Source organism: Nocardia sp. NPDC051463, from assembly GCF_040681975.1.
Classification (GTDB): domain Bacteria; phylum Actinomycetota; class Actinomycetes; order Mycobacteriales; family Mycobacteriaceae; genus Nocardia.
This window is the reverse complement of record NZ_JBFBAB010000012.1, coordinates 1-57,671: the sequence shown is the minus strand read 5'-3', so window position 1 is coordinate 57,671 and position 57,671 is coordinate 1. Positions and strand designations below refer to the sequence as shown.

51 protein-coding genes (1 of these 51 running past the window's edge) are annotated in these 57,671 nt (G+C 66.4%); 14 read left to right on the top strand and 37 right to left on the bottom strand.

Features of this window, described 5'->3' with window-relative positions; translation table 11 throughout:
• The 7 genes from AB0M74_RS17725 to ftsY form a co-directional block, all read right to left on the bottom strand.
• Positions 1-971, bottom strand: the 5' portion of a protein-coding gene (locus AB0M74_RS17725; RefSeq protein WP_366527325.1) for an amidohydrolase family protein. Its footprint begins 124 nt before the window's first position; the window shows 971 of its 1,095 coding nt (coding positions 1-971); its start codon is at positions 969-971; its stop codon lies beyond the left edge, outside the window.
• A 217-nt stretch (positions 972-1,188) separates the two neighbouring features.
• Complete coding sequence (gene ffh / locus AB0M74_RS17720; RefSeq protein WP_366527324.1) at positions 1,189-2,763, bottom strand: signal recognition particle protein; 1,575 nt, start codon at positions 2,761-2,763, stop codon at positions 1,189-1,191.
• Between the two features lie 120 nt (positions 2,764-2,883).
• Positions 2,884-3,198, bottom strand: coding sequence for a hypothetical protein (locus AB0M74_RS17715; RefSeq protein WP_366527323.1), 315 nt, complete (start codon positions 3,196-3,198; stop codon positions 2,884-2,886).
• Between the two features lie 118 nt (positions 3,199-3,316).
• Positions 3,317-5,764: a [protein-PII] uridylyltransferase gene (locus AB0M74_RS17710; RefSeq protein WP_366527322.1), complete on the bottom strand. Its 2,448-nt coding sequence runs from the start codon at positions 5,762-5,764 to the stop codon at positions 3,317-3,319.
• Between the two features lie 87 nt (positions 5,765-5,851).
• Positions 5,852-6,190 carry a P-II family nitrogen regulator gene (locus tag AB0M74_RS17705; protein ID WP_040780799.1) on the bottom strand — a complete coding sequence of 113 codons (339 nt, stop codon included), beginning with the start codon at positions 6,188-6,190 and terminating at the stop codon, positions 5,852-5,854.
• Between the two features lie 5 nt (positions 6,191-6,195).
• Positions 6,196-7,575, bottom strand: a complete 1,380-nt coding sequence (locus tag AB0M74_RS17700; RefSeq protein ID WP_366527321.1) for an ammonium transporter — start codon at positions 7,573-7,575, stop codon at positions 6,196-6,198.
• Positions 7,576-7,828: 253 nt separating this feature from the next.
• Positions 7,829-9,418: a signal recognition particle-docking protein FtsY gene (ftsY, locus tag AB0M74_RS17695; RefSeq protein WP_366527320.1), complete on the bottom strand. Its 1,590-nt coding sequence runs from the start codon at positions 9,416-9,418 to the stop codon at positions 7,829-7,831.
• A gap of 120 nt (positions 9,419-9,538) precedes the next feature.
• On the opposite strand from ftsY, the gene AB0M74_RS17690 reads away from it, so the two are divergent.
• Positions 9,539-9,928 carry a DUF2237 domain-containing protein gene (locus AB0M74_RS17690; RefSeq protein WP_366527319.1) on the top strand — a complete coding sequence of 130 codons (390 nt, stop codon included), beginning with the start codon at positions 9,539-9,541 and terminating at the stop codon, positions 9,926-9,928.
• A 302-nt stretch (positions 9,929-10,230) separates the two neighbouring features.
• Here the strand turns inward: AB0M74_RS17690 and AB0M74_RS17685 are convergent, their stop codons facing one another.
• Positions 10,231-11,031, bottom strand: a complete 801-nt coding sequence (locus AB0M74_RS17685; protein WP_366527318.1) for a helix-turn-helix domain-containing protein — start codon at positions 11,029-11,031, stop codon at positions 10,231-10,233.
• A gap of 118 nt (positions 11,032-11,149) precedes the next feature.
• On the opposite strand from AB0M74_RS17685, the gene AB0M74_RS17680 reads away from it, so the two are divergent.
• The gene (locus tag AB0M74_RS17680; protein ID WP_366527317.1) at positions 11,150-12,067 is read left to right on the top strand and encodes an NmrA family NAD(P)-binding protein; all 918 of its coding nucleotides are present in this window, start codon (positions 11,150-11,152) and stop codon (positions 12,065-12,067) included.
• Between the two features lie 423 nt (positions 12,068-12,490).
• On the opposite strand, the gene AB0M74_RS17675 is transcribed toward AB0M74_RS17680, so the two are convergent.
• Together AB0M74_RS17675 and smc are read right to left on the bottom strand one after the other, a co-directional pair.
• A complete protein-coding gene (locus tag AB0M74_RS17675) occupies positions 12,491-13,297 on the bottom strand; it encodes a hypothetical protein (RefSeq protein ID WP_366527316.1) in 807 nt (268 codons plus the stop codon).
• Between the two features lie 88 nt (positions 13,298-13,385).
• Positions 13,386-16,997 (bottom strand): chromosome segregation protein SMC, encoded by a 3,612-nt coding sequence (smc, locus tag AB0M74_RS17670; protein WP_366527315.1) that lies wholly within the window; start codon positions 16,995-16,997, stop codon positions 13,386-13,388.
• 374 nt (positions 16,998-17,371) lie between these two features.
• On the opposite strand from smc, the gene AB0M74_RS17665 reads away from it, so the two are divergent.
• Positions 17,372-18,352, top strand: a complete 981-nt coding sequence (locus AB0M74_RS17665) for a hypothetical protein (protein ID WP_366527314.1) — start codon at positions 17,372-17,374, stop codon at positions 18,350-18,352.
• Positions 18,353-18,582: 230 nt separating this feature from the next.
• The gene (locus AB0M74_RS17660; protein ID WP_366527313.1) at positions 18,583-18,723 is read left to right on the top strand and encodes a hypothetical protein; all 141 of its coding nucleotides are present in this window, start codon (positions 18,583-18,585) and stop codon (positions 18,721-18,723) included.
• A 111-nt stretch (positions 18,724-18,834) separates the two neighbouring features.
• On the opposite strand, the gene AB0M74_RS17655 is transcribed toward AB0M74_RS17660, so the two are convergent.
• The gene (locus AB0M74_RS17655; protein WP_366527312.1) at positions 18,835-19,260 is read right to left on the bottom strand and encodes a DUF1707 domain-containing protein; all 426 of its coding nucleotides are present in this window, start codon (positions 19,258-19,260) and stop codon (positions 18,835-18,837) included.
• 307 nt (positions 19,261-19,567) lie between these two features.
• On the opposite strand from AB0M74_RS17655, the gene AB0M74_RS17650 reads away from it, so the two are divergent.
• Positions 19,568-21,115 carry a long-chain-fatty-acid--CoA ligase gene (locus AB0M74_RS17650; RefSeq protein ID WP_366527311.1) on the top strand — a complete coding sequence of 516 codons (1,548 nt, stop codon included), beginning with the start codon at positions 19,568-19,570 and terminating at the stop codon, positions 21,113-21,115.
• Between the two features lie 71 nt (positions 21,116-21,186).
• Here the strand turns inward: AB0M74_RS17650 and AB0M74_RS17645 are convergent, their stop codons facing one another.
• The 8 genes from AB0M74_RS17645 to AB0M74_RS17610 all read right to left on the bottom strand — a co-directional run bounded on the left by AB0M74_RS17645 (position 21,187) and on the right by AB0M74_RS17610 (position 28,800).
• A complete protein-coding gene (locus AB0M74_RS17645) occupies positions 21,187-21,636 on the bottom strand; it encodes a DUF350 domain-containing protein (RefSeq protein WP_366527439.1) in 450 nt (149 codons plus the stop codon).
• Between the two features lie 28 nt (positions 21,637-21,664).
• Entirely contained in the window at positions 21,665-22,828 is a 1,164-nt protein-coding gene (locus tag AB0M74_RS17640; RefSeq protein WP_366527310.1) for a glutathionylspermidine synthase family protein, read from the bottom strand.
• Positions 22,828-23,532 (bottom strand): hypothetical protein, encoded by a 705-nt coding sequence (locus AB0M74_RS17635; RefSeq protein ID WP_366527309.1) that lies wholly within the window; start codon positions 23,530-23,532, stop codon positions 22,828-22,830. The genes AB0M74_RS17640 and AB0M74_RS17635 overlap by 1 nt, the downstream gene beginning before the upstream one ends.
• Before the next feature lie 284 nt (positions 23,533-23,816).
• Entirely contained in the window at positions 23,817-24,122 is a 306-nt protein-coding gene (locus tag AB0M74_RS17630) for an acylphosphatase (RefSeq protein WP_366527308.1), read from the bottom strand.
• Between the two features lie 174 nt (positions 24,123-24,296).
• A complete protein-coding gene (locus AB0M74_RS17625) occupies positions 24,297-24,764 on the bottom strand; it encodes an OsmC family protein (RefSeq protein WP_366527307.1) in 468 nt (155 codons plus the stop codon).
• 261 nt (positions 24,765-25,025) lie between these two features.
• On the bottom strand, positions 25,026-25,733 hold the full coding sequence (locus AB0M74_RS17620; RefSeq protein ID WP_366527306.1) for a response regulator: 708 nt from the start codon (positions 25,731-25,733) through the stop codon (positions 25,026-25,028).
• A 74-nt stretch (positions 25,734-25,807) separates the two neighbouring features.
• Positions 25,808-28,633, bottom strand: a complete 2,826-nt coding sequence (locus AB0M74_RS17615; protein ID WP_366527305.1) for a sensor histidine kinase KdpD — start codon at positions 28,631-28,633, stop codon at positions 25,808-25,810.
• Entirely contained in the window at positions 28,630-28,800 is a 171-nt protein-coding gene (locus AB0M74_RS17610; RefSeq protein WP_366527304.1) for a hypothetical protein, read from the bottom strand. Before AB0M74_RS17610 ends, AB0M74_RS17615 begins: the two co-directional genes overlap by 4 nt.
• Positions 28,801-29,082: 282 nt before the next feature.
• On the opposite strand from AB0M74_RS17610, the gene AB0M74_RS17605 reads away from it, so the two are divergent.
• Genes AB0M74_RS17605 through AB0M74_RS17590 form a run of 4 tightly spaced genes read left to right on the top strand, consistent with a single transcriptional unit; the run spans position 29,083 to position 33,998 of the window.
• Positions 29,083-29,265: a potassium-transporting ATPase subunit F gene (locus AB0M74_RS17605; RefSeq protein ID WP_366527303.1), complete on the top strand. Its 183-nt coding sequence runs from the start codon at positions 29,083-29,085 to the stop codon at positions 29,263-29,265.
• Positions 29,266-30,936, top strand: a complete 1,671-nt coding sequence (gene kdpA, locus AB0M74_RS17600; protein WP_366527302.1) for a potassium-transporting ATPase subunit KdpA — start codon at positions 29,266-29,268, stop codon at positions 30,934-30,936. It abuts the gene before it with no gap.
• A gap of 16 nt (positions 30,937-30,952) precedes the next feature.
• On the top strand, positions 30,953-33,109 hold the full coding sequence (kdpB, locus tag AB0M74_RS17595) for a potassium-transporting ATPase subunit KdpB (protein ID WP_366527438.1): 2,157 nt from the start codon (positions 30,953-30,955) through the stop codon (positions 33,107-33,109).
• A gap of 1 nt (position 33,110) precedes the next feature.
• A complete protein-coding gene (locus AB0M74_RS17590) occupies positions 33,111-33,998 on the top strand; it encodes a potassium-transporting ATPase subunit C (protein WP_366527301.1) in 888 nt (295 codons plus the stop codon).
• Positions 33,999-34,058: 60 nt separating this feature from the next.
• Here AB0M74_RS17590 and AB0M74_RS17585 read toward each other — a convergent pair whose 3' ends face one another.
• Complete coding sequence (locus AB0M74_RS17585) at positions 34,059-34,664, bottom strand: QsdR family transcriptional regulator (protein ID WP_366527300.1); 606 nt, start codon at positions 34,662-34,664, stop codon at positions 34,059-34,061.
• Between the two features lie 170 nt (positions 34,665-34,834).
• Here AB0M74_RS17585 and AB0M74_RS17580 point away from each other — a divergent pair, with 170 nt between their 5' ends.
• The 3 genes from AB0M74_RS17580 to AB0M74_RS17570 are packed head-to-tail and all read left to right on the top strand — an operon-like array spanning position 34,835 to position 38,650.
• Positions 34,835-36,328, top strand: a complete 1,494-nt coding sequence (locus tag AB0M74_RS17580) for a carboxylesterase family protein (RefSeq protein WP_366527299.1) — start codon at positions 34,835-34,837, stop codon at positions 36,326-36,328.
• Positions 36,325-37,158 (top strand): enoyl-CoA hydratase, encoded by an 834-nt coding sequence (locus AB0M74_RS17575; RefSeq protein ID WP_366527298.1) that lies wholly within the window; start codon positions 36,325-36,327, stop codon positions 37,156-37,158. Before AB0M74_RS17580 ends, AB0M74_RS17575 begins: the two co-directional genes overlap by 4 nt.
• Positions 37,151-38,650, top strand: a complete 1,500-nt coding sequence (locus AB0M74_RS17570) for an AMP-binding protein (protein ID WP_366527297.1) — start codon at positions 37,151-37,153, stop codon at positions 38,648-38,650. The genes AB0M74_RS17575 and AB0M74_RS17570 overlap by 8 nt, the downstream gene beginning before the upstream one ends.
• A gap of 134 nt (positions 38,651-38,784) precedes the next feature.
• Here the strand turns inward: AB0M74_RS17570 and AB0M74_RS17565 are convergent, their stop codons facing one another.
• Both AB0M74_RS17565 and AB0M74_RS17560 read right to left on the bottom strand, forming a co-directional pair.
• Positions 38,785-39,513 carry a poly-gamma-glutamate hydrolase family protein gene (locus AB0M74_RS17565; protein ID WP_366527296.1) on the bottom strand — a complete coding sequence of 243 codons (729 nt, stop codon included), beginning with the start codon at positions 39,511-39,513 and terminating at the stop codon, positions 38,785-38,787.
• 82 nt (positions 39,514-39,595) lie between these two features.
• The gene (locus tag AB0M74_RS17560; RefSeq protein WP_366527295.1) at positions 39,596-40,684 is read right to left on the bottom strand and encodes a winged helix DNA-binding domain-containing protein; all 1,089 of its coding nucleotides are present in this window, start codon (positions 40,682-40,684) and stop codon (positions 39,596-39,598) included.
• 79 nt (positions 40,685-40,763) lie between these two features.
• Here AB0M74_RS17560 and AB0M74_RS17555 point away from each other — a divergent pair, with 79 nt between their 5' ends.
• Complete coding sequence (locus AB0M74_RS17555) at positions 40,764-41,048, top strand: hypothetical protein (RefSeq protein ID WP_366527294.1); 285 nt, start codon at positions 40,764-40,766, stop codon at positions 41,046-41,048.
• A 90-nt stretch (positions 41,049-41,138) separates the two neighbouring features.
• On the opposite strand, the gene AB0M74_RS17550 is transcribed toward AB0M74_RS17555, so the two are convergent.
• The 12 genes from AB0M74_RS17550 to AB0M74_RS17495 form a co-directional block, all read right to left on the bottom strand.
• Positions 41,139-43,295, bottom strand: coding sequence for a glycogen debranching N-terminal domain-containing protein (locus AB0M74_RS17550; protein ID WP_366527293.1), 2,157 nt, complete (start codon positions 43,293-43,295; stop codon positions 41,139-41,141).
• Positions 43,292-44,392, bottom strand: coding sequence for a glycosyltransferase family 4 protein (locus AB0M74_RS17545; protein WP_366527437.1), 1,101 nt, complete (start codon positions 44,390-44,392; stop codon positions 43,292-43,294). The genes AB0M74_RS17550 and AB0M74_RS17545 overlap by 4 nt, the downstream gene beginning before the upstream one ends.
• Before the next feature lie 89 nt (positions 44,393-44,481).
• Positions 44,482-44,652 (bottom strand): hypothetical protein, encoded by a 171-nt coding sequence (locus AB0M74_RS17540; RefSeq protein WP_366527292.1) that lies wholly within the window; start codon positions 44,650-44,652, stop codon positions 44,482-44,484.
• An 87-nt stretch (positions 44,653-44,739) separates the two neighbouring features.
• On the bottom strand, positions 44,740-45,171 hold the full coding sequence (locus AB0M74_RS17535; protein ID WP_366527436.1) for a carboxymuconolactone decarboxylase family protein: 432 nt from the start codon (positions 45,169-45,171) through the stop codon (positions 44,740-44,742).
• A 92-nt stretch (positions 45,172-45,263) separates the two neighbouring features.
• A complete protein-coding gene (locus AB0M74_RS17530; RefSeq protein WP_366527291.1) occupies positions 45,264-46,790 on the bottom strand; it encodes a substrate-binding domain-containing protein in 1,527 nt (508 codons plus the stop codon).
• A 198-nt stretch (positions 46,791-46,988) separates the two neighbouring features.
• Complete coding sequence (locus AB0M74_RS17525) at positions 46,989-48,047, bottom strand: PHP domain-containing protein (RefSeq protein WP_366527290.1); 1,059 nt, start codon at positions 48,045-48,047, stop codon at positions 46,989-46,991.
• A gap of 6 nt (positions 48,048-48,053) precedes the next feature.
• On the bottom strand, positions 48,054-48,635 hold the full coding sequence (locus tag AB0M74_RS17520) for a dihydrofolate reductase family protein (RefSeq protein ID WP_366527289.1): 582 nt from the start codon (positions 48,633-48,635) through the stop codon (positions 48,054-48,056).
• Between the two features lie 57 nt (positions 48,636-48,692).
• Positions 48,693-49,559 (bottom strand): bifunctional DNA-formamidopyrimidine glycosylase/DNA-(apurinic or apyrimidinic site) lyase, encoded by an 867-nt coding sequence (gene mutM, locus AB0M74_RS17515; RefSeq protein WP_366527288.1) that lies wholly within the window; start codon positions 49,557-49,559, stop codon positions 48,693-48,695.
• A 1-nt stretch (position 49,560) separates the two neighbouring features.
• Positions 49,561-50,283 carry a ribonuclease III gene (rnc, locus tag AB0M74_RS17510; protein WP_366527287.1) on the bottom strand — a complete coding sequence of 241 codons (723 nt, stop codon included), beginning with the start codon at positions 50,281-50,283 and terminating at the stop codon, positions 49,561-49,563.
• Positions 50,284-50,305: 22 nt separating this feature from the next.
• Positions 50,306-50,488 (bottom strand): 50S ribosomal protein L32, encoded by a 183-nt coding sequence (rpmF, locus tag AB0M74_RS17505; RefSeq protein WP_014987105.1) that lies wholly within the window; start codon positions 50,486-50,488, stop codon positions 50,306-50,308.
• 62 nt (positions 50,489-50,550) lie between these two features.
• Complete coding sequence (locus tag AB0M74_RS17500) at positions 50,551-51,180, bottom strand: DUF177 domain-containing protein (RefSeq protein WP_366527286.1); 630 nt, start codon at positions 51,178-51,180, stop codon at positions 50,551-50,553.
• 101 nt (positions 51,181-51,281) lie between these two features.
• Entirely contained in the window at positions 51,282-52,028 is a 747-nt protein-coding gene (locus AB0M74_RS17495) for a DivIVA domain-containing protein (protein ID WP_366527435.1), read from the bottom strand.
• 395 nt (positions 52,029-52,423) lie between these two features.
• Between AB0M74_RS17495 and AB0M74_RS17490 the strand changes: the two genes are divergently transcribed.
• On the top strand, positions 52,424-52,936 hold the full coding sequence (locus AB0M74_RS17490; RefSeq protein ID WP_366527285.1) for a GtrA family protein: 513 nt from the start codon (positions 52,424-52,426) through the stop codon (positions 52,934-52,936).
• A 9-nt stretch (positions 52,937-52,945) separates the two neighbouring features.
• Here AB0M74_RS17490 and coaD read toward each other — a convergent pair whose 3' ends face one another.
• From coaD to AB0M74_RS17475, 3 genes are read right to left on the bottom strand one after another with little or no spacing between them, the layout of a single operon-like run.
• Positions 52,946-53,431 carry a pantetheine-phosphate adenylyltransferase gene (coaD, locus tag AB0M74_RS17485; RefSeq protein ID WP_366527284.1) on the bottom strand — a complete coding sequence of 162 codons (486 nt, stop codon included), beginning with the start codon at positions 53,429-53,431 and terminating at the stop codon, positions 52,946-52,948.
• A 3-nt stretch (positions 53,432-53,434) separates the two neighbouring features.
• Positions 53,435-54,010, bottom strand: coding sequence for a 16S rRNA (guanine(966)-N(2))-methyltransferase RsmD (gene rsmD / locus AB0M74_RS17480; protein ID WP_366527283.1), 576 nt, complete (start codon positions 54,008-54,010; stop codon positions 53,435-53,437).
• Entirely contained in the window at positions 54,007-57,411 is a 3,405-nt protein-coding gene (locus tag AB0M74_RS17475) for a pyruvate carboxylase (RefSeq protein WP_366527282.1), read from the bottom strand. The genes rsmD and AB0M74_RS17475 overlap by 4 nt, the downstream gene beginning before the upstream one ends.
• Positions 57,412-57,671 lie beyond the last annotated feature (260 nt).

The following is a 57,671-nucleotide window of genomic DNA, read 5'->3' as shown; positions in this document are numbered from 1 at the left end:
GGCGCACCGTGCTCGATGCTGGGGCGGCGTAGCCACGCACGGGCATTCCAGGAGGCGGCGCCGAGGGCATCGTGGGCGGAGAGCCCGGCCCCGGACAGAGCGGCGATTTCGTCGGCGATGCGGCCGTGGCGGATGGAACCGCCCGCGTCGGTGCCCGCGAAGATCGGAACGCCCGCGTCGTGCGCGTTGGCGACGGTGGTGCGGACACGACGGTGGAGGTCACGCATATGGGCGGCATAGGTGGGGAATTTGGCCGCGCCGTCGGCAATCTCCGGGAAGGTGTCGATGTTGACGAGGGTGGGAACGAGCGCGGTACCGTGCTCGACCATCAGCGCGATGGTGTCGTCGGTGAGGCCGGTGCCGTGTTCGAGGCAGTCGATGCCCGCATTGATCAGGCCGGGGAGAGCGTCCTCGCCGAAGACGTGTGCGGTGACGCGAGCGCCGTGGGCGTGCGCGACGTCGATGGCTTCCTTCAGGATGGCGTCGCTCCACAGTGGCCGCAGGTCGCCGACGGAGCGGTCGATCCAGTCGCCGACGATCTTCACCCAGCCGTCACCGAATCGGGCCTGCTCGGCGATGATCTCGGGCAGGTCGCGCTCGTCGTCGAGTTCGATGCCGAGTTCGCGGATGTAGCGGCGAGGCCGGGCGATGTGGCGGCCGGCCCGGATGATGCGCGGTAAGTCCTCGCGGTCGTCGATGAAATGGGTGTCGATCGGCGACCCTGCATCGCGCAGCAGCAACGCGCCGGCATCGCGTTCGGTCTCGGCCTGCGCGACCGCGCCGTCCTGGTCCTCGTATCCCCCGCCGTATCGGATCCCGACGTGGCAGTGCGCGTCGACGAGCCCCGGCACGATCCATCCTGAACGGCACAGCGTTTCGGCACCGGGCACCGGTTCGAACGACACCAGCCCGTCGCGCACCCACAGATCGCGCACCTCGTCATCTGGGAGAACCACACCTCGCAGATGCACAGCTGAAACCTCCTGGACGACGTCGTCTGCCTTCAACCTACTGTTCAGGCCTTGCGACAGTCACGCTCTGGTGCGGGCACTGCTCATACGTGAGCACGGCACTTCATCGAGCGCAGCTACCGGTGCGGCGGTGGAGCAGTGCGGTCGATGAAGCGGACACAGCAGTGCGCCGCATACGAATTCGCATGCGGCGCACCAACACCCGCGGCCCGGAGGCCTACTTCTTAGGGAACTTGAGCTGCGAAAGGTCGATGCCCTCCAGGCCAGGGGGCAGCTGGTCGAGTCCGGCGGGCATGCCCGACAGATCGGGCATCCCGGGCGGCATGCCGGGCATTCCCGGCATGCCGGCGGGCAGGCCGGGGAATCCGCCGCGCACCTTCGGCGGCGTCGGTCCGCGACCGCCCTTCTTGCCCTTCTTGCCCTTCTTGGCATTGGCGCGCCGCGCTCCGGGCATGCCCATCTGACGGCCCATCGCGGCCATCATCTTCCTGGCCTCGAAGAAACGGTCGACGAGCTGGTTGACCTCGGAGACCTGCACACCGGAGCCGTTGGCGATGCGCAGCCTGCGGGAGGCGTTGATGATCTTCGGATTGTCCCGCTCGGCGGGGGTCATGCCACGGATGATCGCCTGGACCCGGTCGAGCTGCTTGTCGTCGATCTGGGCCAGCGCGTCCTTCATCTGGCCCGCGCCCGGCAGCATGCCGAGCAGGTTGCCGATGGGACCCATCTTGCGGATGGCCAGCATCTGGTCGAGGAAGTCTTCGAGGGTCAGCTCACCGCTGCCGATCTTGCGGGCGGCGTCTTCGGCCTGCTGCGCGTCGTAGACCTGCTCGGCCTGCTCGATCAGGGTGAGCACATCGCCCATACCGAGAATGCGGCTTGCCATCCGGTCGGGATGGAAGACGTCGAAGTCTTCGAGCTTCTCACCGGTGGAGGCGAACATGATCGGCGCGCCGGTCACATTGCGCACCGACAGTGCCGCGCCGCCGCGGGCATCGCCGTCGAGCTTGGTGAGCACGACACCGGTGAAGCCGACGCCGTCGCGGAATGCCTCCGCCGTATTGACCGCGTCCTGGCCGATCATGGCGTCGAGCACGAACAGCGTCTCGTCCGGCTGCACGGCGTCCCGGATGCCCGCGGCCTGCGCCATCAGCTCGGCGTCGATACCGAGACGGCCCGCGGTGTCGACGATGACGACGTCGTACTGCTTGCTGCGCGCCTCGGCGATACCGGACTCGGCCACGGCCACCGGATCGGCGGCCGAGACACCCAGCGCGTTCTCGCCGCCACCGATCGAGGTGCCCGGATGCGGCGCGAAGACGGGCACGCCCGCCCGCTCGCCGACTACCTGCAGCTGGGTGACAGCGCCTGGGCGCTGCAGGTCGCAGGCCACCAGCAACGGCTGATGTCCTTGGCCTTTCAGCCATTTCGCCAGCTTGCCCGCAAGGGTGGTCTTACCGGCACCCTGCAGACCGGCGAGCATGATCACCGTCGGCGGATTCTTGGCGAGGGTCAGCCTGCGGGTTTCACCGCCGAGGATGCCGACGAGTTCCTCGTTGACGATCTTGACGACCTGCTGCGCGGGGTTGAGCGCCGCGGACACCTCGGCGCCCTTGGCCCGTTCCTTGATCTTCGCGATGAAACCGCGAACGACGGGCAGCGCGACGTCCGCCTCGAGCAGAGCAAGACGGATCTCGCGAGCGGTGGCGTCGATGTCGGCCGGTGACAGACGCCCCTTACCGCGAAGATCCTTGAGGGCACCGGTAAGCCGGTCGGACAGGGATTCGAACACCGATCGCGCTCCTGATCTCGAGGGACGTCACTTTGGTATCCCAGGGTAATGGGGCCGCCCACGTGTTCGCGCAGGCGGTGTGTCCTTCGAGGGAGAAGTGCTCTGCTATTCGGGCAACAGTTACTCGAGGGTACGGCGGCGCGATTTGGTCGTCTTGCGATAGTCGTGATTCTCGATGGCCACCATGTAGACCGCCTCGCGGGCCGTCAGGCCCAGGTCGAGGGCCAGATCATCGAGCATGGCCCAGGCGGCATCGGTCGGCTCGTCGTGCGCCGCGACCGTGGTGGCAATCGTCATCGCCGTCACCGCCTGCTGGCCGGTGAGCGTGCGGCCGGGCAGCCAGGAGACGACCCACCGGTCGCCGCCGACACACCGTGCCATGTGCGTGGTCTCGTCACTCGTCATCATCGACGCTGAAACGACTTCAATTGCCACCGACCTGCTCCCCTCATGCTCGCGATAGCTAGACGCTCTGATATTAGGGGTCGCCGACCACCCTGCATACGACTTCCAGCAAATCGCGCGCAACAGATCGGCTATTCGGCCTACGGTGTCAGGATCCACTCCCGGAACCGGGCGGACCAACGCCCTCCGGCAGCTTCGGTGCGGGCCGGGGAACGACGCCCATGATGGCCTTCTCCATGGCTTCGCGACGACCGGGACCATCGTCGGGGCCGAGGTCGAGGCAGAAGGCGTCGACCACCGCAGAACCCATCGTAACCACCTTTGCCCAGCGTACCTCGGCTCCGCAACCGGATAGGGCGGCGGCCAACCGACTCAGCAGGCCGATCCGGTCCTCGGCACGCAGCTCGAGGATGACCTGGCCCGGCGCCGAAGTCTCCGACCAGATCAGCCGCGGTTGCGCCTGCGCGTACCGGCTCGGCCCCACTCCGATGGCATCGCGTTCCCGTTTGGCAAGCATGGCAGGCAAGTCGAGATCGCCCGCGATGGCGCGAATCAGCTCTTGCCGCAACAACCCCGCATCCGGCGGGTCACCGAACTTGGGCGACACCACGAAAGTATTGACGGCCGACGCGCCTTCACTGCCGAGAGCCGCTGAGAGCACTCGCAGCGAGTGCAACGCCAGCACGCCCGCGGCATCCGAAAGCAGGCCGGGAGCGTCCGGCGCGATGACGGTCACGGTGTAGGTGTATTTGCCCTCGCCCGGCCGCAGATCGACGTGCACCCCACCCGCCGCGGCCTTGGCGAGCAGCTCCGAGGCAATCGGCTCGGGTGTCGGCAGCTGCTCACCCGCCATGACGAGGCGGCACCGGCGGACGAGTTCGCCGATCAGCGAGGCCTTCCACTCACCCCAGACACCCGGTCCGGTGGCCAGCGAGTCGGCCTCGGCAAGCGTGTGCAGCAGCTCCAGCAGTTGCACATCGCCACCGAGCGCGTCGACAACAAACTGCACCGTGTCGGGATCGGCGAGATCACGGCGGGTCGCGGTATCGGGCAACAGCAGATGATTGCGCACGATGGCGCTGAGTGTCCGCACATCCGAGGGCCACAGACCCAACCTGCGGCCGATGTGGGTGGCCAGTTCGGCGCCGACGACGCTGTGATCGCCCGCGCGGCCCTTGCCGATGTCGTGCAGCAGCGCACCGAGCAAAAGCAGGTCGGGGCGAGCGACCCTGGTGCTGAGCGCGCTCGAATAGGCGACCGTCTCCATCAGGTGACGATCGACGGTCCAGGTGTGTGTGGCGTCGCGCGGAGGCAGGTCGCGCACGGCGCCCCATTCGGGAAGTAGCCTGCCCCACAAGCCCGTTCGGTCCAGCGCCTCGATCGCGTCGATGACACCGCGCCCGGTGCCCAGCAGCACGAGCAGGTCGTTGAGCGCGTCCTTCGGCCATGGCTCGCGCAGCTCAGGCGCGTCTTCGGAGAGGCGGTTGAGCGTGGTCGCCGACATCGGCAGCATCGTTTGCGCCGAGGCCGCGGCCACCCGCAGTATGAGCCCGGGATCGCGCTGCGGCCGCGCGTCCCGGGCCAGCACGACCTCCCCGGCGTGCTCGACCACCCCCTCATCGAGTGGTCGACGTACCGGCATCCGCCGCAATCGGGCGAGGCCGCGCCGTGGCAGCGCATTGGCAGCGGTCCGCAGTCCGACATCGACGGAATAACTCACCGTCCGGGCGGAATCGCTCAGTGTGCGAGCAAGATCGAAGCGATCACCGATCCGCAGCGCGCTACCGATCTCGTCGGCGTCCTGCGCGCGCAACTGGTCACGAGCCCGACCCGCCACCCGATGCAGCTCCGTGCGAACATCCAGCAAACGGCGGTGGGCCAGCGCGAATCCACCACCTGGCACCTCAGGACCGAGCCCCGGCATGGCGTCGGTCAGCTGGGCGATCGACAGCGCGTCGAGCAGTTGGATGTCGCGCAGGCCACCGCGGCCGTTCTTCAGGTCGGGCTCGGCACGGTGCGCGATTTCGCCGCTGCGCTGCCATCTGGCCTCGGCCTGCGCGATCAATTCGCTGAACCGGGAACGGATCCCGGTCCGCCATTCGCGACGCACCCCACCGATGAGCAGGTTGCTCAATTCCGCGTCGCCGACAATGTGCCTGGACTCGAGCATGCCGAGCGCGGCGATCAGATCATCGGAGGCGACCCGCAGTGCCTGCGGGACGGTCCGCACGCTGTGGTCGAGCTTGATGTGGGCGTCCCACAACGGATACCAGAGTTTGTCGGCGACCTCGGCGACCCGGGCCGGATCGACATCGTCGTGCAAGAGCACCAGATCCAGATCGGAATACGGCAGCATTTCCTTGCGGCCGAGGCCACCGACCGCCACAACGGCCAATCCACTATCCGCGGTGATACCGAGTTCGGCGCCTTTTCTTGTCAGCCAGAGTTCGAATAGATCAACCAATGCCAGCCGCAGCGATTCGGCATCGAGTCGAGGATTGCGGGGCAGCCCGCCGTCGAGCAATTGGGTCCGAGCGCGGACCAGATCTGCCGCACCATTGGAAACTTTTCCGTCCTTGGCGTCCTGCCTAGACACAACCCACCGCCCATTCAATACGTGCGGCCCCGCCCCGACCGAGCAATCCGGTGGGAGCGGAGCCGCCGCTCGATTCGATTTTCCGTATTACAGAGCGTCGGTACCGCGTTCGCCGGTCCGGACCCGGATGATCGACTCCACCGGGGTCACCCAGACCTTGCCGTCGCCGATCTTTCCGGTGCGAGAGGCCTCGACGATCACCTCGACTACTTTGTCGACCGAGGCGTCGTCCACGACAACCTCGACCCGAACCTTCGGGACGAAATCCACGGAGTACTCGGCGCCGCGGTACACCTCGGTGTGGCCCTTCTGACGGCCGTAGCCCTGCACCTCGCTGACGGTCATCCCGAGTACACCCGCCTGCTCGAGCCCGGTCTTGACGTCCTCGAGAGTGAACGGTTTGACAATTGCGGTGATCAGTTTCATTGTCGTCATGCCTCCTTGACGGCCGTACGTGCCGTGCCACCCACAGCAGCGAAATCGTATGCCGTTTCAGCGTGCTCGGACTCGTCCATGCCCACCGCCTCGGCTTCCTCGCTGGCGCGCAGCCCAATGGTGAACTTCACGATATAGGCAATGACCAGCGACGCGATGAAGGAGAAGGCCAAGACGACGCCCGCGCCAACCGCCTGCCGCCACAGCTGATCGAGACCGCCGCCGTAGAACAGGCCGGTCTTGGCCGCACCGGCCTCCGGAGCGGCGACCAGGCCGATCATCAGAGTGCCGACGATGCCGCCGACCAGGTGGACACCGACCACGTCGAGCGAGTCGTCGAAGCCGAATTTGAACTTCAGGCCCACCGCCAGCGCACACAGTGCACCCGCCACCGCACCGATGATCAGCGCACCGAGCACGTTGACCGAGGAGCAGGACGGAGTAATAGCGACCAGACCGGCCACGATGCCCGAGGCCGCGCCCAGCGAGGTGGGCTTGCCGTCGCGAAACTTCTCCACCAGCAGCCAGGCCAGCATCGCGGCACAGGTGGCGAAGGTGGTGGTGATGAAGGTGGAACCGGCCAGACCACCCGAGGTGACCGCGGAGCCCGCGTTGAAACCGAACCAGCCGAACCACAGCAGACCGGCGCCGAGCATGACGAACGGCAGGTTGTGCGGACGGAACGGCGTGGTCGGCCAGCCCTTGCGCTTACCGAGCACCAGGACCAGCGCCAGGCCGGCCGCACCGGCGTTGATGTGAACCGCGGTGCCACCGGCAAAGTCGACCGCGAGGAGTTTATTGGCAATCCAGCCGCCCTCGTGCACAACAGTGCCGTCGGCGTCCTTCACATCGAAATCGAAGACCCAGTGCGCGACCGGGAAGTACACGACCGTCACCCAGATACCCGCGAACAAAAGCCAGGCACCGAACTTGAGCCGGTCAGCAACTGCGCCCGAGATGAGGGCAACCGTGATGATCGCGAACATCAGCTGGAACGCGACGAACACACTCATCGGAATCGTGCCCGCGAGCGGAATGTTCACGGCAGCGGTGGTGACCGCACCTCCGGCGTCCTTGACCTCGGCAACGGCGTTGCCGCCGATCAGGCCCTTCAGTCCGAAGAACTGCGCGGGATCACCGATCACGCCGAATTTGTTGTCGCCGAAGGCCGTCGAGTATCCGTACAGCGACCACAACACGCCGACGAGGCCCATTGCGCTGATGCTCATCATGATCATGTTCAGCACGTTCTTGGAACGCACCATGCCGCCGTAGAAAAATGCCAGACCCGGCGTCATCAACAGCACGAGTGCTGAACTTGCCAGCATCCATGCGGTGTCACCGGTGTCCGGTGCACCGGTAAGGGGAAATGCCACCTTAATGTCCTCCTCATCTCGGGCCCAGCCGACTCCGGCAAATGGACCTGAACGAAAGGGTCCTCATTCGGTGTTTCATCCGCGGCGCCGTCGTGTTTCACCTAGGTGAACGCATGACGCAGTTGTGTTGCTAACACGTTTCGCGATGCAAACCGCACGTTTTGCCCTGTTGTGAGCCGCGTGTCGGAGGATCAGGACATTCGGTAACCGATGGGTAGGTCCAGCAAATCTTCCGCTCGGACGAATTGAGGGCTCAGCCGAGCAGCGCGTCGACGAAAGCGCCCGGTTCGAAGGGAGCCAAGTCGTCGGCACCCTCGCCGAGTCCGACCAGCTTCACCGGCACACCGAGTTCGTGTTGCACCTGGAAGACGATGCCGCCCTTGGCCGTTCCGTCCAGCTTGGTGAGCACGACACCGCTGATGTCGACCACCTCGGCGAAGACCCGTGCCTGCATCAGCCCGTTCTGCCCGACAGTGGAGTCGAGCACCAACAGCACCTCGTCGACGGCCGCCTTCTTCTCCACCACGCGCTTGACCTTGCCGAGCTCGTCCATCAGGCCCGTCTTGGTGTGCAGCCGTCCGGCGGTGTCGATCATCACCACGTCGACGCCGCGTTCGATGCCCGCGCTGACCGCATCGAATGCGACCGCGGCCGGGTCGGCGCCCTCGCGCCCGCGTACCGTGTCTGCGCCGACCCGCTCGCCCCAGGTCTGCAGCTGGTCAGCGGCCGCGGCACGGAAGGTGTCGGCGGCGCCGAGTAGGACGCGCCGGCCGTCGGCAACGAGCACACGCGCGAGTTTGCCGGTGGTCGTGGTCTTCCCGGTGCCGTTGACCCCTACGACGAGCAGGATCGACGGATGATCGTCGTGCGGCAACGCGCGGATCGAACGGTCCAATTCCGGGCGCAACGCCTCGATCAGCACCTCACGCAGTACGGCACGAGCCTCGTCGATGGTGCGGACGCTGCGCGCAGCCATCTCCTCGCGCAGCCGCGTGACGATCGCCGCGGTACTCGCGGTGCCGAGATCGGCGAGCACCAGAGTGTCCTCGACCTCATCCCATGAGTCGTCGTCGAGGTCACCGCCACCGAGAAGGCCGAGCAGGCTCTTGCCGACGGCGTTCTGTGACCGCGACAGCCGCCCGCGCAGCCGGACCAGGCGGCCCTCGGTCGGCTCGATCTCCTCGAGGGTGGGAGCCGAGGCTGCCGGGGCGGCGACGTCGGGCTGAGCCGTCGTTACGGCAGGCGCAGCCGCGTCGGCGGGTGCGACGGTCTCGGCTGGTGCGGTCTCGGCCGGTGCGGTCTCGGCCGGTGCGGTCTCGGCCGGTGCGGTCTCGGCCGGTGCGGTCTCGGCCGGTGCGGTCTCGGCCGGTGCGGCGACCGCTGGAGCCTCGACCTCCGGCGGCACGACGGCGGTATCCGATTCGACCGGTGCCGGCGCGACCACCCCAGGAGCCGAGTCGTCCGCGACGGCCACCTGCTCGGCCGCCGCGGCGGATTCGGGCTCTAGCAGGTCGACGTCGCCCTCGGGCAGCGGAACATTGGTGATGCCGCGCTTGGGCGCGTCGCGCGGGATCGCCGCATCGTCACCGACATGTGGCTGCCCGTCGGTGTCGGTGCGCTCGATCGGCACGGGTTCGGGGCGTGTCGCGGTGGCGGTGCCGCCCTGGCTGAAGTTGAAGCCGCCCGACGCCGAATAGCCCCCGGACCGGTCGGTCAGTTCTTTCTCGGGGGCGGGCGACGTCAGCGTGATGCGACGGCGTTTGTACAGGACGAATCCGGCGACAAACACCACCAGCAGCAGGGCGGCAACCGCGGCGATCAGGATCCAGGCTTCGGAGCTCACGCGGACCATCCTTGCAGAACCGCCTGGTCCGCATTACCACGCCGCCCGGGCTCCGACACACAACCCCCGAGATTTCTTGTCCTGCGGAACTTCTCGCGAACTGACAATAGGATCGTCGACGTGACCGATCGAAACGTGCTTGGGGGGCCGCTGGAAGAGTGCGGCACCGATCCTCTCACCGGCTTCTACCGGGATGGCTGCTGCAGTACCGGGCCGGAGGATCTGGGCAGCCACACCGTGTGCACCGTCGTCACGGCCGAGTTCCTCGAACACCAAGCGTCCATCGGCAACGACCTGAGTACGCCGCGCCCGGAGAACAACTTCCCGGGCCTGCTGCCCGGGGACCGATGGTGCGTGGTGGCAGTGCGCTGGCTGCACGCCCACGAGGACGGTGTCGCCGCGCCCATTGTGCTTGCTGCCACCCACGAGAACGCGCTGGAAGTGATCTCCATGGATATCCTGCGCAAATACGCCGTCGACGTGCCCGACGACGTCAGTGACCTACTCTGAGGTCTGCTGCCGTTACGCGACAATCCGCGGGGCCCGGATGGCCCGTGAGCCAGCATCCGCCGGGTCGCTTCCGGCATTCCGGACTGCCTGGATCAGCTTCTCGACGACGCCCCACCATGCGTGTGTGACGAAGATCTCCGCCAGCACGCGGCGACAATCACGCGCTTCGATTGTGCTCATGCGCACAGCCCAACGGCAGCGGCGTGGAAGCACTGGCGATCCGGCCGTCGTGGCGAGCCCGGAGGGGCGGTAATGCTCGGCCACGTCGTCGCCGCGGCCATACCGAGCGGGCACAGCACAGGTCAGTTCGCGGCCCCGGCCCTGATCCGCGCCGCGCGGGTAGCGCGCAGGCGGTGCGCCTTCTGGCGACAGGCCGCAGAGCAGTAGCGGGCTGGCCGGCCGGTGCCGGCACTGCGCACCGCCGCGCCACAGATCGGGCAGCGGGACGCATCGACAGTTTCGTTACGTTCCATAATTTCGTTACGAAGATCCGACTCGAGGTCGAGTTTCGTTACAGCTGCTTCGGGGTGCGCGCGCATCGCGTCCAATACGAGCGCAGCGGCCCGGACCAAGCTCCCGTCCGGGCGCTGATGTCGTTGGATTGCCACGCACCCGGTGAAGATGTCGAGCACGTCGGCAAGGGTGATGTCGGCACGGACCGCACCTCGGCGTTGCGCGGCGCCCAACAGCGCGCCGAGTGACTGATGGAACCGCTCTCCCGCGCTGCGCACCAGGGCCTTCGGCCAGCCGTCGCCGGACTGAACCAGGTCGCATAGTGCCTGGCTACCGGGAGCGCTGGCGACCACCTCGGTGCATACCGCAAAGAAGGCGGCACCCGGGTCCGGCGCGTCGAGATAGTCGGCCGCCAACGTGGCGAGCCGGTCGATGCGCTGCTGCATAACCGCTTCCAGCAGATCGGTTTTCGTGGGGAAATGCCGGTACACCGTGCCCGCGCCGACGCCCGCTCTCCGCGCGACCTCGGCCAGCGACACCGAAGCGCCCTGCTCGGCGAAGGCCCGTTGCGCGGCAGCCAGCACAAGTGCGCGATTGCGTCGAGCGTCGGCCCGCGCCGCACTGCCGAGCGGTGATATCGGAGCAGACATTCGTTACGGCCTTCCATTCCTTACCTGGCCAATCGGGTCGGCACACCCGTATGGTCCGAATACGGGTCACCCGACCCGATTCTATCGAGCAGAGTTCGATCGAGCAGAGAAGGCACGAATGTCCCCTCAGCAGCACCCCATTCTTGTCACCGGCGGCACCGGCCGGCAGGGCGGCGCCACCGCCCGCCGACTGCTGTCCGACAGCGTCCCGGTGCGTGCCCTGGTGCGCGATCCCGCAGCGCCCGCAGCACGCGCCCTTGCGGACGCGGGCGCCGAACTGGTAACCGCCGACTTCGATACTCCGAGCACGTTGGACGCCGCCACAGCAGGGGTTCGCGGCGTATTCCTGATCCCTCCTGCGGTTTTCGGCCCGAGCGGGTGGAATCGCGATATGGAGGCCGAACGCGGCCTCGCGGTGCTCGACGCGGCGAAGCGCGCGAATGTCGAGCAGATCGTGTTCACCGGTGTCGCCTCGCTGGGCGCGGACTCCACCTGGGGCCAGGACGGAAAGCGAGTCATCGAGGACGCCGTCGCGGCCAGCGGCCTGCGATACACCCTGTTGCGGCCGGTCCGGTTCATGGAGAACTACCTGCTGCGCACCTCACCGGTAGACGGAATCAGCAACGGTGTCCACAAGCACATCTTCCCTGCCGATCAGCCGCTGCAGATGGTGGCGCTGGCCGATATCGCGGCCTTCGCCGCGCTCGCTTTCGCCGACCCGGACCGCCTGCACGGCCGCACCATCGAACTGGCCGGCGACGCAGTCCTGCCCTCGAAAGCGGTTGCACTGATCAGCGCTGCCATCGGACACCAGGTCAGCTACCACGAACTCGACGAATCCGAGGCGGATGCCATCGGCGAACAGATCGGCAACACGTGGCGACTGGTCCGCGAGACCGGCGGCTGGCACGCCGACCTCGCGCAGCTGCGGCACATCTACCCGGAGCTGACAACCTTCGAATCCTGGCTCGCCACAACCGGAGTCGCGAAAATCAAGGCGTTGCTGGAGGGCGAACCGGTGGGTTCGCCCCACTGACTCGGGCTGACGCCCGTGGATGGCCGAGCCGGGCTGGTGGTGCCGGGGCAGCCCGGTCCTGCTCGGCTCGGTCCAAGGACACTGCCGGTCCAGCGGCCCAGCCGACCCAACGGCACGCCGAGATGGCGGCACACATGGTCCAGGCTGCACATCCGGGTCGGCCGCACACCCAGCCCAACGGCACACCCGGTCCAATAGCCCAGCTGTGCCGGCCCGAGCGCCGGCCGACCGAGTCGGTCGTTTCGAGCGGCACGGCAGGGCGCGCTCACCAAGCAGGTCGCGACCGGGCACGATTTGCCTGGTGGGCCGGAACCCGTCCAGTTTCGTCAGCCCTGACGACAGGGGCATGATGAACGAGAGGATCAACATGACAACAGGTTTCGTGCATCGCGGGGTTGCGCTCCAGCTCGGCCTCGCCGGAGGTCAGCCGCTGATGTCGCTGATGCAGTAGCCCTCCGGACCGATGTTCAGTGTGAAGACCGTGGTCCGGGCGACGCCGGACGAATTCGTCACCGGCACCGATACCTCGACCTCGGCAATGCCCGTCGACCTCGAGGTCAGCTGGTTGTCGGCGAATGCGGTGGTGCCCGTGAGCCTTCCCGGGTTCGCTGCCTGCACCGACCCCGGGCAGACCAGCGGATACTTGCCCTCGGTATCGTCCGCGTGCACCGGCGTGCCGATCCATCGGGACAGGTAGCGCTCGACGGTGTAGCGGGCGTCACCTTCGTTGAGGGTGGTATCGGACCCGGTCGGCGCCACCCTCGGGCACGCGTACCCGGAGGCGACCTCGCTGCGCTTCACACTGACCGTCTCGGTCGGCCCCGTCCAGATGATCGCGAACTGGCCGTCGATGCCGGGTTGCGCGATCGCGGCGAGGATCCCGTCCTTGTCGGCGTACATATTCCTGGCATTGTTCGGATCGATGGTCCAACATTTGCCGACCAGCCGGCCGACATCACCGGCGACCAGGTCCTGCGCCCACGGTTGCAACGCCGTTGCGGCGTTCGCGTTGCCGGGGACCTCGCCGATCGGCACACTCGAGGTCGGGGCCGACGGACCAGCGCTCGCTGCCGAAGGCGATTGCGGCAGTACAGATGTCGCCGTGCCCGGCGCAAACGAAGTCGTCGCCGAGTGGCCCGCATGCCGATCGTCCGAGCTGCAGCCGGTCAGCAAGGCGCACCCGACGATGGCAGCAAGGCCACCCGTTTCCCACCCGCGGCTGTTGCTCATGGGCACGACGATAGCGATAAAACATCCCAGGACTGCAGCTTTCTGTCCGGACGTCCCATCGACGACACAATTGTCCGATTCTTCGGACTCAGCCCGCCGGCGCCAGGTTCTCCCGACTCAGTCGCTGGCTGATCACCTGGGTGATGCCGTCGCCGCGCATGCTGACGCCGTAGAGGGCATCGGCGATTTCCATGGTGGGCTTCTGGTGTGTGATGACGATCAGCTGGCTCTTCTCGCGCAGCTGCTCGAACAAGCCGATCAACCGGCGCAGATTGGTGTCGTCGAGCGCCGCCTCGACCTCGTCCATCACATAGAACGGTGAAGGGCGAGCCCGGAAAATGGCCACCAGCAAGGCGACCGCAGTCAGCGACTTCTCGCCACCGGACAACAACGAGAGGCGCTTGACCTTCTTGCCGGGCGGGCGGGCCTCCACCTCGATGCCGGTGGTGAGCATGTCCGAAGGATCCGTGAGCAGCAGCCTGCCCTCGCCGCCGGGGAACAGCTTGGCGAACACGCCGACGAATTCGCGTTCGACGTCCTCCCACGCCTCGGTGAAGACCTGCAAGATGCGGGCGTCCACCTCGGCGACCACATCGAGCAGATCCTTGCGGGCGCTCTTGACGTCTTCGAGCTGTGTGGACAGGAAGTTGTAGCGCTCCTCCAGGGCCGCGAACTCTTCGAGCGCAAGAGGATTCACCTTGCCGAGAGTGCTGAGGTCCTTCTCCGCGCGTTTGGCGCGGCGCTCCTGGGTCTGCCGGTCGTATGGCATGGGCGCGGGGGCGGAGACCTGCTCGCCGCGTTCTTTGGCCTGCTCGTATTCCAGCCACTCCAGATCCGACGGCGGCGTCGGCACATCGGGGCCGTACTCGGCGACCAGGTCGTTCAGCGCGATGCCGAACTGTTCGGCGATGGTCGCCTCGATCTGTTCGATGCGCAAGGCCGCCTGCGCTTTTGCCACCTCGTCGCGGTGCACCGCGTCGGTGAGCTGAGCCAGCTGGGTCGTGAGGGCACGAGCGCGCTCCTTCACCTGATCGACCTGCGCGGCGCATTCGGTACGCCGTCTCACCAGATCGTCACGGCGCGCGGCGGCTTCGGCGACCACGCTCTCCAATTCGGCGGCGATACGGGTGCCGGATTCGGCGACTGCGGCCGCTACCTCGGCGGCCTTGCGCCGTGCCGCGTGGGCGCGTTCGGCACGTTCGCGGGCCTCGCGCTCGGCACGGGCCGCCCGCCGCAGCGAATCCGCTTTACCGCGTACCGATTCCGCGCGTTCCTCCGCGGTGCGCACCGCGAGCCGGGCCTCGACCTCCATCGAGCGGGCCTCGGCCAGCGCGGCGGCGGCTTCCTCGCGCTCGCGACCAGCGGATTCGGTACCTGCCGCGCCGATGCCGTCGGCGTCGATGTCGGCGTGCTCGAGTTCGGCGTTGCGCAGCCGGGTCTCGAGGTCGGCGAGCGAGGCAAGCGATTCCTCGCGACTGGCCTCGGTGTCGGCGCGCTGGCCGGTCAGCTTTTCGAAGTCGGTCTGGGCGGTGCGCGCTACCTGCCCGAGTCTGCCGAGTCGGTCGTAGATCGCTACCAGGGCTTGATCGGATTCGTGCAGCGCGAGCAGCGCGTGGTCGACGGCGTCCTTGCGATCGGTTTGTTCGGCGAGCGCGCCGGACAGCGCGGCTTCCAATTCCTCCGCGCGGCGCTGCGCGGCGACGAGGTCGGCCTTGGCCGCATCGATATCGGCCTGGATCTCCAGCTGGCTCGGCGCACGGTCGGACCCACCGAGCACCCAACCGGTTCCCGTGAGGTCGCCGTCGCGCGTAACCACCCGCAACTCCGGCCGAACCGCCAGTAGTTCGACAGCGGCGGACAGATCGTCGACCACGGCGACACCGGCGGTCAATGCCACGATGGCACCGCGCACGGTGTCCGGGCCGTCCACGACCTCCGATAGCCAACAGGCACCGCTGGGCAGCGCTCCGGGCTGCGCGTTCGCGACATCGGTCGCGCCGAATACCAGCGCGGCGCGACCGCCGTCGGCTTCTTTCAATGCCCGCACCGCCGCGTGCGCACTGGTACCGGTATCGGCCGCGACCGCATCGGCGAGCGGACCGAGCGTTGCCGCGACTGCGGCCTCGAATCCGCCGTGCACCCGGATCAGGCCCGACAACGGACCGAGCAGACCCTCGGCGCGATGCTCGACCAGCCAGGCAGCGCCGTCACGGCGGGCAAGACCCATGCCGAGCGCTTCGATGCGGGCACTGAGCGAGGCGACCCGCTTGGTGGCGTCACGGTCTTGTTCGCGCAGTTCGGCGACGCGCTGATCGGCCAGCGTCAACGCCTGCACCGCATGCTCGTGCTGCGCGTCCAGTCCCGCCTCACCCGCGTCGAGTTCACCGAGTTCACCTTGCACTGTGTCGTATTCGGCCTGCGCGGCATCCCCGCGATACCTGGCTTCGGTGATCGCGACCGAGAGCCTGGCGATCTCCGCGTCCACCGACTGTGTCCTGGTCCGCAGGGTGTCGACCTGTCCGGACAACCTGGCCAGACCCTCGCGTCGATCGGCGATGGCCCGTACCGCGGCCAAGTGCGCCTGCTCGGCGGCCTTGGCCGCCTGCTCGCGTTCGCCGAGCTGGTCCCGTGCGGCCTCCAACGTCTCGACCGCGATCTCGACGGCCTCACGCAGTTCGGCCTCCTCAGCCTCCACTCGCTGCGCCTCGGCCTCGAGCTGATCAGGGTCGCGGCCAGTACCGACCGGGGTTTCGGTGTCCAGGTGACGGGCCCGATCGCCTGCGATGCGGATGGTGGCGTTCACCCGCTCGGCAAGCGCGGAAAGCTGGAACCAGATCTGACCAGCGGCCTCGGCACTCGGCGTCAGCCGGGAAAGTTGGAATTCCTGCTGCGCCAGTGCGGCGTTCGCGGCATCGAGTTCGGTCTGCACGGTGATGTGCTGCTCGCGCGCGTAAGCCTCTTTGCTCTGCTGACTTTCCAGCTCACCGCGTCTGGTGACCAAGTCGTCGGCGGCGAGGCGCAGTCGCGCGTCGCGCAGATCGGCCTGTACGGTCTGCGCGCGCCGCGCCACCTCGGCCTGTCTGCCGAGTGGCTTGAGCTGGCGGCGCAGTTCGGTGGTGAGGTCGGTGAGCCTGGCGAGGTTGGCTTGCATCGCCTCCAGCTTGCGGACCGCCTTCTCCTTGCGCTTGCGGTGCTTGAGCACGCCTGCGGCCTCTTCGATGAAGGCACGGCGGTCCTCGGGGCGCGATTCCAGGATGGCCGAGAGCTGGCCCTGCCCGACGATCACGTGCATTTCCCGGCCGATACCGGAGTCGCTGAGCAGTTCCTGCACGTCCATCAAGCGGCAGGAGCTGCCGTTGATCTCGTATTCGCCTGCACCGTCGCGGAACATGCGCCGGGTGATGGACACCTCGGCGTAGTCGATCGGCAGCGCACCGTCGGAATTGTCGATGGTCAGCGTCACCTCGGCGCGGCCGAGCGGCGCGCGGCCGGAGGTACCCGCGAAGATGACGTCCTGCATTTTGCCCCCGCGCAGCGCCTTCGCGCCCTGCTCCCCCATCACCCAGGTGAGCGCGTCGACGACATTGGACTTGCCCGAACCGTTCGGGCCGACCACACAGGTAATGCCAGGCTCGAAGCGCAGCGTCGTCGCGGACGCGAAGGACTTGAAGCCCTTCAACGTCAGGCTCTTCAGGTGCAAGTTCGACGACCTTTCCGTGCGGTGGCCGGACCTTCGTCGGAGATTCGGACGGGTCCGCTCAATCCTGCGGAGCGACCCGTCATGGTATCCGTCGCGGACCGGTTACCCCGTAGGCGGGCGGGTACCACGCGGATACGGCAATCGCAGACCTACCCAGGCTGTCGAGTCGCGCCGGCCTATCCGGTATTCGGGTGTGCCCGAAGTTTGCCGATTCCCCGGGTGCAGTCGCGGCAACGGCACCGCTCGCCAGGGCGGCTCGCGCTGTCGGTGACAGCCGCCGTCCACAGTTCCCGCATCAGCTGCCGCGATGCCCGGCCGCCGCATACGATCCAGTCTGATCGCACGCCGGAATATTTGTTTTGGGAGCACAGAGGATGCCAGCCGCGTCGGCCGCAACCATCGTGGCGCTGCGGCTTGCCCGGATCACCGCGCTGGTGCTCGGCAGCCTGCTTTTCCTCTACGCGTGCGAGTTCGGCGCGGACTCCGGATCGACGAGTTGGCGGGTGGAAATGGGCATCGCCGCCGTACTCGGTATCGCGGGTCTCGGCGCGGGATGGTTCCAGATCACGCTGGCCCACCACGTCGGCAAGCACGAATTTCGGATCGCCTCCGAGGGCCGTGCGGTCACCGCCCGCATCGTCACCTCCGGAAACCTGGTCTTCCACGGACACGACCTCGGCGGCCCGCATCCGGAATACGAATGGACCTGGACCTTCCGCCCTACATCCTTCCCCGCCATCCGCGCCGCGCTCGGCGGCCGCGGCGGCCGCGGCGGCGATCTCATCGCCTTGCTGGAGGACACCATCCCCGACCTCGATCGCCACGGCCGCCACGACCCGGGAGCCTGGCTGCGCCACCACGACATTCCGGCCCGCTACCGCGAGAAGGGCGTCGACCCGGCCCACCCCACCCGGAAACTACCGGTGATCGAATGCGATCTGCCCCAACCTATTTCGCTGCCTCGTCAGCAATCAGCGCACCGCGGCAAGCCATCGGCATCGCACCGTGACCGACCACCGACGTCGCACCACAGCAAACAAACACCGTCGCTGCGCGATAAACCGGCAAGGTCACACCGCGCCCCGACCGCGCCCTCGCGTCACGAGGTTTCGCAGCCCCCGCACAAACCGCCCGCACAAACCCATCGCGAACGTTGGTCATCGACGCACGACAACCAGCCGCCACCGGTGAGTCGCAGTCGAGCATTGCCATCGCGCGGCGGCCATCAACCACCGAGCAGGACGTGGGAGAAGCCGACGCAGACCGATCGACCGAACGAATCGGCGCGACCGCGCCAACCCGCATCCGCGCACCGACGTCGTAACGAACCGCCCGACACGCGCCGCGGGACGTAGCGACACTGCGGATGGCTTCTCGCTTTTGGGAGGTCGAAACGACCCTGCTCGAAGCGGACAGCTGAAGTAACAGCTTGCTATGGCAATTGATATCGGGAGAACCGTTGCCAACGGTATGGCGCGGATAACCGATGCCGTTATCGAGGGCACCAGGACTGTCAACCACCTCTACACCACGAAAGCGATCGGCCCGTTGCACCAGTTCGCGAGGGACGCTGCGGTACTCGATCATGACAGTGCCGGCGCGATCAACCATCAACGGAGCGGTGGCGCGGCTGAAAGAGATCCAGACCTTCGGCAAGATCACCGGCAAAGAATGGCCCGACATCTGGCGCTGGTCAAAGCACCTCCCGCTGCACAGCAACCCGTAATAACCGAACCCCCGAGACAGTGAGGAAACGAGCGCAGTCGAATGGCGGCGGTATCGCCCTGGAGAGCCACCATTCCTCTCACGCCGATTTCGCTGCTCGTTCTGTCATGGCTCAGTTGGTTCGGCGACCGAAGCGGCCGGACTCGAAGCCGGCCAGCATGCGGAAGGCGAGGACCGCGCCCCATGGGCCGATCACCCAGATGGGCCAGGGGTAGGTAAACTCACCGACGCTGAGCGAGATAGCGCCCCAGATGGCCAGAACGAGCACACTGACCCCGACCCACGAGGTGCCCTCGATCTGCTGCCAGATCGGGAACCTGGCAGGCGCCTGGGCCCGAGCCGATGACTCTTTCGACAGCTTGGGCAGGTCCGACAGCACCAACTGCAGGTCGTCGCGGGTGGCGGTGGCGTAAACGCGCGCGACTCGCTGGTCGTATTCGACCAGGTCGATGCGGCCGTCCGCCAGATGCCTGCTGAGCAGCTTCACGACCTTGTCACGCTCCGCGTCGGAAGCCCGAGTTCCAGGTGAGATTTCCATTTCCAGGTCCTAACGACGAGTTCCACGCTCCACAGTGGAAGGTGACACCAGAATGCACCCTCCAATGTGGAATGTCAAGGAGAGTGCGGGACGAGGATGACAACAGGCTCCCGGCGCGGCAATTCGACCCGTTTCGACGCGCACAGCACCGCCCACCAGGGCAGACGGATGCCACCGCGACAGCCCCCGTCGACTATTGCGCCAGTGGCCTGGGTCACGTTAGGCTCCCGCCACCTAAGTGAATATTGATTAACCAGCTCCGGGATGCGGCCGCCCCAGGTCCGCGCAATCGGCAAGTAAGGAAACGATGTATCTCACCCAGTCGCTGCATCGCGCGATGCAGCAGCGCCCGAATTCGATCGCCACCATCTTCGGCGATCGGGTTCGCACGGTGGCCGAATCCCACAACCGCATTGCCCGGTTCGCCGGTGCGCTCCGCAATCTCGGTGTGCGACAGGGCGATCGGGTCGCCATCTTGGCCTTGAACTCCGATCGCTATCACGAATACTTCTTCGCGGTGCCGTGGCTCGGCGCGGTGGTCAACCCGGTCAATATTCGCTGGAGCCCCGCGGAAGTCGTGTACTCACTGCGCGATTCGGACACCAGAGTGCTGCTGGTCGACGACGCGTTCGCGCAGGCGATCGGGCCGATCCTGGCGGAGTTCCCGCAGTTGCGCACAGTGATCTTCATCGGCGACGGCGAGCAACCGGCGGGAACCCTCGATTACGAGACGCTGATCACCGAAAGCGATCCGGTAGAAGATGTTCGGGTCGGTGGTGAGGAACTGCTCGGCGTCTTCTACACCGGCGGGACGACCGGCTTCCCCAAGGGCGTCATGCTGAGTCACGCCAACGTCGTCACCTCGGCGCTCGGCTCGCTCGCCACCAACCATGTCATCTCCATCGGCGGTCGATTACTGCACGCCGCTCCCATGTTCCACCTCGCCGACTTCGCGGTCTGGGGGTGCGGCAACTTGGCGGGCTCGACGCATGTCATCGTCCCGATGTTCACGCCCGCCGGTGTGCTGCAGGCCATCTCGGAGCACCAGGTCACCGATGGACTGCTGGTGCCGACGATGATCCAGATGCTTGTCGACGACCCCGCAGCGGCGGATGCCGACCTCAGCAGCGTCGAGCACCTCGTCTACGGTGCTTCCCCGATCTCCGAATCGGTCCTCGCCAAGGCGCGCAAGACCTTCCCCGCCGCCGGGTTCACCCAGGCCTACGGCATGACCGAGTTGTCGCCGATCGCGACCCTGCTCTCCCCCGCCGACCACAACGATCCGGTGCTGGCCAAAACAACGGGTCGCGCCGCGCCGCACGTGGAGGTCCGGATCGTGGACGCCGACGACAACGAGGTTCCCCGCGGCACTGTCGGTGAGGTTGTCGTCAAGGGCGCCAACGTAATGCTCGGCTACTGGAACAAGCCGGAAGCCACCGCCGAAGCGATCCGCGACGGCTGGATGCACACCGGCGATGGCGGGCGCATGGACGACAACGGCTACATCTCCGTTGTCGACCGCCTCAAGGACATGATCATCACCGGCGGCGAGAACGTCTACAGCATCGAGGTCGAGAACGCGCTGGCCAAGCACCCTGCCGTCGCGACCTGCGCGGTCATCGGCATCCCCGACGACCAATGGGGCGAACGCGTCCACGCGGTCGTCGTCCTCCTACCCGACCGACAAACAACTCCCGACGAACTCACCATCCACTGCAAACAACTGATCGCCAGCTACAAAATCCCCCGCAGCATCGAATTCGCCGACACCCTCCCTATGTCCGGTGCGGGCAAAATCCTCAAACGCGACCTCCGCGGTCGCTACTGGGACGCCGGCGGCAGCCAGGTCTCGTAAGAGAAGTCCGACGAGTGGCACAGGCGGTAGGCAGGGCCGAGAAGACCCTTCCTCGGTGTGCCACTTGTCGGCTAAAGGATGGCGAAAGCGACGACCAGGCCGAGAGCGAAGTGCGCGGCGGCTACCACGAGAACCTCGGTGGTGTAGGTGTCGGCGTGCAGGGCGGCACCGATGTCGATACCGAGAGCTCGTTCGATGACGCGGACCGAGATGACCTGGGCGATGATGCCGACGAGGCCGTAGACCAGGGCGGCGATCAGGCCCTCGGACAGTTTGCCTGCCGAGGCGTAGGTGGCCAGAACCACGATGAGGGCCATGCTGACCATGCCTGCGGCGGTGACGATGATGGCGTTGGGCTTGCCCTCGGCCACCAGCCTGCGCAGTTTTCCGGGGGTGGTCAGGTCGATGGCGTAGAAGCCGACGAGCATGAGGGCCAGCCCGACAATGGCATAGAGGATGATCGCCCCTACGCCCTCGCCGAGCGAGTTCCAGTACCCCGATTCGAGGGCGACTGCGGTCATCATGGTCCTTCCGAGGTGAAGTGAATGGTCAGCTGATGATGCGGTGCGGGACGAACGCCGACCCGTCGTCGGTAATGAGACCGGCGGTTTCGCGGATGCCGAGCCCCGCCGCGGTGTCACCGACGATCCACGCGCCGAGCACCGGACGCATATCGTCGAATTCCGGTAGCGGGTCGAGCAATTGGTAGACGAAGCCCTCTTCACCGTAGACACCACCGGTGGCCGTCTCCAGGCCGGCGCCGACGATCGTCATATTCGCGCCCTCGCGGCCGAGCTTCGGTTTGCGGATGTATTCGGTGAGCTCGTTGGGCTGATCGAGGTAGGCGGGCAACAGGTTCGGGTGACCGGGGTACATCTCCCACAGCACGGCGAGGATCGCCTTATTGCTGAGCAACGTCTTCCACAGCGGCTCGATCCACATGGTCTGCGGCAGGCTCTCGACGACGCGCTTGCCGAAATCGTCGTCGAGCACCCACTCCCACGGGTAGAGCTTGAAGATCGCATCGATCGGAGCCTCGGCCAGATCCACGAACCGGTCGAGGTCGGTATCGACCCCGATCTCCTCGATCGGCAGTGCGATGGTGTCGAATCCGGCCTCCGCGGCAGTCTCCTGCATATAGGCCGTGGTGACATTGTCCTCACCGGTGGCGTCCGCGGAGGACCAGGTGAAATGCAGTTGCGGTGACGGCAGGGTGTCACGCAACTCGGTCCAGCGCTCGACGAGTTTCTCGTGCAAGGAGTTCCACTGGTCGCCACCTGGGTACAGCGCGGTCAGCCAGTGCCACTGCACAATCGCCGCCTCCAATAGTGAGGTCGGTGTATCGGCGTTGTACTCCAGCAGTTTTGCCGGACGTCGCGCGTCATAGCGCAGGTCGAAGCGGCCGTAGACGTGCGGGTCGCTGCGCCGCCAGGATTCGGCGATCGGACCCCAACTCCATTCGGGCAGACCGAAATCCTTGAACCGCTCGGTGAGCACAATGTGCTCGACCGCGTTCAGGCACATCGAATGCAGCAACTCGACATCGGCCTCCAGCGCGAGGATCTCCGACATCTCGAACTCGTAGTGCACCGATTCGTCCCAGTAGGGCCGAGGCTGGCCACTGGCATCGCGCCCCGGCGAGCCGTAGACCAATCCCTGCTCCTCGGTGATCTGCCGCCAGCCCTGCCGTGGGGTACCGCGCACGCGCCGCATTACGATCCGCTCCCGCTCTTGCTGCTGCTACCGAGGCCGCCGCGCTGAATGCTGGTGCCGCTCTTGGTCTTGATGTCGGCGCCCTTCGGCGTAATGGTGGTGCCACCCGTCGGCGGCTTGCCGACCGTGTTGTTGCCGCCGTAGTAGTACCGGTACTGGCTGCCGTTGTAGATGAAAATGCCGTTGAGGCCACCGTGGCCGCCGCTGGAACTGGCCGATGCTTTGTCGCAGAGATCATCGTCGACGACGACTTCTTTACCGTTCTGGTCGATCTGGGTGCAGTACGCGGTCACCTGGTCGGGCTTGGTGAGCGCACGGTAGGCGAGATACCCACCACCGACCAGCCCCGCGACACCGACAATCGCGACACCGCCGATCAGTATCCGCTTGCGTGTGCGCTTCTTTGCCTCCTCGGCGACCGCGGCAGCACGCTGCTGTTCCTCGGCCCGCTTGCGCGCCTTGTCTCGCGCGCGTGCCTCGGCCACCGTCGGCGGACGCGGCTGAGTGACACCCGACTCCTGCCGCTGAATGCTGCCCGGCCGCGGCGGTGTCGAGAATCGGCGCTGCTCCTGGCCGGCCGACGGGTGTCCGGGCGAGGGCGAACCCGCTTCCTGAGCTCCGGAATCCGATCCCGGCGGGGGGGTCGCAGCGGCGGGGTCGGGGCCTGAATACTCCGCGATCGTCGGTGAATCCCATTGCGGCACAGCTGTTTCCGGTGGTGGCGGCGTATACTCGGCTAGCGTCGGAGGCTGCGGCTCGGGCTCGGCGCTCGCTGCGGTGTCCGGCTGCGATCCAGACGTACCCGGTGTCTGCGATCTGGATCCACGCGAAGATTCGGAATCAGCGGGTGGATGAGTGGAATCCGGTGTCGCCGGTGGGGTGGGCGCGGGCGTATCGGGGTCACCGGAAGCAGGCCGGTCGCCGCGGTGTCCGCTGCCCGGATCCTGCGTATTCAACGATCACTCCCCTTGGTCGCCGCTCGCACCACTCAACGCTCCTCGAATCCGGTCAAATCGCCCCGCGGGGCGTCCCAGCTTTCCACAACGAGATCCACCCGGCCAGGCGTATGGCCGGAACGCAGCAAATCGAGCAGCCGCACGCAGTCGCGTCGCGACCCCTGGGCCACCACGTGCACTCTGCCGTCGCGGGCATTGGTCGCGTGCCCGACCAGACCGAGTTCCAACGCGCGCGCCCGAGTCCACCAGCGGAATCCGACACCCTGCACCCAGCCGTGCACCCAGGCGCTGAGCCGGGCGACCTCGGACGCTGCGTCGATGTGCGATGTTTCGCTCATCGGACCTCAGGTGTCCGTGCGACAGCCAGGCCAGCCATCCGAACCCGGCGGGCGCGGATCCGCATTGCCCGATCGAATCTCATCCTGCCTCCAGCAGCTGTCGGGATACCCGCACCGGACGATACCGATAGTCGACCCGCAATAGCCTGACCGGACACCGAGGGCCCGGCGCGCTCACCCCTCGACGTCGAAGGACAACGTCACCTTGGTGCCTGCCTTCAACGTCCGGCCGACCGTGCACACTTTGTCGATGGCGCGCTGCACGGTCACCAGCAGTCGCTCACGGGCCTGCTCGTCGAGCTCGCTGAGGTCGAGTTCGAAGACCTCGTCCAGTTGCGGATACACCTCATTCTCGCGATCGGCGTCACCGGAGACCCGAATGGTCGCGTCGAAGTTGTCGCCGAGCTTGCGAGAGAGCGGGAAGTCCGCACTCAGACCCGAGCAAGCAGCCAAGGCGATCTTCAACAACTCGCCAGGCGTAAAAGCGCCGGGCACACCCTGTGAGGCGATCAACACCTCGGCCCCGCGCGAGCTACGGCCGGTGTAGGCCCGGGTCCCGGTGCGCTCGACCCACAGGGCGGTCTCCCCGGGCGCGGTCGGTGCGGTGATCTGGGGCGCGGGTGCAACGGTCTGCTCAGACATGGTTTCGATCCTGCCATCCTCGTCGGAAACGGAGCACGCCTGGCAACGCCGCGGCACCCGCCCGCATTCCACCCCGCGCGCCACTCACACCACGCTGCGGCGTCTTTGTGTCGGGATCAGGCCCGGCGGCGGCCACCCGAAAATATGCGGATTCGCACTCCGGGTGCGCGACGCAGGACACAGCCCCGACCCGAACGCGCATCCTTCCCCAGGCGTCGGGTGCGGCCCCGCAGAAGGATGCCGTGTCTGTCGAAGCGGGGGCTACTCCTGGAACCGGTAGCCCATGCCCGCTTCGGTCAGCAGATGCTTGGGGTGCGAGGGGTCCACTTCCAATTTGCGGCGCAGCTGCGCCAAATAGACACGAAGGTAATGGGTTTCGGTGGCGTAGGACGGACCCCAGACCTCGCGCAGCAGCTCCTTGCGGCCGACGAGTTTGCCGCGATTGCGGACGAGCATTTCGAGCATGCCCCATTCGGTGGGCGTGAGGTGCACGGTCTCGCCGTTCTTGGTGACCTTCTTGGCGGCGAGGTCGACGGTGAACGAGGATGTCACCACCACCGGGTCGCCCGCTTCACCGTCGGTGGCGCCGCGTCGAACGGCGGCGCGCAGCCTGGCCAGCAGCTCATCCATCCCGAACGGCTTGGTGACGTAATCGTCAGCGCCCGCGTCCAGCGCCTCCACCTTGTCCGCCGAATCGGTGCGCGCCGACAGCACGATCACCGGCGTCTGGGTCCAGCCGCGCAGACCCGCGAGCACCTCGATACCGTCCATATCCGGCAACCCGAGATCCAGGATCACCACATCGGGATGTTTGTCGGCCGCCGCACGCAAGGCCGCCGCACCCGTCGGCGCCGTGATCACCTCGTATCCGCGCACCGACAGGTTGATCCGCAACGCACGCACGATCTGCGGTTCGTCGTCGACCACCAGCACCCTGGTCGCGGGTGGTTGCTGCTTCTTGTCGGTCATTGCGGCTTCCTGTGTCGTGGGGGCTGCGGCGCCACCGTCGACCACAGTGCCACCATCGATTACGTTCGCTGTCATCATCGGCTCCCGGCATCGCTCTCATCGGCAGGCACATCGATACGTGTCGCAAGTCGGTGATCCGGATTCCGGTCAGCGGGCGGACCACCCGGCCCGCCATCGTCGGTCGCCGGATCGGCACGCATGCCCGAGCCGACATTCATCGTCGGTTCGGCCCGCACGGCATCGTGGCTCGGCACAGCGACCTCCGATGTCGAGTCGGCCTCCGCAGATCGCCCGGCCCCTGTTCGGTCGGCGAACGCGCTCGGCCCGGGCGTCGAGGGCGGTTCGGCGGACCGGGAATCCGAGCGTTCGACCGTGGTGTGCCCGGCAGACGCGGCGTCGGCCTGCGGCCCACCGGTGTCGTCGGCAGGTAAGTCGACGAGCATTGTCAACCCGCCACCCGGCGTCGGTTCGGCGTGCACCGTGCCGCCCATGGCCTCCACGAATCCTCGTACCACCGAAAGGCCGAGGCCGACACCGGTGGTGTTGTCCCGATCGCCGAGTCGCTGGAACGGTTCGAACAGCTGCTCCTCGGTACCCGCAGGCACCCCGGGACCGGCGTCGATCACCGCGATCGAGACACGGTCACCGGTGTTTTCCGCGGTCACTCGCACGGGGGTGTCGCGCGGCGAATGGCGCAGCGCGTTATCGATCAGATTGGCGAGGACCCGTTCCAGCAGCCCGCCGTCCGCCAGCACCGAAACCTCACCGACCTCCACCTTCACCCGATCCATCGCTGCGCGCCGCAACCCGCGCGTCCCCATCCCGACGCTCACCAGCGCCCGATGCGCCACCTCATCCATGTACACCCGCCGCATTTGCGGGGTGATCACACCGACCGCCAGTCGCGATGAGTCGAGCAGATTGCCGACCAGCGCGGTCAGCTGGTCTACCGATTCCTCGATGGTTTCCAGCAATTCGGTGGTGTCCTCCGGAGAGAACTCGATGTCGTCACTGCGCAGGCTGGAGACGGCGGCTTTGGCCCCGGCCAGCGGCGTGCGCAGATCGTGGCTGACCGCGGACAACAGCGCTCGCCGCAATCGATCGGCCTCCAGCAGCGCCGCCGACGCACTCGCCTCCTCGGCGAGCCGGGACTGGCGGACCAATCCCGCGGCCTGGTTGGCGACCGCGTGGAGCACCGGCCGATCGCCCGAGTCGAGCGTTCGGCCTGCGAGTAGCAACCAACTGGTGGTGTCGCCCGCCTCGATCGCGGTCTCGGCATCGGCAACCCGCTGCGGCGGGTCGACGCCGACCGCGGCGATCACCTGGCTGCCGCAGACCATGCTGACCGCACGCAGGCCGTAGGTTTCCCGGACCTGCTCGAGCAGGTTGGGCAGATCCGCGCCGTGCAGCACCGCGCCTGCGAACATCGTCAGCAGCTGGGCCTGCCGGGAAGCCTTACGCGCCTGCCGGGTTCGCTTCGCCGCCACATCGACCAGTGCCGCCACCGCGACGGCGACGATGAGCAGCACCACCACAGTGACGAAGCTGTCGGGTTCGGCGATGGTGAGGCTGTAGCGCGGATCGGCGAAGAACCAGTTCAACAGCAATCCGGAGAACAGCGCCGAAAATGCCGCGGGGACAACGCCCCCCAACAGCGCGACCGCGACGACGCCGATGAAGAACATCGCGCTCAGACCACCCAGCTCGAGCAGGCCGTCGAGGAACACGGCGCTGACCCCGCACACGATGCCGGGCACCAGCACCGCGGCAAGCCAGGCGAGGACCGGTTGACGCGGCCAGAACGAGCGCCAGCGCAGGCCACGATTGGCCTCCTCGTGCGTCACCATGTGCACATCGATCCGACCCGACTGCTGCACCACCGCCGAACCGATACCTTCGTCGAAGATGCGCGCCCACCGCGAACGCCGGGAGGTACCGAGCACCAACTGGGTCGCGTTCACTTCGCGCGCGAATTCCAGCAGTGCCGTCGGCACATTGTCACCGGTCACGGTGTGCAGACTCGCGTCGAGACTGGCGGCAAGCTCGCGCAACCGTGCCATCCGCTCGGTCGAAACCCCCACCAACCCGTCGCCGCGCACGACGTGCACGAGCACGAGTTCGGCGCTGGACTTGGTGGCAATACGACTGGCCCTGCGCACCACGGTCTCCGACTCCGGACCACCGGTCACCGCGACGACGACACGTTCGCGTGCCTCCCACAACTCGGTGATCTTGTGATCGGCGCGGTACTTCGCGAGCGCCGAGTCGACCTGGTCGGCGAGCCACAGCAGCGCGAGCTCACGCAGTGCGGTGAGGTTGCCGGGGCGGAAGTAATTGCGCAACGCCGCGTCCACCTTCTCCGCGGCGTAGACGTTGCCGTGAGACAGTCTGCGCCGCAGTGCCTCTGGCGTGATATCGACAAGTTCGACCTGGTCTGCGCCCCGCACGACCGCATCGGGCACCGTTTCGCGCTGCTGGATGCCGGTGATCTGTTCGACCACATCGTTGAGGCTCTCCAGGTGCTGAACATTGACCGTCGAGATGACGTCCATGCCGGCATCGAGCAACTCCTCGATGTCCTGCCAGCGCTTTTCGTGCTTGCTGCCCGGCGCGTTGGTGTGCGCCAATTCGTCGACCAGCACCACTGCGGGATGCCTGCGCAGCACCGCCTCGGCGTCGAGTTCCGGGAAGCTCGACCCGCGATACTCGATCATCTTGGGCGGTATCCGCTCGATCCCGGCCAGCAATTCAGCGGTTTTGGCCCGACCGTGGGTCTCGACTACCGCAGCGACCACATCGCGGCCGCGTTCGAGCCGTCGGTGCGCCTCACCGAGCATGGCGAAGGTTTTGCCGACGCCCGGTGCCGCACCGAGGTAGATGCGCAGTTGGCCGCGTTTCACTCGTCCATCATCGCGCGTGACGGCATACCACCGGTAACCCGTAACCGGCTCGTCGCCAGGTCGTTTTCCCATGAGCGGGCTTCGCGCTCGTTCGCCGTCGCCAGCGCGCGAATGGCCAACACGCAACACACGAATCCGACGATCACCGCGACCGCGACAGCCGACATGAGCAGTCCTCTCCACAACCGGAACAGAAACCGGTTGCGCTGGATTGGTCCGCTTGGCCGGTGTTGTCGTTTCTACCTCGCTATCGCGCGATGAACTGGATCTTTACGGTGTGTTGACGGGTTGTCCTCCCACCTTGACGGCATCCTTTCACCTGCGGGGCACCCGCCCCGTAAACGAAGCGTCAATGCTCATCGACACGGCGCTAAGGACCCGTAAGGAAGCTCGGCACCAGATCAAATGGCCGCTTGACTCAGCCTGTCGCGCTCCATGAAGGGGCGCCAATGGAGGTTGTAAAAGATGTCTGTCGTGGTGTTCACGGTGCTCACCGTGGCGATCTTCGCGCTGCTGGGCCTGATCCAGCGGGGGGTGGAAAAACTGTGATCGCGAATCTGATCGGTCTGATCCTGGCCGTCCTCGTCGCGGGGTACATGGTCGCGGCGCTGCTTTTCCCCGAGAGGTTCTAGGTGAACACGACTACCGCCGCGATCGCGTTCGCGGCATCCCTGATCATCGCGCTTGCCTTGGTTCACGTACCGCTCGGCGACTACATGTTCCGGGTCTACGACAACAAGAAGCACTCACGCGCGGAGCGCGTCATCTACCGGGCGATCGGCGTCCAGCCCGAGGTCGAGCAGACCTGGGGTGTGTATGCCAGAAGTGTGCTGGCGTTCTCCGCGGTGAGTGTGGTGTTCCTGTTCTTCTTCCAGCTGATCCAGGGCAAGCTGCCATTGCACCTGAACGCTCCCGGCACGGAGATGACGCCGGCACTGGCCTGGAATACCGCGATCAGCTTCGTGACGAACACGAACTGGCAGAACTACTCCGGTGAATCGACCCAGGGACACCTGGTGCAGATGGCCGGTCTCGCGGTCCAGAACTTCGTCTCCGCCGCCGTCGGTATGGCCGTGGCGGTCGCACTGGTCCGCGGCTTCGCCCGCAGGCACACCGGCGATCTCGGCAACTTCTGGGTGGACTTGGTGAGGGGTACCATCCGCATTCTGCTGCCGATCGCCTTCGTCTTCGCGATCGTGCTGGTCGCGGGTGGCGTGATCCAGAACTTCCACCTGCACGATCAGGTCGCGCACACACTCAACGGCACCGAGCAGACCATCACCGGCGGCCCGGTGGCCAGCCAGGAGGTCATCAAGGAGCTCGGCACCAACGGTGGCGGTTTCTACAACGCCAACTCCGCGCACCCGTTCGAGAACCCGACCACCTGGACGAACTGGGTGGAGATCTTCCTGATCTTGATCATCAGCTTCTCGCTGCCGCGCACCTTCGGACGCATGGTGGGCAGCACAAAGCAGGGCTACGCCATCGTCGCAGTGATGGGCACCATCGCGCTGATCAGCACGGTGCTGCAGAACATCTTCCAGCTGGCCCACCACGGCACTGTGCCGACCGCGGTCGGCGCATCGCTGGAAGGCGTCGAAACCCGTTTCGGCGTGGCCGATTCCGCGACCTTCGCGTCCGCGACGACGCTGACCTCCACCGGAGCGGTCGACTCGTTCCACGACTCCTACACCAGCCTCGGCGGCATGATGACGATGTTCAACATGCAGCTGGGTGAGGTCGCGCCCGGCGGTACCGGCTCCGGTCTCTACGGCATGCTCATCCTCGCGGTCGTCACCGTCTTCGTCGCCGGTCTGATGGTGGGTCGCACACCGGAGTACCTCGGCAAGAAGATCACGCCGCGCGAAATCAAGCTCGCCGCTTCGTATTTCTTGATCAGCCCGCTGATCGTGCTGGTAGGGACAGCGGTGGCGATGACTATGCCCGGTCAGCGCGCCGGCATGGCCAACACCGGGCCGCACGGGCTCTCGGAGGTGTTGTATGCCTTCACCTCCGCGGCCAACAATAACGGTTCGGCGTTCGCCGGTCTGAGCGGCAACACCGAGTGGTACAACACCGCCCTCGGCCTCGCGATGGTTTTCGGCCGGTTCCTGCCGATCATCTTCGTCCTGGCACTGGCCGGTTCACTCGCCAGGCAGGGCACCACCCCCGAGTCGATCGGCACGCTCCCGACACACCGCCCGCAGTTCGTCGGCATGGTCGTCGGCGTGACCGTGATCCTGGTCGCGCTCACCTTCCTGCCCGCGCTCGCACTCGGGCCGCTCGCTGAAGGAATCCACTGAAATGACCAGACCCACTATGGAATCGACAGACTCCGCGGCCGTGTCCGAGCACTCGAAGAGGCAGATCGAACCACAGAGTGGTCGTGTCGCGCGCGGCGCGCTCGACCCCAAGATGCTGCTGACCTCCCTGCCGGACGCGGCCCGCAAGCTGGACCCACGCACCATGTGGAAAAACCCGGTGATGTTCATCGTCGAGATCGGCGCCGTCTGGTCGACCGTGCTCGCGATCGCCGACCCGACTTTCTTCGCCTGGGCGATCGTGGTGTGGCTGTGGCTCACCGTGATCTTCGCCAATCTCGCCGAGGCGGTCGCCGAGGGGCGTGGCAAGGCGCAGGCCGACACGCTTCGCAAAGCGAAGACCGACACCATTGCTCGACGTCTTGTCGATTGGTCCCCGGGCGGCCGCGTGGTCGAAACGAAGGTCGGCGCACCCGAGCTGCAGCGCGGCGACTACGTAGTCGTCGAGGCGGGCCAGATCATCCCCGGCGACGGCGACGTCGTGGAAGGCATTGCCTCCGTGGACGAGTCGGCCATTACCGGCGAATCCGCCCCGGTCATCCGGGAATCCGGCGGCGACCGCTCGGCGGTGACCGGCGGCACCACGGTGCTGTCGGACCGGATCGTCGTGAAGATCACCCAGGAGCCCGGCGCGAGCTTCATCGACAAGATGATCGCCCTCGTCGAGGGCGCCAGCCGGCAGAAGACGCCGAACGAGATCGCGCTGAACATCCTGCTCGCCTCGCTCACGATCATCTTCGTGTTCGGGGTGGTCACCCTGCAGCCGCTGGCGATCTTCGCCAAAGCGAACAATCCGGGGGTACCGGATACCTCGGCACTGGATGGGCACGGCATCGCCGGAATCGTCATGGTCTCACTGCTGGTCTGCCTGATCCCGACCACCATCGGCGCACTGCTGTCGGCCATCGGCATCGCGGGCATGGACCGGCTGGTCCAGCGCAATGTGCTGGCCATGTCGGGCCGCGCGGTAGAGGCCGCGGGCGACGTCAACACCCTGCTGCTGGACAAGACCGGCACCATCACGCTCGGCAACCGGCAGGCCTCGGAGTTCGTTCCGATGCCGGGCATTCCGGACGACGAATTGGCCAATGCCGCCCAGCTTTCCAGCCTCGCCGACGAGACCCCCGAGGGCCGCTCCATCGTCGTCTACGCCAAGCAGGCGTTCAACAAACGCGAGCGCACCCCCGGCGAGCTGACCGGCGCGACCTGGGTGGAATTCACCGCGCAGACCCGCATGTCGGGTGTGAACCTGTCCGATGGACACCAGCTACGCAAGGGCGCGGCCAGCGCGGTCGTCGAATGGGTTCGCGCACAAGGCGGGGTGGTACCCCACGAGATCGGTGTGATCGTCGACGGCGTCTCCGCCTCCGGTGGCACGCCGCTGGTCGTCGGCGAGGCCACCGACGGCAAGGCCCGACTGCTCGGGGTGATCCATCTCAAGGATGTCGTCAAGCAGGGCATGCGCGAGCGGTTCGACGAGATGCGCAGAATGGGCATTCGCACCGTCATGATCACCGGTGACAACCCGTTGACCGCCAAGGCGATTGCCGACGAAGCGGGTGTGGACGACTTCCTCGCCGAAGCCACACCGGAAGACAAGCTGGCGCTGATCAAGAAGGAGCAGGACGGCGGCAGGCTGGTCGCGATGACCGGTGACGGCACCAACGACGCCCCGGCGCTGGCGCAGGCCGATGTGGGCGTCGCCATGAACACCGGCACGTCGGCGGCCAAAGAAGCAGGCAACATGGTCGATCTGGATTCAGACCCGACCAAGCTCATCGAGATCGTGGAGATCGGCAAGCAGCTGCTCATCACCCGTGGTGCGCTGACCACGTTTTCCATCGCCAATGACATCGCCAAGTACTTCGCGATCCTGCCCGCGCTGTTCATCGTGCTGTTCCCCGGCCTCGACGCCCTGAACATTATGCGGCTGGCCAGCCCGCAGTCGGCGATCCTGTCGGCGGTCATCTTCAACGCGCTCGTCATCATCGCGTTGATTCCGTTGGCGCTGCGCGGCGTGAACTACACGCCGACCAACGCGTCGAAACTGTTGAGCCGCAACCTGACCATCTATGGCCTCGGCGGCATCGTCGCGCCGTTCATCGGTATCAAGCTCATCGACCTCCTCGTCCAACTCCTCCCCGGGATGTCCTGATATGCGTATGTCAACTTGGATTCGGCAGCATCTGGCCGGAGTGCGTGCGCTGCTCGTGCTGACCGCGATCACCGGAATCGTCTATCCGCTCGCTGTTTTCGCGATCGCCCAGCTGCCCGGCCTGAGCGACAACGCGGAAGGCTCACTGATCTCCTCCGACGGCACCGTGGTCGCCTCCAGCCTGATCGGGCAATCGTTCACCGACACCGACGGCAACGCGCTGGTGCAGTACTTCCAGAGCCGCCCTTCGGCGGCCGGTGACGGGTACGACCCGACTGCCACCGCGGCGTCGAACCTCGGTCCCGAGAGCATCGTGGACACACTGGACGCCGATCCAGCGAAGGTAAAGCCGAGTCTGCTGTCCACGGTGTGCTCACGCAGCAAGGCAGTCGGCGATCGTGAGGGGATCGACGGCGGCCGCCCGTTCTGCACGAAAGATGGTGTGGGCGCGGTGCTCTCGGTGATCGGCCCGCGCGATGCCGACGGTGATGTCTCGCATCCGGTGCAGGTCGTCAGCGTCAACCAGGCATGCCCGGCGGCGCCGTTCCTGGCCACCTACAAGGGCGTTCGGGTCGAATGCGCCGTGCCGGCTGAGGACTACTCGATCGGCCGGATCGTTCCGATCTACGGTGACGCCACCACGGGCACCCCGGTACCCTCCGACGCGATAACGGCCAGCGGCAGCGGCCTCGACCCGCACATCTCCCCCCGGTTCGCGGACATTCAAGTGGCACGAATCGCTAACGCCCGCAACATCTCCGCAGATCAAGTGCGTGAGCTCGTCGAGGCGAACACCGACGGCCGCACCTTCGGCTTTCTCGGCGAACCCCGCGTCAACGTGGTCGAACTGAACCTCGCCCTCGACAGCCGCTACCCCTTCCGCGACTGACAGCGCACACCGAAGGCCACCTCCCGGCCTGGACGGCAGGTGGCCTTCGGCCATGAGTGCTCACTGTTCACGACCGTGCAGGAGCGCTCGCAGCACGCGCTCGGCGCCGTCGGGATCCGGCGGCGCACCGACGATCGTCGGCAGATAGTGGAACGACTCGGCGACTCGCACACTCGCATAGGCGAGTTCGTCGAGCGTCAGTGTTGTCGTAATGCGCTGCTCCTCCAGGTCACGGGCGAGATAGTCCGCGACAGCGCGCACAAGCCGCGGCTGAAACCCATTGCTCGCCAGAGTGAGCAGCTTCATCGCGCGCTCGTTTTCTTCCAGCGCGAACTTGCGGGCTCCCGGCTGCATCAGGATCGACCTGAGGTAAGCGGCAAGCAGCGCGGGCACGCGCGCCCCGGGCAGATCCCGAATCCGCTCCCATTCGTCGCGCAGGGTGGCGTCGGTCAGCGACCAGATGATCTCCACCAGCAGTTCGTCGCGGCTGCCGACCCAGCGATAGAGCGTGACCCGGTTGACCGCCAGCTCGGTCGCGAGCTGGCCGACATCGAGTCGCTCCCCGCGCAAGAACTTTCGTTTCGCCAGCCGGAAAGCATCAAGCGGCTCCGGTCGCCGCTGCACCGTGTTCGACAACGCTCGCTGCAGTGGCGTGGTGTTCGTCATGTTCGAAGGCTACCCGAAATGCAACATATCTGCATCATGTTGCACTCGCGGCCATCGGAGCTGACATGTTGCACAAGTGGGACAAAATCGCATCGGCACCGCTCTTGACGTGGGCGTTTTCATGCGGCTTGATTGCAACATGCACTGACTTCCGATCAAGGATGAAACAGATGACAGAAATGTTGCACATCGTTGACACCCGGTACGGCCCGGTACGCGGACAGGCACACGGCCCGGTCCACGCGTTCCTCGGTATCCCGTATGCCACCGCCCCTGTCGGAAAGCAGCGTTTCCTTCCGCCGAGCCCACCACCGCCGTGGCGCGAACCGCGGGATGCGACCCGACCCGGACCCACCGCGGCGCGCGCGCCCTACGTACCCGCCTACGACGGCCTGGTTCCCGAGCTGTCGATCCCCGGCGACGAGCTGCTCAACCTCAGCATCTGGACACCGGCGACCGACGGTGCGCTGCCCGTTCTCGTCTGGATCCACGGGGGTGCGTTCACCAACGGATCCAACGCCCTGCCGACCTATGACAGCACGGCATTCGCCACCGGCGGCGTGGTCGCCGTCGCCGTCAACTACCGTCTCGGCGGCGAGGGGTGGCTCCATTTCGGCAGCGAGACAGTCAATCTCGGCATTCTCGATGTGGTTGCCGCGCTCGAGTGGGTGCGCGATAACATCGCGGCATTCGGCGGCGACCCGACCAGAGTGACCATCGCAGGCCAATCCGCGGGCGCCATGCTCGCCACCACGCTGACCGCTGTGCCGCGCGCTCGCGGCTTGTTCCACGGCTTGATCGCGCACTCCGGCGCCGGAGCGAACACGCTCAGCCCCGACGAGGCTCGTCTGGTGATCGACAACCTCGCCGCACACATCGGTATCGAGCCGACGCTCGCAGCCTTCGAGAAGCTCTCGATCGATGAATTGTCGGTGCATGTCCGTGACGTCTTGCATGAGGTGCAGACCGCGGCGGACCCGGCGAAATGGGGCAGGCTGGCCCTGACAATCCTGCCGTTCGCCCCGGTGGTCGACGGCTCGATCGTCACCGCGGAGCCGCTGGTCGCGATCGCGGCGGGTGCGGCGTCGGATGTCGCAATCCTGTCCGGCAGCAACGCCGAGGACGCGCGCCTGATCCTGGTCTCCTCGGGCGCGATCGACCAGATCGACGAGGCCGCCCTCGCCGCTGCGGGCACCGCCTATGGGCTGGATGTCGGTGCCGCCCTGCCCGAATATCGCCGATCCCGTCCCGAGGCGTCCCCAGGGGACCTGCTGTGCGCGGTGGTCACGGACTGGTTCTTCCGCATCCCGGCAGTCCGGCTCGCGGAGGCGCAGGCGGCAGCGGGCGGACCCATATGGGCATTCCGATTCGACTGGCGCTCACCACGTCTCGGTGGCAGGCTCGGCGCGGCACATGCCGTCGATCTGCCCTTCGTCTTCAAAACGCACACCATCGCGGAGAGTCACACCTTGGTCGGCGCCCACGCTCCCGATCAAGTCGCCGACAACCTGCACGGCGCATATCGCGCGTTCGCCACCGAGGCAGACCCGGGCTGGGCGCCCTATGACCCCGTACGCCGAACCACCGGCCTCATCGCGAACACCGTGACGATCGCGGAAGACCCGGACGCGACGGAACGACTGCTGTGGGGCGGTGTGCGATGACCGATCTGGTGCACTACGACGACAGCACCGACAAGATCGCCAGGATCATCCTCGATCGTCCCGACGCACGCAATGCACAGAACACCGAGCTCCTCTACGCCCTCAACGACGCCTTCGACCGCGCTGCGCGCGACGACGGCATCCACGTGATCGTGCTCGCAGCCAATGGTCCGCACTTCTCATCCGGCCACGATCTGCGCGAGCACGATTGGCGCGACAACATGCGCCGCCACGAGCCGGTCGGCACGTGGGCCGGCTTCGGCAGCCCCGGCGCCGAAGGGCTCATGGGGCGCGAGGAGGAGATCTACGCCGGCTTCAGCGAGCGCTGGCGCAACATTCCGAAACCGACCATCGCGGAGGTGCACGGAAAGGTGGTGGCGGGCGGTCTCATGCTGGTGTGGCCGTGCGATCTGATCGTCGCCGCCGAGGATGCCGAGTTCGTCGATAATGTCGTCGCGATGGGGGCCAACGCAGTGGAGTTCTTCAACCACCCGTGGGAGTTCGGGATCCGCAAGGCCAAGGAATTGTTGTTCACCGCAGGGACATTGAGCGCGATCGATGCCGAACGGATCGGAATGGTCAACCGCGTGGTTGCGCGGGCGGACCTCACCGAGCACACGATGGCGCTGGCCGCGACGATCGCCGCCATGCCTTTGTTCGCGCTGAAGCTCGCCAAGCGGTCGGTCAATGCCGCGCAGGACGCCCAAGGGCGACTGACTGCCCAACAGACGGCATTCGCCCTGCATCAGCTCGCGCACAGCCACAATGTCCAGGTTCACGGTGAGATCGTGGATCCGGACTTTCTCTCGAGGTTCACTCGTCGTGACTGAACTCGCGGGCCCGAGACCGCTCGGGCAGATTCTCACCGAGCTGGCCGCCGACACTCCGGAGGCCGCGGCGATCACCATGGGCGGCGAAACCTGGACAAGGCGAGACCTCGAGTCCGCCGCGAACCGCCGGGCCAGGTACTACGCCACGCTGGGCGTCGGCCACGGCGACTATGTCACCGTTGCGCTCGCCAACGGTCCCGACTTCTACGCGACAGTCTTCGCGATCTGGAAACTCGGCGCCACACCGCAACTCATCTCGCCACGGCTGCCCGCACCCGAACGCGCCGCGGTCATCGGGCTCGCGCGGCCGAGGCTGGTCATCGGCGCACCGGAGCCGGGCCTGCCCACCCTGCCCGGCGAGTACGAGGGCGGTGCCGAATTCTCCGACGCGCCGTTCGACAGCTACCCGATCGCACCAGCGTGGAAGGCGCCGACCTCTGGCGGCACCACCGGCCGCCCCAAACTGATCGTGTCCGGCCAGGACGGGCAGCTCGATATCGCGTCGCTGAACGCGATCCTGCGCCAGCGTCCCGACGACGTCCAATTGGTCACCGGACCGCTGTATCACAACGCCCCCTTCAACACCTCGTTCTTCGGGCTCATGGCAGGCCAACACCTCGTCGTGCTCCCGAAATTCGAGACCCGTGCGGCGCTCGATGCCATCGTTGACCATCGCGTCAGCTGGCTCACTGTGGTGCCGACCATGATGTCGCGCATGCTCACCGAGTTACGTGCCCGTCCGATGGCCTACGACCTCGGCTCCGTCCGTGCGCTCTGGCACATGGCAGCACTCTGCCCGCCCTGGCTCAAACGGGCGTGGATCGATCTGCTGGGGCCCGATCGGATCTTCGAAATGTATGGCGGGACAGAGAATCAGATGATGACGCTGATCGACGGCCGCGAGTGGCTCGCCCACCCCGGATCCGTCGGGCGCGCCGTCTTCGGTGAGTTCCGCGTCCTGAATTCCGAGGGTCGTGCGTGCGCACCCGGCGAGGTCGGCGAAATCTTCCTGCGGCCGCCGGAAGGCAACGGTCCGAGCTACCGCTACATCGGCGCCGAACCGCGGACCCATCCGGACTGGCCGGGGTGGGATTCACTCGGCGATCTCGGACACGTGGACGAGGCGGGGTACCTCTACCTCAGCGACCGCCGGACGGATCTGATCATCAGCGGCGGCGCCAATATATTCCCTGCCGAGGTGGAGGCCGTCGTCACCGAGTACCCCGGCGTCCGGGAATGCGTGGTCCTCGGTATGCCCGACAACGACCTCGGCGCGCGTGTACACGCCGTGGTCGAAACCGATGAGCCACTGATCGAGGCCGACATCCGGGCCTATGTCCAAGCGCGGCTCGCCCGCTACAAGTGCCCGCGCAGCTACCGCTTCAGCAACGTGCCGTTACGTGACGACGCCGGTAAGCTGCGCCGGAACGAGCTGCGCGACATCGAAGTACAGCTGACAACGAGTAGCGCCAACTCCGTTGGAATGAGCTGAACCTGGAGTTGGACGGGGAACTACCCGGCGGCTGACCCGCTCCCAGCTCGACCGCGGGGGCTGCCTTCGTCCCTACCCGCGGACGAAGGCAGCCTTCCACTTTCCGGTCCGAACCAGGCCTCGGCAGGCCGTGGCTAGTTCGCCGGGACCGGTTCGGACGGCGCTATGTCGGCGGGCAGGACCGAGAGCACCGCATCGACGTAGCGGTAGAACGCCGGAGTGCGGTTGCTCGAATTCTCGATCCAGTCGAGATCGAGCTTGCCGTCACGGAAGAACTGACGCCGTTGGCCGGTGGACAGTTCCAGCTGCACGCCCTTACCCCGCTGATTGCGATTGGCGATGTTCTGCGGGGAGTCACCGTTGATCTTGTCCGGTGTCTCATCGGCCACCGCGAATCCGGCACGCTCCAATGCCGAACGCACCTTCTTCATCAGCGCGGTGTCGCGGCCACCGATATGGGTGATGGGAGACGAGTCGCGCATACCGTGCCAGGACACCGTGTAGGAGCTCTGCTCGACCACGCGCACACCGATGGGTTCGTCGAATCGGGTGGCGGTGATGTGCAGGTCGTCGTTGTCCTTCGGCTGGACCCCTTCAAAGGTGTAGCTGGTGCATTCACCCTTCTCCGCGGCGTATCGAGCCAGCTCCGAGGTACCTGCCTCGATCAAACCGCCGTGGATGGCGATGTGGGCTACCGGTGCGCCGACACCGGCCGGACCGATCGCGGTCCTGAGGTAGTCGATACCTTCTCGCTTGTGGGCCGCGAGCTCCGCGTAGTTGTTGTACCTATCGTCGGCAGACGCCGGGCCCGCACCTGCCAACAGCGCGACGGCGACGACCAGAACGATCATGACTCTGTTCACGAGAGCAGGCTAGTCATCCCTGGTCAAAGAGGAATCCCCAGCGCTGAAAGACACATGATCGTCGAGCCCCCAACCCCGCGGGTCAGGCGTCGATGACAACTGTGCCCGTCGCCTCCGGGACCACGAAGGTGAGCAGGTGTTCGGCTTCGGCGCGGACAGCCTGCTCGTCGGCGGCCGAGAGCGGATGCCACGGGGAGATGCGCACCGTGGTGTCCTCCAGCGCCCAGCGGCCATGGACGAAACCGTCGACGAGGTACATCGGGACGCCCCCGGACGCCTCCTTGGCGATCCGGCCGCGGTCTTCGTCGCTGATAATTCGGCGGCGGTCCTTGTGCCCGAGCAGTGCGTTGTCGAAGGCGGGCAGCAGGCGCACCGGGACAGTCAGATTCGGGTCGGCCAGCGGCGCGTCGGGCAGGTCGAACAGCTCCCTGCCCTGTTCGTCACGAAAGACGCGCAGGTTCGCACGCAGGCCGTCGACCACTCCGGCCAGCCGGGTGATGCCCGACCAGGCTTGGATATCCGCGACGCTCGCCGGACCGAAGCCCGCAAGGTAGCGCAGGACGAGAACCTCCCGCTGTGGTCGCGCGGACATCGGCACGCCCAGCCACTCCTCCGCGAGGCCGATGGTGACAGAACGGTTGCGCCATCGGCCCCACGCTCCGGTGTCCGGGCCGTGCACCAGTGGAACCATGAGCTCGACGGCCTCGGCGAGCCTACGGGTGTGCCGGCCCGGAAAGCGTTCGGCGAGGAGCAATCCCAGCTCGCCGCGGGTCAATGTCTGGCCGCCGAGCAGCTCGCGGCCCGCGGCGGCGAGCGCCTGGTGGTCGACGCCGTCGATCTCGTCACGGAAGTACGGCGCCCGCAACGCCGCGCTGACGACCGGTTGCACCGTCGGCCGCAGCCAGCGGAAGTCCTCGGCGGCGGCCAGGTGCACGGTACGCCGAATCATCCCAGAGCGCACCAGCTTCCGCTCGCGCAGCAGTCGTTCGAGATCGTCGGGCCGGAACCCCGCCAGCCGAGCCCACAGCCCGACATACGGCCAGTTCGGTTCCTGCCCTTGCACCGCGACCAGGTGTCGCACGAGCTCGAGCGGCGGGATCGACGCTCGCTCCACCAACAGCTGGCGCACCAACAGGGTTCGATTGAGCTCACGCGACGACAGTTCGGTCATCCCGCCATCCTGGCCGATGCCACCGACACCTCGGCACCCACAGCTGGACGGTTGATATATGCATACATATACTGCATGCGTGTTCGACCCCATCACCTTGACCATCGGCGCGGCGATCGCCGGAGCCGGCTGGGCGGTGGGTCGATTCGGCCGACGCGGCAAACCGGCTGCCGCACCGGCCCCGTGCGGCTGCGGCCACGACCTCGCCATGCACGACCCGCAAGAGGGCATCTGTCACGCGGAGAGCTCCCGCAAGAGCAGCTACGGTTTGCGTGAATGGGTTCGCTGCGGCTGCCGCCGGTATACGGGGCCGACTCCCATAGAGGACTACTTCACCCGGCCGATCCTGCCGCCCGCGGAGTAGACCCTCACCGTCGTCGCATCGACAGCTGCCGCGCCGGGCACACGCCACCGAACAACGAACATTGCGGCTGCGGGGTGCCCAGTGGCGGAATCAGCAGGTGACCACCTGCCAGCCGTCGGGCACCCGCGCCGAGATCACCTGCGTGCCCTCCGCCTCCAGATCGATGGTCACCGAACCAAGGCGCAGGTCGGTCAATGCGATCCGGCCCCACTCCGGCGGCAACTGTGGATGCAGGATGACAGTGCGGTCGGGCACCTTCGGATCGAGCCCGAGAAAGGAGCGCACCAGCAACAATGGCGCCGCACTCGCCCACGCCTGCGGGGAACACGAGGTCGGGTACGGCACCGGCACTGCGAACTGATCACGCGGAAAACCGCAGAACAGCTCGGGCAGTCGACCGCCGAAAGCCGATGCGGCATCGAGCAATCCGCCCGCGATGCGCGTTGCCAACTCCACCGCACCAGGGATCTGCCGGTACCTGAGCAGCCCGGCGACCGCGATCGCGGTGTCGTGCGGCCACACCGACCCGCAGTGGTAGCTCATCGGGTTGTAGGCGCCCATCGAGGACGACAGCGTGCGCAGTCCGAAACCGGTGTCCATGTCCGCACCGGACAACCGACGCACCAACTCGGCGGCGTGCTCGTCGGTGGCGATCCCGGCCCAGAGACAGTGCGCCACATTGCTTGTCAGTGCATCGACCTGACGCTTGCCGCCGTCCAGCGCCACCGCGTACCAGCCTCTGTCGGCCAGCCAGAATTGTTCGGCGAACTTGCCGCGCAGCTCCGCGGCCCGCTCGCGCAGCGGACCCGCGACGCGGACCTCGCCGAAGGCGTCGGCGAGCTCCGCCCGCGCGAGCAACGCGGCGTGCACATAGCCCTGCACCTCACACAGCGCGATCGGGGCCTCGGCGAGATGTCCCGCGGCATCGTTGATTCCGTCGAAGCTATCCTTCCAGCCCTGGTTGATCAGACCTCGATCGGTGGCCCTGCGGTACTCGACAAAACCGTCGCCGTCCCGATCGCCGTACTCGGTCATCCAGCCGACTGCGGCGTCGGCGGCGGGCAACAAGGCCTTGATCGCCTCGGGATCCGCACCCCACCGATGACATTCGGCGAGCAGCATCACAAAAAGTGGTGTGGCGTCGGCAGATCCGTAATACGTGTTGCCGCCGAGCGCCTGGCCGCTCGCCGGGCCGCGGCGCATCTCGTGCATGATCCGCCCGGGTTCCTCCTCGGTGAGCGGATCAACCTTCTGCCCCTGCAATTCGGCCAGCTGTTGCAGCGTACCCAGCGCCAGGTCGACCTCCAGCGGCAGCGACATCCATGCGGTCAACAAGCTGTCGCGACCGAACAGTGTCATGAACCAGGGGGCGCCCGCAGCGACGAACGGCCTGCTCTCGCCGTTCTCGTCGTGAATCTGCAAGGCACCGAGATCACTTTCCGAGCGCCGCAACACCTGGGAGAGCAGCGGGTCGTAGGCGGCGATCTTCGTCGCGGTATCGCGCCATGCCTCGATCTTGCGGCTCGGTGCGCTGAGCCCATGATGCTCACCCGGCGCCACCGGCGCTTGGACACGCTGGTTTCCCACGGTCGGCTGGGCGATGATCTCGGTCTGCCAGCTCTCCCCCGGTGGCACCACGATCCGCCAGACCAACGTGCCGGGCAGTACCGTGGGCTCGACGGTCGCGGACACCGAGAGCCCGCGCATCCTATCGATGTGATCGTGCAGCAGCAGTTCGCCTTCGGCCACCACTACGTCGGCTCTCCCGTGCCCGGCCCTACCTTCCTTGACCGCGAACAGATCGACGAAATCGGCGTCGACGTGTAGTTCCAACGTGACAGCCGTCGGTTCGCGGCCCATATTCTCCAGCGTCAGTATCTCGTGCATCCCGTCGGCGATGAGTCGCTCACGCACCACGAGCAGTGTGCTGTCGGCCAGCCCCGCCTGCGGCGGTCTTCGCAGCACGAACCGCGCCGCGAAAGCTTCCGGGCTCAGCACCGAAAGCGGTTCGGCGGACTTGCCGTCCACCAACAGCTCCCAGCGCGAAATGACGCGTGCGTCCCGGAAGAACAGACCGTGCGGCCGGCCCGGCTCGACATCGCCGAGCCGGTTCGACAGACAGAATGTCGCGCCCTCGACCAGCGTCACCGAACTGTCGCAGCCGCCGAGTCCGGTGGGCTCACCGGAGTTCAACGGTCGTGGACTCTGCGGCTCGGGGTTCGGCGCAGCGCTGGTCTCTGCTGTCATGCCAGTTCGCTCGCCGCAACCTGGACCGGAACAGTCTCATCGACCCAGCGGGCGGCTCGGGCCTTGCGCCCTTGCCGCAGCAGCCGGTGATAGACCTGCTCGTAGCCGCGACCGAGCGAGTCGGAGGCAAAGTTCGCCTCGACATGCGCCCGGCAGGCGGCCGGATCCAGCGCGCCCACCTGAGCGATCGCCGCGGGCAGCTCGGCAGGATCATCGCAGATCCGACCGGTTACGCCGTCGACGATCACCTCGTCGACCGCACCGCCGCGCAGTGCTACCACCGGGGTACCGCAGACCATCGCCTCGATCATCACCATGCCGAACGGCTCCTCCCAGCGGATGGGGAACAACAGACAACGGGCACCGGAGAGCAGTTTACGTTTGGCCGCCGCGTCGGCGAGCCCGAAAACATGATCCTGCGCGGTCAGCAGTGGTCGCACGACCTTCTCGAAGTACGCCTGCTCCGGCGGTTCACTGCACTTGCCCGCGAGCACCAGCGGAATACCGGCCGCGTGCGCCGCCTCGAGCGCGAGGTGGGGTGCTTTGCACTCGTTGAACCGACCGAGAAACAACGCGTAGTTTCCCTTGTCCACGCGGAACGGCCATTGGTCGACGTGCAGCGCGTTGTGTACGCGCCCAACCCAATTCAAGTCCGGCGCCAGTGCGCGCTGTCGGTCGCTGATCGCCACGAGCGCGACCTCGTCGCCGAGTTCGCGGTAGTACCGATAGGAATCGTCCTCGACAGGACCGTGCACCGTCACCACTGTCGGCAGTCCGAGCTTCTGGTACGCGGGCACATTGAGGGGTCCCGCGAAGGTGTGGTCGTGCACCACGTCGATGCCCGAGGTGGCGGCGATGTGCTCGATGGCCCTTCGCGACTTGAGGGCATGGACCACCTCCGGGAACGGCTCGCCGAGTCGCTCGGGCAGCGCTCGGTCCCACACCGGGACGAACTTGGCCTTGGTGCCCGGTTCACCTGCGCCGATCAGTGTCACATCGTGGCCGCGGGTGACCAGCGCATCGACCAGATCCGCGACCACCGCCTCGACACCGCCGTACGCCTTGGGCGGCACGTCGAAATACGGGGGGACAACCATCGCAATGCGGAATCGCTCGCCGACGTGATCGATCGACAGCAGATCCGAAGACGCAATCGGCGCCGAACTGGGCGCGAACAACCGTTGACTCATGACCATCCTTCCAAGCAACCGTTGGCACTCGCATCCACCCAGCACTCGGAGCGCTGGGCGCCGAACGTGGTGGCCGCCGCGGCGGAGGTGGAGACAATGCCTGCACCGCCGTCCATCAGGGCTTGGTTGGCCTGGTCGCGCCGGGGCGCGAACAGGGGGGCCGACACAGACGTACCTCATGATCAACTATTCAAACCAGGCAGTGGGCCTCAATTTCGGCGCGGCCGAGCAAGCGCTCGGCCGGGCTACCGGCCTCAGGGCAACTCGGGCTGCATGCGCAGCGGCACGCCGATCCGATTCCACAGGTTGATCATCGCGGTGACCGCTACCAGCCCGGCGCGCGCGCCCATCTCGAAGTGCTTCTCGACATCCGCCCAGATCTCATCGCTCACCCCGTGCTCACCGAGCTTGGTCACCGCCTCGGCATAGGCTAGCGCCGCCCGCTCCTGCTCGGTGTATAACGCCGATTCGCGCCAGGCGTCGAGCTGGAAGATGCGCTTCTCGGTTTCGCCTGCCAGGCGGGCATCGGTGGTGTGCATATCGATGCAGTACACGCAGCCGTTGATCTGCGAGCCGCGGATCTTCACCAACTCGCGGATCGTCGGATCCAACGGGCCGCGGCGGATCGCCGATTCTGCGGCAAACCAGGCGTGGTAGATCTCAGGGGCAACCTCGGCCACATTCATTCGTGCCACAGTGTTCGTCCTCTCCTAGGTGCTTGCTACTGCACCTTGAAGACGACGCAGCCGCCGCTGCTGTGACACGCGGGACCTTGCCGTCACACGTCCGGCTGGCATCGAGTCGGATCCGGCAGGTCACCGCAGGCCACATTGCCGTGCGCGGTCAGCACATTCCGCCCCGCCTCGTCGGTCAGATAGCGCCGGAAAGCGGCCGCCAGCGAATCGCCGGGCAATTCCCCATAGCTGTAGGCGAATTCGATGCCCCAGAACGGGTATGTGCGGTCGATCGCACTGTCACGGGACGGGGTGATGCCATTGATCGCCACGGTCGACACCCCCGCCCTCGCCGCCTCGGAGTACTCGCTATAGCCGATCGCGCCGCGCAGGTGCACGACGGCTTGCAGCATGTCCTTGGTGACCTGTACGTCGCAGTGTGCGGCACTCGGCGGCGGGATGTCCTCCAGCGCCTTGCAGCTCACGTGGGAGCGGATCACCTGTGGCTGGGTGAGCAGTCGCCGCTCGAAGGTATTCCTGGTCCCGGCACCGGGGATGCGATTGACGAGGACGATCGGCAGGTCCGGTCCGCCGACGTCGCGCCAGTTGGTGATCCGACCCTGGTAGATGTCCTCGATCTGTGCGGCCGACAGACTCCGGACACCCACGTCCTGGTGCACGACCATGGTGAATAGCGACATTCCGAGTTGTCGCTTGAGCAATGCCGCGTACCCCTCGCCCTTCGGCCCGTCGGTGATCGCCAGCAGATCGTGGTTGTCCTTGCCTTCCTCGATGAGCCGGTCGAGGCCGCGTTCGGTGCCCTCGAAGGCGAAGATGAATTCGGCGCCGGTGCAGCGCTTCCGGTACTGCGTCGCGGCGTCCTGAATGACCGGGGCGAACGCGGAAGATCCGACCAGCGTGAGCTTGCCCGCCGCACACTCCAACGGTGTCGGATCCGGCTCGACCGCGGCAACGACGAGCTGGACGACGATCACCAGCACCAGAAAAGCGGTGAGCGCCAGCATCACTCGGGACGCCCCCGTGCGACTCTGGGTCTCGGTGACCTTCCCGCCCTTGATACCCCCTTGCAGCACCGGCGCACGGTATTCCCCTGTCCCCTCTGAGCGCTGCAGGATGGCCAGGATCTTGTAGTGATCGCCGCGGTTCAACGACACCTTCGGCAGGTCGATCACGCCGATGTGCCCGATCGTGTCCTCCCGCACCGCGATTCCCGAGTCACGGTCCAAACTGTCGGCGAGGCCAGGCTCGCTCAACTCTGTCACGGCCATGCCGATGATCCGACGCTGCGGAAAATGCAGGTGCAGGCCGACTCGGCCGGCATCGGGCGCCTGATAGTCGCGGCTATCGATAGTCGTGGCACCGCTGTTCTCGATGCGGACCAGGACAACAGATAGATCTTTCAGCTCCGGACTCGAACCGTCCAGATCCGGGCGCAACTGCGGCAGCACCCCGGGGAACACCGATTCGATCTCACCGGTGACAGGCGTATCCATCTGGACGCGGTAGCCGAGCTGCCTGCGCCCCACGAAGACGAACTCCCACAGGAAAGCGCCGGCCGACAACAGGATTGCGATGATCGCCAGCACGATCTCGACCGGAAAGTCACCCACCAGAAAATCCACTCCCCAAGAGATCGTCGTACCAACCATTTTCGGGTGCGATCGGTGATCGGCCCATGGACGGCAGCACTATTCGACAACAGTTAACCCGGCGGCCATTCGCGTGCGTGGTCAGGGGTTGCGCAATCGAGCCGATCTACCGTGCCGGAAGGGCGCTGCGCCCTCAGCGATGCCGAACGCGGCAAGGTGTCACGCCGACTTGGTCCAGGCCAGCAGGTCAGCCAACGGCCAGGTATTGATAACTCGTTCCGCTACAACGCCATTCGCGATAGCACGCTCGCAGCCGTAGCCCTGCCAGTCCAGTTGGCCCGGCGCGTGCGCGTCGGTGTCGATGGAAAACTCGCAACCCATCTCGACTGCGAGCTGGATCAGCCGCGACGGCGGGTCGCGGCGTTCGGGGCGACTGTTGATCTCGACGGCGGTGCCGTAATGGCGGCAGGCCTCGAACACGACCTCCGCATCGAACGTCGACTCGGGACGGATACCGCGCGCCCCCTCGACAAGCCGGCCGGTGCAGTGCCCGAGCACGTCGACGTTCGGGTTGGCCACGGCATAGACCATCCGCTTGGTCATCATCTCACTGTCGGCACGCAGGTGCGAATGCACACTGGCGACAACGATATCGAGCTCGGCGAGCAGATCGGCGTCCTGGTCGAGGGCGCCGTCGTCGAGGATGTCCACCTCGATCCCGGTGAGAATGCGAAACGGCGCCAGCTGCTCATTCAGTTCCGCGACGACCTCCAGCTGGCGACACAGCCGGCCGGCCGAGAGCCCGTTGGCGACGGTCAGCCGCGGCGAATGGTCGGTGAGCGCACAGTATTCGTGGCCGAGGGCCGCCGCGACGCCCATCATCTCCGCGATCGGGCTGCCACCGTCGGACCAGTCGGAATGGGTGTGCAGATCACCGCGCAGCCTGGCCCGCAGCGGCTTGCCCGGCACGCCGATGGGCTGCGCGGCCGCACGCAGATCGAGCAGATACTGCGGTATCGCACCGGAACACGCCTGCTCGATCACGGCTGCGGTCTTCGGTCCGATACCGGCGATATCACGCCAGCTGTGCGCTGCCCGATGCGCGGACAGCTCGTCGGGAGTCAGCTGAGCCACCATGTCGGCAGCGCGCCGGTAAGCCTTCACTCGATGTGTCTCCGACCGCGAACGTTCCAGCCAGAAGCCGATCTCGCGCAGCGCCTCCACCGGACCCGGCACCTTACTCGGGTCCGATTCCGCGATCGGATGATGTTCTGCCACAGCGCTTTAGCGAATCCTGCTGTACTTCATGAAGGCCACCCCATCCTCGAACACCCGGCTGGTGATCATCCGGAATTTGGCCGCGTCGTCCAGCCGCGGACCGGAACCGAACAGCGACCGGCCCCGGCCGAGCACTATCGGGTACAGCTTGAGGAAGATCTGATCGATCTCCGGCAACAACACCTGGGCGAGCTCGCCACCGCCGCACAGCCAGATCCCGAGCCCATCCTCGCGTTTGAGCGCACGCACCTTCGCCAGCGGGTCGGTGGAGATCAGCTCCACTGCGGAATCGGGGCTCTCCGGCAAGGTCGTCGAGACCACGAACTGCCGCAGGTGCGCATACGGGCTCGAGGTACCGGTCCTGACACCGAAGTCATGGGTCTTACGTCCCATCAGCACCGTATCGAAGTAGCGGTTGCGCTTGTCGGTGCCTAGGGCCTCGCGCACCTTCGTCGGCAGCGTTTCCGGATACTGCGCGATGATCGCCGGACCGTGATCTCCTCCCACCGGGAAGAAATCGACCGAGCCGTCCTCGGTGGCGATGAATCCATCGATGGTCGAGGCGACGTAGTAGGTGAGCTTCCGCATATGTCCTTCCTACACGGCCGGCGTGACTCCCGACCGCCTAGAAAGAACGGTAGCTCGCTAGCGTGTCGGGGGGCGAGGCTTCGGCTGGCAGCGGGGGCAGGAATAGGACGAGCGATTCATGAAACGCTCGCGCCGGATCGGCGCGCCGCAGCGGCGGCAGGGTTCGTCCTCGCGGCCATAAACGGCCAGCGATCGCTCGAAGTAGCCGGATTGACCGTTCACGTTCACATACAGTGCGTCGAATGAGGTCCCGCCCGCGGCGAGCGCCTCACCCATTACGCCGCCGACCTCGGTGAGTAGGGTGCGCAGGGCGGCTCTGGTCAGGCCCGAGGCCGGCCTGTTGCCGTGTATCTTCGCTCGCCACAGGGATTCGTCGGCATAGATGTTGCCAATACCGGAAACCACGGACTGGTCGAGCAACAGCCGTTTGATCTCGCTTTTTTTGGCGTGCAGCGTGGACACCACGGACTCGGAGTCGAAGAGCGGATCCAGCGGGTCGCGAGCGATGTGCGCAACGGGCTCCGGCAGCAGGGTGCCCTCGACTGTGACCAGCGGTGCAAGAGCCCAGCCGCCGAAGGTGCGTTGATCGACGAAGCGCAACTGGGTGCCGTCATCGAGGGTGGCGAGGATGTGGGCGTGTTTCTCCACCGGAGTATCGGCGGGCTGCACCAGCATCTGCCCGCTCATCCCGAGGTGCACGACCAATGCGGTATCGGGATCGTCGAAGGTGAGCCACAGGTATTTGCCGCGGCGCTCTGCCGCGGCTACGCGCAACCCGGTCATCCTTGCCGCCAGATCGGCGGCACCCTCGAGGTGCCTGCGCACCGAACGGGGGTGGGTCACCGTCACCGATTCGACGACGTGACCGACCACGTGCTCGGCGAGTCCACGCCGGACGACCTCGACCTCGGGGAGTTCGGGCACGTCAGGCTTCGGCGGTCAGTGCCTGGTAGGCGGCGCCTGCGGCCTTCTGCTCCGCTTCCTTCTTGGATCGGCCGATGCCGGAACCGTACGGGCGGCCGCCGATCACCGTGGTCGCGGTGAATTCCTTGTCGTGGTCGGGGCCCGTCGAAGTGATCTCGTAGCTGGGCACGCCGAGGCCACGTTCGGCGGTGAGCTCCTGCAGGCTGGTCTTCCAGTCGAGGCCCGCCCCCATTCGGGGACCACGCTCGAGCAGGTCGGCGAACAGCCGCAGCACCACCTCGCGCGCCACATCGATGCCGTGCTCGAGATGCACCGCGCCGAGCAGCGACTCCATGCCGTCGGCGAGAATGCTCGGCTTGTCCCGGCCGCCGGTGAGCTCTTCGCCCTTACCGAGCAGCAAGTGCGCGCCGAGGCCACCTTCGCCCAGCCCGCGCGCCACCTCGGCGAGTGCGTGCATGTTCACCACGCTCGCCCGCAGCTTGGCCAGTTCGCCCTCGGACTTGTCCGGATGCTCGTGGTACAGCCGCTCGGTGATGCTCAGGCCGAGGACCGAGTCGCCGAGGAATTCCAGGCGCTCATTGGTCGGCAGCCCACCGTTTTCATAGGCATAGGACCGGTGAGTCAGCGCGAGGCGCAACAAATCCGGCTGCACGCCGACGCCGAGCGCGGCGAGCAGCCGGTCATGATCACCGGAGGGGCCCGGTTCGTCCTTACTGACGGTCACGTCGATACGACAGGTCGAACGATCAGACAGCAGCGGTGACCTGGCGGCCCTTGTACGTGCCGCAGGAGGGGCACGCGATGTGCGGCAGGGTCTTCTCGCCGCAGGCGCGGTTCGGGCACGTGATCAGGGTCGGCGCAGTGGCCTTCCACTGACTGCGCCGCGACCTGGTGTTGGAACGGGACATCCGGCGCTTGGGAACGGCCACGACTACTTCTCCTCTTGTCTTATTGCTTGCCAGTTCACAGATCGGTCTTGCTGATCCGGGTCTTAATGATCGGGGTCGGCGGCACCCGAATCGGGGCTGCCACTGCCGGGCGACTCGGTGGCGAACTTCGCCAACCCGGCCCAGCGAGGGTCAAGTATCTCATGCCCATGGCCGGAACCCGCAATCGCCATCCGTACACCGCATTCCGGGCACAGTCCTGCACAGTCCGGCGAGCACAACGGCTGCAACGGAAGCTCGAGACCGATGGCGTCGATGATCACCGGCTCCAGGTCGATCGTGTCGTCGATCAGACGGTGGATCTCGTCGTCCTCGGTGGTCTGCTCGGTCGTACTGTCCGGGTAGGCGAACAGCTCGGTCAGGTTGAGCTCGACCTCACCGGTGAACGGCTCCAGACAGCGCGTGCACTCCCCCGCCGTCGACGCCGCCACCGTTCCGGTGACCAGCACACCCTCGGACACCGCCTGCAGCTGCAGGTCGAGTTCGACATCGGAACCTGCCGGTATGGCGATCAGGTCCAGCCCGATTCGATCCTTCGTGGTGACGATGCGATGGAACTCCTGCATCGTTCCTGGGCGACGGCCCAGGCTGCGAGTATCCAGCACGAAGAACGCGTCCGGATTGCGGCGCGCAGCCGCATGGGGACGCGAGGCAGAACCGGAACCGGCGGACATCACGAAACTCACTCACACTCGAAGGAAACGGGCAACCACTCCACAGTACGCGAGGGGTCACCCGAAGCCCAAAACGCCACCGCCGTCCCGCCGATAGGCGGCTAGCGGCGATAGTCCCCCGCATAGTCCGGCGCACCCGCACCGGAACGCAGCTGGTGACGCCCACGGCCGACGGTACGCAGCGCGTTGTCGAGGGTCTCCTCGAACTCGGCAAGCTTGTTGTCGACGTAGTGGTCACACTCGTCGCGCATCCGGTCGGCCTCGGCGTGCGCCGCGTCGATCACGCGCGCCGACTCGGCGTGCGCGGCCCGCACCACCTCGGTCTGCCCGACAAGGCGGTCCCGCTCGGCCTGCCCCTCCGCGACCGACCGGTCATAGGAAGCCTGGCCCGCCTCGGCCATGCGCTCGGATTCCACGCGAGCCCGGCCGGTGACGGCCTCGAATTCGGCATTGCCGTCGGCGACGACGCGGTCGGCCTCGGCCTGAGCCGTGCTGACCAGATGATCGGCGTGCGCGCTCGCCTCGGCCACCATGCGATCGGCATGCGCCTTGGCCTCGGCGAGGATCCGATCGGCCTCCTCGCGCGCGGATTCGATAGTCTCGCGGGCCTGCTCATCGGCACTTGTCACCGTTGTCTCGGCGGCCGAGCGGGCGTCCGAGACGATCTTGTCGCGATGATCGAGCACGTCCTGGGCGTCGTCGAGTTCGCCGGGCAGCGCGTCACGCACGTCATCCAGCAGCTCGAGCACGTCACCGCGCGGCACAATGCAGCTGCGGGTCGGCGGGATGCCGCGCGCCTCCTCGACGATGGCGACCAGCTCGTCGAGTGCTTCGAATACGCGATACATGCTCACTACCCCACTCTCCTGCGGACTACGGCGAACTTTCTCACCGAGGCCCAGTGTGCCCCTCGTCACCGTAAGTGCCGAGCCATCCTCCGGTGTGTCGCGCCAGTGTCTCGCACGCCACAAAATCAAGTGGAGGATCTACCTCCACTTGGTGTTACATTTATCCAGAAGGTCGGAACAAGATCTTCATAAGCGAATCCCAGGCCCCCACCGGGACAGTGGGACAGGAGGACGCCCCAGGGTGGACATCCGAGAGCCGATGATTGACACGTTCCGATTGTTCAGTACATACTGAACAGGCAGTAACGAAGGAACTTGCTAGAGAAGTCGGCGGGAAGGAAAGCGATGACCATCGCTGTTGTCCCCACCAAAGGCTCTGTTCGATCGGAAAGACAATGACTGTTCTGGAAATCCCGCGACCGGCGGCCGCCAGCATCTACACCCCCTGGGCTGGCCCGTACCCGGTGTTGCGGTCGGCAGCATCGGTTGCCCCCCGGTTCGAACAGCTCATGCAGTACCTGCGCGGCGACCGGCCCTTCGCCCAGCTGATCCGTTTCGCCCTGGTCGGCGGATCGAGCAATATCGCCTACGTCCTGCTGTTCTTCGCGATGCACGGCATCGGCCCCCTGATCGCCAACGTGGTCGGGTCGATCGTCAGCACAATCATCGCCAACGAGCTGCACCGTCAGCTCACCTTCCACGCGTCCGGCCGGGTCGGCTGGTTCACCGCGCAGTGGGAAGGTGGCGGCCTGGCGCTGATCGGCCTCGGCATCACCACCGCGGGTCTTGCGGCCCTCGATGTCTGGACACCCGGCATCGGTGGAGCCGCGGAAGCCGGCGCCATCCTCGGAATCACTGCGGTAGTCGGCGGAATGCGCTTCCTGGCGCTGCGCGGTTTGGTCTTCTAGACAGACGAGTCAGCTGCGCTGCTCGGCGAGGCGGTCCAGGAGACGCTTGTGGACCGAAGGCGGAAGCATGTCGGTGACATCGCCACCGAAGGTCGCGACCTCCTTGACCAGGGAGCTGGACAGGTAGCTGAACGACGGGTTGGTGGCGATGAAGAAGGTGTCGACTCCGGAGAGCTTCTTGTTCATCTGCGCCATCTGCAGCTCGTAGCCGAAGTCACCCGCGTCACGCAGACCCTTGACGATCGCGGAGATGCCCTGCTCCCGCGCGAAATCGACCAGCAGGCCAAACCACGACTCCACTCGAATGTTGGGCAGGTGGGCGGTGGCCTCGCGCAGCATCTCCATGCGTTCCTCGACGCTGAACATGCCCTTCTTGCTCTTGTTGATCATGACGGTCACCACGACCTCGTCGAACTGGGCCGAGGCCCGATTGAAGACGTCGATGTGTCCATTGGTCACCGGGTCGAACGAGCCCGGGCACAACGCTCCTGCCATAGCTCAAACGCTAGCAGGCGGGCCGTCGACGAATTCCGCGAGCTCGATCCTGGTCTCGCCGTACTTGCGCACCTTCATCGGGACATACCCTGCGGGCCAATCGATCTCGGGCGAGCGAACGGAGCGTTCCACCACGACCAGCGCGCCGGGCGCGAGCCAGCCGCGTTCGGCGAGGGCACGGACGTCGTCGCTCACCGCGGCAGTGTCCACGTCATACGGCGGATCCGACAGCACCAGGTCGTAGTCACCGGCACCTACGTGCGTCAAGACGGCCGTGACCGCGCCGACGCGCAGTTCCGCGCCGGGCAGGCCGAGGTCGGCGATATTGCCGCGCACGATCGCCGCGGCCTTGCGGTCGGATTCGATCAGCAGCGCATGCCGTGCGCCACGCGACAGCGCCTCGAGGCCGAGCGCGCCCGAACCCGCGTAGAGATCGAGCACGCGCGCGCCGTCGAAGTCCATCCTGGCCTCGAGCACGCTGAACAGTGCCTCGCGCACCCTGTCGGAGGTGGGCCTCGTGCCTGCGGGCGGCACCCGCAGCCGCCGCCCGCCCGCTGTTCCCGCGACGATCCGGGTCATTCGCCCGCGGACTCGCGCACGACCAACTCGACCAGCAGATCGCCGCCCTCGACCTGCTGCACTCGGCCGATCGCGACTCGGCCGACCGTGCCTGCGCGCGGCGCGGTGATCGCGGCCTCCATCTTCATCGCCTCGATGGTGCCGATGGTGTCACCCGCGCCGATCGAATCACCTTCCGACACAGCCAGAGTCACCACACCCGCGAACGGAGCGGCGATATGGCCAGGATTGTTCTTATCCGCCTTCTCCGCGGCCGGGATCTCGCTGGCGATCGACCGGTCACGGACCGCGACCGGACGCAGCTGACCGTTGAGGATGCACATCACCGTGCGCATACCGCGCTCGTCGGGCTCGGAGATCGCCTCCAGACCGATGAGCAGGGTCACGCCCTTCTCCAACTGCACCCGATGCTCGTCGCCGCGGCGCAGTCCGTAGAAGAACTGGTTGGCCGACAGCCCGGAGGTGTCGCCGTACTGCTCACGGTGTGCGAGGAATTCGGCCGTGGGGCCAGGGAACAGCAGCCGGTTCAGCGTGTCCCTTCGCTCCTGCGACGAACCGGCGAGCCCGGCCTCGTCCTCGGCCGTCAGCGGGGTCTCCGGTTTCGCAGGTCCCCGACCTGCCAGTGCCCTGCTGCGGAACGGTTCCGGCCAGCCGCCTGCCGGCGTGCCGAGTTCCCCACGCAGGAAGCCGATGACCGAATCGGGAATGTCGTAGCGGCCAGGGTCGGTCGCGAAGTCGTCGATGTCGACGTCGGTGCCGACCAGAGCGAGCGCGAGATCGCCGACCACCTTCGACGAAGGAGTCACCTTCACCAGGCGACCGAGCAGCCGATCTGCCGCCGCGTACTTCGCTTCGACCTCTTCGAACCGGTCACCCAACCCGAGCGCGATGGCCTGCTGACGCAGGTTCGACAACTGACCGCCGGGGATCTCGTGGGTGTAGACGCGACCGGTCGGGGCGGGCAGCCCGGACTCGAAGGGCGCGTATACCTTTCGCAGTGCCTCCCAGAACGGCTCCAGATCGCAGACGTTCTGCAGGTTCAGCCCGGTGTCGTACTCACTGTGCGCGGCAGCGGCGACGATCGCCGACAGCGCGGGCTGGCTGGTGGTGCCCGCCATCGCGGCACTGGCCCCGTCGACCGCGTCGGCGCCCGCCTGCCAGGCGGCGAGATAGGTGGCCAGCTGGCCGCCAGGAGTGTCATGGGTATGTACGTGGACCGGCAGGTCGAAGTTGCGACGCAACGCGGTCACCAGGGTGGCGGCAGCGGGGGCGCGCAGCAGACCGGCCATGTCCTTGATGGCGAGGACATGTGCCCCCGCGTCCACCATCTGCTCGGCCAGCTTGAGGTAATAGTCGAGGGTGTAGATGGTCTCGTCCGGGTTGGACAGGTCACCTGTGTAGCTCATCGCGACTTCCGCAATGGCGGTACCGGTTTCGCGCACCGCATCGATGGCGGGCCGCATCTGGTCGACATTGTTGAGCGCGTCGAAGATGCGGAAGATATCGATGCCGGTCGCGGTGGCCTCGGACACGAATGCGCGAGTCACCCGCTCAGGGTAGGGCGTGTAGCCGACGGTGTTGCGGCCACGCAGCAGCATCTGCAGGCAGATGTTGGGTACAGCCTCGCGCAGTGCGGCCAGCCGCTCCCACGGATCCTCGTACAGGAAACGAAGCGCCACATCATAAGTCGCGCCGCCCCAGGCCTCGATGGACAGCAACTCAGGTGTCATCCGCGCGACATGTCCCGCGACGGCAAGCAGGCCGTTGGTCCGAACACGGGTAGCCAGCAACGACTGGTGCGCGTCGCGGAAGGTGGTGTCGGTGACGCCGACGGCCTTCTGTTCGCGCAGTGCCCGCGCGAATCCCTCGGGGCCGAGGCTCAGCAGCCGCTGGCGTGAACCCGGAGGCGGCAGCACCGTCAGATCGAGCGCGGGCAGCTTGTCATGCGGATACACCGTCGTCGGTCGCTCGCCGTGCGGCTTGTTCACGGTGACATCGGCCAGATAGGTGAGGATCTTGGTGCCGCGGTCGGCCGACCCACGCAGTGTGAGCAGCTGCGGGCGCTCCTCGATGAACGAGGTGGTGACCCGGCCCGCGCGGAAATCGGGATCGTCGAGCACCGCCTGCAGAAACGGAATATTGGTTGCCACGCCGCGGATTCGGAACTCGGCCACCGCACGACGAGCCCGCGCGATCGCGGTCTCGAAATCGCGGCCTCGACAGGTGAGTTTCACCAGCATGGAATCGAAGTGGGCACCGACCTCGGCGCCCAGGTTCGCACCACCGTCCAGGCGAATTCCCGCGCCACCGGGGGTGCGGTAGGCGGTAATGCGGCCGGTGTCCGGACGGAAACCGTTGGCCGGGTCCTCGGTGGTGATACGGCACTGCAGTGCCGCGCCGCGGATCTGCACGGTCTCCTGACTCAGACCGAGCTGCTCGAGGGTCTCGCCCGCCGCGATACGCAGCTGCGACTGCACCAAGTCCACATCGGTGATCTCCTCGGTCACTGTGTGTTCGACCTGAATACGCGGGTTCATTTCGATGAAGACATGATGGCCACGCTCGTCGAGCAGGAACTCGACAGTGCCCGCGCAGCTATAACCGATCTGCCGAGCGAAGGCGACCGCGTCGGCGCAGATCTTTTCGCGCAGTGCGGGATCCAGGTTCGGCGCGGGCGCGAGCTCGATCACCTTCTGGTGCCGCCGCTGCAGCGAACAGTCCCGCTCGAACAGGTGCATCACGTTGCCGTGCTGGTCGGCGAGGATCTGCACCTCGATGTGACGCGGGTTCACCACGGCCTGCTCGAGGAACACCGTCGGATCACCGAATGCCGACTCGGCCTCCCGCGAGGCCGCCTCGATCGACTCACGCAGGTACTCAGGGGCGGCGACACGGCGCATGCCACGACCACCACCACCGGCGACGGCCTTCACGAAGATCGGATAGTCCAGCTGCTCCGAGGCCGCGACCAGCGCCTCGACATCCGCCGACGGCTCACTGGAGCGCAGCACCGGCAGCCCGGCAGCCTTCGCCGCCGCGATGGCGCGCGCCTTGTTGCCCGCCAGCTCCAGCACCTGCGCCGAAGGACCGATGAAGGTGATGCCCTCGCGCGCACAGGCGGCAGCCAGGTCAGGGTTCTCCGACAGGAAGCCGTAGCCGGGATAGATCGCGTCGGCGCCCGCCGACTTGGCGGCCTCGATAATGGCCTCGATGGAGAGATACGCGCGGACCGGGTGACCCTCTTCACCGATCTGGTAAGACTCGGCTGCCTTCAACCGGTGGACCGAATTGCGGTCCTCGTAGGGAAAAACCGCGACGGTTCCGATGCCGAGCTCATAGGCCGCGCGGAAGGCCCGGATCGCGATTTCACCGCGGTTGGCAACCAAGACTTTCGAGAACATTGGCCTAAGGTACCCGGCGCCGACAATACTTCTGACACAGAAGGCCCCTTCGCATGGTTCTTCACAACGAGACCTAGCAAGGTTGCGAAGTTGCGGTAATGCTGTGTTCATTTTGCAGCGCCTGCGGCGCTGCGGGTTCGCGGCCCCTTTGGTCTCGCTTCCGAGCCGTCGAGACTCGCGCCTTCGGCGCGTGCGCTTCGACGGCTCGGAACCTACCCGCCCGGTCGATCGTCCCGTCGCCGATCGCCTGGGCGCACCGC

Coding starts and splice junctions, on each gene's coding strand:
- AB0M74_RS17625 (WP_366527307.1), bottom strand. CDS start 24,764: ATGTCTGAGCAGACCGTTGCACCCGCGCCCCAGATCACCGCACCGACC.
- AB0M74_RS17675 (WP_366527316.1), bottom strand. CDS start 13,297: ATGAGCAACAGCCGCGGGTGGGAAACGGGTGGCCTTGCTGCCATCGTC.
- AB0M74_RS17545 (WP_366527437.1), bottom strand. CDS start 44,392: ATGGTTGTCCCCCCGTATTTCGACGTGCCGCCCAAGGCGTACGGCGGT.
- AB0M74_RS17630 (WP_366527308.1), bottom strand. CDS start 24,122: ATGAGCGAAACATCGCACATCGACGCAGCGTCCGAGGTCGCCCGGCTC.
- AB0M74_RS17610 (WP_366527304.1), bottom strand. CDS start 28,800: ATGTCGGCTGTCGCGGTCGCGGTGATCGTCGGATTCGTGTGTTGCGTG.
- AB0M74_RS17580 (WP_366527299.1), top strand. CDS start 34,835: ATGACAGAAATGTTGCACATCGTTGACACCCGGTACGGCCCGGTACGC.
- AB0M74_RS17665 (WP_366527314.1), top strand. CDS start 17,372: ATGCCAGCCGCGTCGGCCGCAACCATCGTGGCGCTGCGGCTTGCCCGG.
- AB0M74_RS17645 (WP_366527439.1), bottom strand. CDS start 21,636: ATGACCGCAGTCGCCCTCGAATCGGGGTACTGGAACTCGCTCGGCGAG.
- AB0M74_RS17680 (WP_366527317.1), top strand. CDS start 11,150: ATGTCCCCTCAGCAGCACCCCATTCTTGTCACCGGCGGCACCGGCCGG.
- AB0M74_RS17590 (WP_366527301.1), top strand. CDS start 33,111: ATGCGTATGTCAACTTGGATTCGGCAGCATCTGGCCGGAGTGCGTGCG.
- AB0M74_RS17550 (WP_366527293.1), bottom strand. CDS start 43,295: ATGACAGCAGAGACCAGCGCTGCGCCGAACCCCGAGCCGCAGAGTCCA.
- AB0M74_RS17495 (WP_366527435.1), bottom strand. CDS start 52,028: ATGTATCGCGTATTCGAAGCACTCGACGAGCTGGTCGCCATCGTCGAG.
- AB0M74_RS17575 (WP_366527298.1), top strand. CDS start 36,325: ATGACCGATCTGGTGCACTACGACGACAGCACCGACAAGATCGCCAGG.
- AB0M74_RS17685 (WP_366527318.1), bottom strand. CDS start 11,031: ATGTCTGCTCCGATATCACCGCTCGGCAGTGCGGCGCGGGCCGACGCT.
- AB0M74_RS17640 (WP_366527310.1), bottom strand. CDS start 22,828: ATGCGGCGCGTGCGCGGTACCCCACGGCAGGGCTGGCGGCAGATCACC.
- AB0M74_RS17620 (WP_366527306.1), bottom strand. CDS start 25,733: ATGACCGACAAGAAGCAGCAACCACCCGCGACCAGGGTGCTGGTGGTC.
- AB0M74_RS17490 (WP_366527285.1), top strand. CDS start 52,424: ATGACTGTTCTGGAAATCCCGCGACCGGCGGCCGCCAGCATCTACACC.
- AB0M74_RS17560 (WP_366527295.1), bottom strand. CDS start 40,684: ATGACCGAACTGTCGTCGCGTGAGCTCAATCGAACCCTGTTGGTGCGC.
- AB0M74_RS17705 (WP_040780799.1), bottom strand. CDS start 6,190: ATGAAACTGATCACCGCAATTGTCAAACCGTTCACTCTCGAGGACGTC.
- AB0M74_RS17660 (WP_366527313.1), top strand. CDS start 18,583: ATGACAGTGCCGGCGCGATCAACCATCAACGGAGCGGTGGCGCGGCTG.
- coaD (WP_366527284.1), bottom strand. CDS start 53,431: ATGGCAGGAGCGTTGTGCCCGGGCTCGTTCGACCCGGTGACCAATGGA.
- AB0M74_RS17650 (WP_366527311.1), top strand. CDS start 19,568: ATGTATCTCACCCAGTCGCTGCATCGCGCGATGCAGCAGCGCCCGAAT.
- AB0M74_RS17535 (WP_366527436.1), bottom strand. CDS start 45,171: ATGAATGTGGCCGAGGTTGCCCCTGAGATCTACCACGCCTGGTTTGCC.
- kdpB (WP_366527438.1), top strand. CDS start 30,953: ATGGAATCGACAGACTCCGCGGCCGTGTCCGAGCACTCGAAGAGGCAG.
- AB0M74_RS17605 (WP_366527303.1), top strand. CDS start 29,083: ATGGAGGTTGTAAAAGATGTCTGTCGTGGTGTTCACGGTGCTCACCGT.
- AB0M74_RS17500 (WP_366527286.1), bottom strand. CDS start 51,180: ATGTCCGCCGGTTCCGGTTCTGCCTCGCGTCCCCATGCGGCTGCGCGC.
- AB0M74_RS17520 (WP_366527289.1), bottom strand. CDS start 48,635: ATGCGGAAGCTCACCTACTACGTCGCCTCGACCATCGATGGATTCATC.
- rsmD (WP_366527283.1), bottom strand. CDS start 54,010: ATGACCCGGATCGTCGCGGGAACAGCGGGCGGGCGGCGGCTGCGGGTG.
- AB0M74_RS17475 (WP_366527282.1), bottom strand. CDS start 57,411: ATGTTCTCGAAAGTCTTGGTTGCCAACCGCGGTGAAATCGCGATCCGG.
- AB0M74_RS17585 (WP_366527300.1), bottom strand. CDS start 34,664: ATGACGAACACCACGCCACTGCAGCGAGCGTTGTCGAACACGGTGCAG.
- AB0M74_RS17655 (WP_366527312.1), bottom strand. CDS start 19,260: ATGGAAATCTCACCTGGAACTCGGGCTTCCGACGCGGAGCGTGACAAG.